Genomic DNA, 57,671 nt, shown 5'->3' with positions numbered 1-57,671 from the left:
CGAAGAGAACATCCAGAATGCTCTTCTATCAGCAAGTCCAAAGCCGATTACAAAATTCTTGGATTGCTATGGAAGGGATTATGTTAAATTGGCTTTCAGTTTAGGATTGAAGGGAACGGATATTGGAACGCTAGTACCTTCACCATATGTTATGATAAGAGGAGCCCAGTTCACAGGACCAAGACATTCCACATATGATGATTTAAACACTCTAGCAGAAATGGTCTCAGAAGGGAAGGTTTGGCTGAATATTGATCAGGTTTATGATTTTTCTCTAAAGTCAGTTAGAGAGGCATATCGTAGCCTGAAGTCGGGACACACTCGAGGTAAGAAAGTTGTAAAAGTAAGAGGGTAGTAGGGAGGTGCTAGTAATGGAAAGTTTAGAACAAAAGTATGCCCAGACATTAGAAAATAGCAATTTGAGTTTAAAACAATGTCAAGTACTGTTATCAAGTTTAAAGTTATTTTCAGAAATTGGCTTTGAAAATACAACAGCAAGCCTTATTGCTAAGGAGGCTGGAGTTTCAGAAGGGACAGTTTTTAGTTACTTTAAAACCAAAGAAGGCATCTTAGAAGCTATTCTATCAACTTTTCTCGAACAGGTTATTCCAGATGTGATTGCTGATTTTTCTGAGAAGAAATTTACAGCAAACCAAGAGAGTTTCCCAGTGTTTTTGAGAAGCATTGTTCGAGATAGACTAGTTTTCATTCAGGAGAATCAAATGCAAGTTAAAATTCTCTTAAGTCGTTCTTTTATTGATAAAACTATTTTTGACCAGTTAGGGAATGTTATTATTCACTCTATCATTAAGCCAATTAGTCCAGCTCTGAATCAGTTTAAAGAAAATGGCGTTATCCGAGATTGGTCAAATGAAAGAATTGTTCGTTATATTCTAGCCTTGAGTCTTTCTTATGTTATTCCAATGATGTTAAATGATAATGAGGATCTAGACATAGATGAAACAGTAAATGAAATAGTTGAATGCCTGTCTTTTGCCTTAGTAGAGGTAAAATAGATCTTGATTTTAAGCTTACTATTAGAAATAGTGGGCTTTTTTAAAACTAATACAAAAATCCCCAATCAGAGTGATTGGGGATTGAAAAATAAATTGAAACAATACCTTTACTATCATAGCCTTGGCTACATTTTTAAAAGTTGTTTTAGCTGTGCTGAGGATCTTGATACTGATGTCCTCGAGACGACCAGAGTATACTGACATCTATTCATCTGATAAGAGAGACTTTATCATCCAGATATTCATAGCAGGATGGCCAGCGGCGTTAGAAAGTGGTTCTTGCAATGCTGTAAAACCATAGTGCTGATAGATGGCCACGGCCGTAGCCAGTTCAGTAGAGGTTTCTAGATAAAGCTGTTCATAACCTGCTAGGCGGGCTTCCTGGAATATCCGCTTTATCAACCTGCTGGAATAACCTTTGCCACGGCTATTTTTAGTGACATACAGTTTTTGTAATTCAGCAATCTTATCAGACACAGGTGCAAAGCCACCACAGCCAACCAGCTGTCCTTCATCTTCCAGAATAAAGTAAGCTGCTCTCTCTTGCTGTTGATAGTAGTCGGCCAAATAATCTAGATGAGAATCAAAGTAGACAGTTCCAGGTTTGTCAAGCCCGAATTCTTCAAGACTAGCTCGAATGAGCAGCGCTACAGCTGAATTGTCTCTCACTTCCATTGGCCGTAAGTTCATCATTTGTCCTCCGATAGGATGTATCGACTAATTAAACAATACCTTGGGCAATCATAGCGTTTGCTACGTTTTCGAAGGCAGCGATATTTGCTCCTGCAAGGTAGTCGGTACCAAGTCCGTATGTTTCAGCAGTTGTTTTAGCTGTGTTGAAGATGTTGGTCATGATGTCTTTGAGGTGTCCATCAACTTCTTCACGAGTCCATGAAAGGCGAAGGCTGTTTTGGCTCATTTCAAGCGCTGATACAGCTACACCACCAGCGTTGGCAGCTTTGGCAGGTCCGTAAAGGATTCCGTTTTCTTTGTAGACTTTAATCGCATCAAGGTCACTAGGCATGTTAGCACCTTCAGATACGCAGATAACTCCTTGAGCAACCAAACGTTTAGCTGCTTCGCCGTTGATTTCGTTTTGGGTCGCACATGGAAGAGCGATGTCGTAGTTTCCAGCGTAAGTCCATACAGAACCTTCATGGTAAGTAGCAGTTGCTTTCTCAGCTGCGTACTCAGTCAAACGAGCACGGCGTTTTTCTTTAACATCAACCAAAAGATCGAAGTCGATACCATTTTCATCGATGACATAACCGTTTGAGTCAGATACAGAGATAACAGTCGCACCAAGTTCAGTCGCTTTTTGAAGAGCATATTGAGCTACGTTACCAGAACCTGAAATTACCACTTTCTTACCAGCAAAACTGTTACCATTAGCTTTGAGCATTTCTTCAGTGTAGTAAACCAATCCATAACCAGTTGCTTCTGGACGAATCAAGCTACCACCAAATCCAAGAGGTTTACCAGTCAAGACACCCGCATCAAATTGGTTAAGACGTTTGTATTGTCCGTAAAGGTAACCAATTTCACGTCCACCAACACCGATATCACCAGCTGGGACGTCAAGTGATGGTCCGATGTATTTTTGCAATTCAGTCATGAAGCTTTGGCAGAAGCGCATCACTTCAGCATCAGTCTTCCCTTTAGGATCGAAGTCTGATCCACCTTTACCTCCACCGATTGGAAGTCCAGTCAAGACATTTTTAAAGATTTGTTCAAAGCCGAGGAATTTCAAGATCCCTTGGTTTACAGTTGGGTGGAAACGAAGTCCGCCTTTATATGGTCCAACAGCTGAGTTGAATTGAACACGGTAACCACGGTTCACTTGGACTTTTCCATCACGGTCAACCCAAGGAACACGGAAAGAAATCACGCGCTCAGGCTCAGTGATACGTGCCAAGATGTTTTCTTCGATATACTCAGGATGTTTTTCAAATACAGGTTCCAAAGTGCTGAAGAATTCTTCAACCGCCTGGAGAAATTCAGCCTCATGCCCGTTACGAGCTTTCACAGTTGCAAACACGCTTTGGATATAGTCTTTAGCAGATGTCATATCGTTCTCCTTTTTGTTGTTATATTTTATTACATGAGCCATTATAGCAGAATTTTTTTTGAGTGTAAAGAAAAAAACAGAAATTTTCTAAAAATTCTTTCAATTTACAAAACCGAACGTTTTTTATAGAAATTAGTTTCTCAAAGAGAAAATCTTAAAGTATGGTATAATATTAGAAATAAAAGGAATCTGGAGGATCAGAATCATGGTATCAACGAAAACACAAATAGCTGGCTTTGAGTTTGACAATTGCTTGATGAATGCAGCTGGTGTGGCTTGTATGACGATAGAGGAGCTTGAAGGGGTCAAAAATTCAGCAGCCGGTACTTTTGTCACGAAGACAGCGACCTTGGACTTTCGTCAGGGCAATCCTGAGCCACGCTACCAGGATGTTCCACTTGGTTCTATCAACTCTATGGGCTTGCCAAATAACGGCTTAGACTACTATCTGGACTATCTTTTGGACTTGCAGGAAAAAGAGCCAAACCGTACTTTCTTCCTATCTCTAGTTGGCATGTCTCCAGAAGAAACACATACCATCTTGAAAAAAGTTCAAGAGAGTGAATTCAAAGGACTGACAGAGCTTAATCTATCTTGTCCAAATGTTCCAGGAAAACCTCAGATTGCTTATGATTTTGAGACAACAGACCGTATCTTGGCAGAAGTATTTGCCTACTTTACCAAACCTCTTGGAATTAAATTACCACCATATTTTGACATTGTTCACTTTGACCAAGCAGCAGCTATTTTCAACAAATATCCGCTTAAGTTTGTTAACTGTGTTAACTCTATCGGAAACGGCCTTTATATAGAAGATGAGTCTGTCGTTATTCGTCCTAAAAACGGTTTTGGTGGCATTGGTGGAGAGTACATCAAACCAACTGCTCTAGCGAATGTACATGCCTTCTACCAACGTCTCAATCCGCAAATCCAAATTATCGGAACGGGTGGTGTTCTAACGGGTCGTGATGCCTTTGAACACATCCTCTGCGGTGCGAGTATGGTGCAAGTAGGGACTACCCTTCACAAAGAAGGCGTCGGTGCTTTTGAACGCATTACCAATGAACTGAAAGCTATTATGGCGGAAAAAGGGTACGAGAGCCTAGAAGATTTCCGTGGGAAATTGCGCTATATTGATTAAGTTTAATAAAAAATCAGAAGAAAGGAGAGAAGATGCTAGCCATAGAAGAGAGTCAAAAGGTATCTCTATCAAATTTATCTAGCTTGAATCTATTTACTGGGACAGACCAGGGTCAGTTTGAAGTTATGAAGAGTCAAGTGTTGAAACAGATTGGTTATGATCCAGCTGATCTTAACTTTGCTTACTTTGATATGAAAGAAGTAACATATAAAGACTTAGAGTTGGAGTTGGTCAGTCTCCCTTTCTTTGCGGATGAGAAAATCGTGATATTAGACCATTTTGTCGATATCACAACTGCCAAGAAACGCTTTTTAACAGATGATGAGCTCAAGTCGTTTGAGGCATACCTTGATAACCCTTCGCCAACAACCAAGTTGTTGATTTTTGCAGAAGGAAAGTTAGATAATAAAAGACGGCTGGTCAAATTGCTCAAACGAGATGCGACTGTCTTTGATGCTATTGAACCCAAGGAACAAGAACTCCGCCAGTATTTCCAAAAATGGAGTCAGACACAAGGTCTGCAGTTTGTGGGGCAATCCTTTGAAAATCTACTTCTCAAATCTGGTTTTCAATTTAGTGAAATCCAGAAAAATCTCTTTTTTTTGCAGTCTTATAAGCCCGACGGCGTGATTGAGGAGAAGGATATTGTCGAGGCTATTCCAAAGACTCTGCAGGACAATATTTTTGATTTGACTCAGCTTATTTTAGCTAAGAAGATTGACCTGGCCCGTGACCTGGTTAGAGACTTGACCTTGCAAGGGGAGGATGAGATCAAGCTCATAGCTGTCATGTTAGGACAGTTTCGTACCTTTACCCAAGTGAAGATTTTATCAGAGACTGGTCAGACGGAATCGCAGATTGCAAGCAGTCTGGGAACTTATTTGGGGCGCAATCCTAATCCTTATCAAATCAAGTTTGCATTGAGAGATTCGAGAGGGATTTCCATTTCCTTTCTCAAGCGAGCGATTTCTTATTTGATTGAAACAGACTACCAGATTAAGACAGGTGTCTATGAAAAGGGGTACTTGTTTGAAAAGGCACTTTTGCAGATCGCGGCAGAGGCAAATTGAGCAAAAAACTTGAAAAAAGAGGATGATTGCGTTATCATTTTCATATAGAAAGAAAAAGAGGTATTACAGATGGCTATTATCTTACCAGACCTTCCATACGCATACGACGCCTTGGAACCATACATCGATGCTGAAACAATGCACTTGCACCATGACAAACACCACCAAACTTATGTCAACAATGCAAATGCAGCTCTTGAAAAACACCCTGAAATTGGTGAAGACCTTGAAGCTTTGCTTGCTGATGTAGATTCTATCCCAGCTGATATCCGTCAAGCACTTATCAACAACGGTGGTGGGCACTTGAACCACGCTCTTTTCTGGGAATTGATGACTCCTGAAAAAACTGCTCCTTCAGCAGAACTTGCAGCAGCAATCGATGCAACATTTGGTTCATTTGAAGAGTTCCAAGCAGCCTTTACAGCAGCAGCTACAACTCGCTTCGGTTCTGGATGGGCTTGGTTGGTTGTCAACAAAGAAGGAAAACTTGAAGTAACTTCAACAGCAAACCAAGACACACCAATCTCAGAAGGTAAAAAACCAATCTTGGGCTTGGACGTTTGGGAACATGCTTACTACGTGAAATACCGCAATGTACGTCCTGACTACATCAAAGCTTTCTTCTCAGTTATCAACTGGAACAAAGTAGACGAGCTCTACGCAGCAGCAAAATAATGAATAGGAAGGGAAGAGTTATTCTTCTCTTTTTGCTTTATAAGGCAGGAGTCTGACAAAATCGTCAGACTTTTTTCATTTTTATGAGAAACGTGCTAACTGCTAGAAATTATGGTAAAATAGAGTGTTAAGTAATCGTGGAAAAGGAAGACTATGCGTAAAGAAATTGCACCTGAATTATACAACTATAACAAGTTTCCTGGCCCAGAATTTCATATGAATGGGGATAAGGTTGAGACTGAAGGAATCGCTTTTACCTTGGTTGAAAATATCAAGGATGCTTTCGATGTGACAGTCTTTAATCAACGCTTCTCAGAAGTGTTGACCAAATTTGATTATGTCGTGGGGGACTGGAGCAATGAGCAGCTCCGTCTACGTGGCTTTTACAAAGACGACCGAACAGAGGAAAAAAATGAAAAGATTAGTCGGTTACAGGACTATCTTTTGGAGTACTGTAGTTATGGTTGTGCCTATTTTGTCCTAGAAAACCAAGCACCGAAACGGGCTTCATTTGACAAAAAATTGCGTAAAAAGGATGAGGAAAACCTTCCTAGAAGAGGCAAGAAACCTTCGCAAAATAAGAGAAAACCAAATGCCGATAAGCGAAATAGACGTCGTCATAAGGACCAAAAGTCTCAGAAAGAGGACAAGGGACAGCGCCATTTTGTCATTCGTCAGAAATAGATAGAGAATAAGGAGAAGAGATGAAACCGTCTATTTATAGTTTAACACGTCAAAACATGCAAGAATGGGTATTAGAACAAGGGGAAAAGAAATTCCGAGCAGATCAAATCTGGGAATGGCTTTACCGTAAACGTGTCCAGTCATTTGAAGAAATGACCAACCTTTCCAAGGATTTGATTGCTAAGCTCAATGACCAGTTTGTGGTCAATCCTTTGAAACAAAGGATTGTACAAGAGTCAGCTGACGGTACTGTTAAGTATCTTTTCGAGTTGCCAGATGGCATGTTGATTGAGACAGTACTCATGCGTCAACACTACGGTTTGTCAGTCTGTGTGACCACTCAGGTCGGTTGTAATATTGGTTGTACCTTCTGTGCGTCAGGCTTGATCAAGAAGCAACGTGATCTTAATAACGGGGAAATCGTAGCGCAGATCATGCTAGTTCAGAAATACTTTGATGAACGTGGCCAGGATGAACGTGTCAGCCATATCGTTGTTATGGGAATTGGTGAACCATTTGATAATTACAACAATGTTTTGAATTTTGTCCGTACTATCAATGATGACAAGGGGATGGCTATCGGTGCTCGTCACATCACTGTTTCAACTTCAGGTTTGGCCCATAAAATTCGTGACTTTGCTAATGAAGGCGTACAGGTCAATCTGGCTGTGTCTCTTCACGCACCAAACAATGAATTGCGTTCAAGCATCATGAAGATTAACCGTGCCTTTCCGATTGAAAAGCTCTTTGCAGCTATTGAGTACTATATCGAAACAACCAATCGCCGTGTGACCTTTGAATACATCATGCTCAATGAAGTCAACGATGGCGTTGAACAAGCCTTGGAGTTGGCTGAATTGCTCAAGAACATCAAGAAATTGTCTTATGTAAACTTAATTCCTTACAATCCAGTTAGTGAACACGACCAATATAGCCGTAGTCCTAAAGAGCGCGTGATGGCCTTCTATGATACCCTAAAGAAAAAAGGGATTAACTGTGTTGTCCGTCAAGAGCATGGTACAGATATTGATGCAGCTTGTGGACAATTGCGCTCCAATACAATGAAACGTGATCGCCAGAAGGCAGTCGCAGCGGTAAATCCATAAAATGACTAAAAAAAGAGAATTAATCTTAAAATTGGGAGTGGCTGTTTACAGCCTATGCATTGTCTGTTTTTGCTTCACTCCCCAGCCTCAACTTCCTACAGGAGTGGAAACTCCAGGTATTCAAACTTTTGGACGCCTGGTTTTTCTTTTAACTCCCTTAAATTCCTTTTGGAAACTGGGTGAAGTGACTAGTGTGGGACAAGTCCTTTGGCTCTTTTTGCAGAACATTTTAAATGTCTTCTTGCTCTTCCCTCTGGTCTTTCAACTCATCTATCTCCGTCCGAACTTGCGACAAACGAAAAAAATCCTCCTTCTCAGCTTTCTACTGAGTCTAGGAATTGAGTGTACGCAGCTGATCTTAGACTTTTTCTTTGATTTTAATCGCGTCTTTGAGATTGATGATTTGTGGACCAATACCCTGGGAGGCTATCTGGCTTGGCTCCTCTATAAAGGACTGCATAAAAACAAGATAAGGAATTAGAATGAGTATTTTAGAAGTTAAAAATCTGAGTCACGGTTTTGGTGACCGTGCAATTTTTGAAGATGTGTCCTTCCGTCTCCTCAAGGGAGAGCATATCGGCTTAGTTGGTGCCAATGGTGAAGGAAAATCAACCTTTATGAGCATTGTGACTGGTAAGATGTTACCTGACGAAGGAAAGGTGGAGTGGTCTAAGTATGTGACTGCTGGCTATTTGGACCAGCATGCTGTGCTAAAGGAAGGTCAAACTGTGCGTGATGTTCTCCGTACAGCCTTTGATGAGCTATTTAAAGCAGAAGTTCGTATCAATGACCTCTATATGGAAATGGCCGAAGACGGAGCGGATATCGACGCGCTGATGGAAGAAGTCGGGGAGCTCCAAGATCGTTTGGAGAGTCGTGATTTTTATACCTTGGATGCCAAGATAGATGAAGTAGCGCGTGCTCTCGGTGTCATGGACTATGGCATGGATACGGATGTAACAGCCTTATCAGGTGGCCAAAGAACCAAGGTGCTTTTGGCTAAACTCCTCCTTGAAAAACCAGATATTTTGTTGCTTGACGAGCCAACCAACTACTTGGATGCTGAGCATATTGACTGGCTCAAGCGTTATCTTCAAAACTATGAGAATGCCTTTGTCCTTATTTCGCATGATATTCCTTTCCTCAACGACGTAATCAATATCGTCTATCATGTTGAAAATCAACAGCTGACGCGTTACTCTGGTGACTATTACCAGTTCCAAGAAGTCTATGCTATGAAGAAATCTCAGTTAGAAGCGGCCTATGAACGTCAACAGAAAGAGATTGCAGACCTCAAGGATTTCGTGGCTCGAAACAAAGCGCGTGTTGCAACGCGTAATATGGCCATGTCCCGTCAAAAGAAATTGGATAAGATGGATATTATTGAACTTCAAAGTGAGAAACCAAAACCATCCTTTGATTTCAAACCAGCTCGTACACCTGGGCGCTTTATCTTCCAAGCCAAGGACTTGCAGATTGGTTATGACCGTCCACTTACTAAACCCTTAAACCTCACCTTTGAACGCAATCAAAAGGTTGCTATTATTGGAGCCAATGGTATTGGGAAAACAACTCTCTTGAAGTCTCTCTTGGGCATTATTCCGCCAATTGCTGGAGAAGTCGAACGTGGCGACTATCTAGAACTTGGCTACTTTGAGCAGGAAGTAGAAGGGGGCAATCGTCAGACACCTCTAGAGGCTGTCTGGAATGCCTTTCCAGCACTCAATCAGGCAGAAGTTCGTGCAGCCCTTGCTCGTTGTGGTTTGACAACTAAGCATATCGAAAGCCAAATTCAGGTTTTGTCAGGTGGAGAACAAGCCAAGGTTCGCTTCTGTCTCTTGATGAATCGTGAAAATAACGTCTTAGTGCTGGACGAGCCAACCAACCATTTGGACGTGGATGCCAAGGATGAACTCAAACGTGCTCTGAAAGAGTATAAGGGTTCAATCCTCATGGTTTGCCACGAACCAGACTTTTATGAAGGCTGGATGGACCAAATCTGGGACTTTAACAAGCTAACCTAAAATGAATTATTCAAAGAAGTGAAATGATTTTAAAAATGAGACAGTAGAACCAAGTGGTTTTACTGTTTTTTTAATGGCTCATTGTCAACTGTAGTGGGTTAAAGTCAGCTAGGCTCGAGAAAGGACAATTTTCGTCCTTTCTTTTTTGATATTTAGAGCAATGAAAATACGGTTTTTGAAATTTTCAAAATTCCGAAAATCAAAGGTCTTGCGTTTGATAAGTTTAATGAGATTATTAGTCGCTTCCAATTTGGCGTTGGAATAGGGTAATTGGAGGGAGTTGATTTATTCTTAAGAAAGGTTTTAAAAGAGTATGAAGCTGCTTTAGATTGTCCTCAATGATTCCGAAAAATTTTCAGCTTCCTTATTCTGAAAGTGGAAAAGCAAGAGTTGATAGAGATTATAGTGGTGTCTCAAGTCTTCTGAATAGTTCAAAAGCTTGTCTAGAATCTCTTTATTTATCAGAATCTCTTTATTTATCAAGTGCATGCGAAAAGTAGGTCAATAACATCGCTTATCGCTGAGTTTACGGCTATCTTGTTGAATGATCTTCCAGTAAGATCTTATCATCATAAATTAATTTCATAGTGAAACACTCCATAAGTTAGATTTTTCTGCCTAACTCATGGAGTACGATTCAGTCTACTTTAAGAAATTTTTATTGGTTGGTACTAGAAAATATTTTCCTGTTGAGAAAAATAGTAATAATACGGGAATTTTTCAAAGATTCATGTTATAATGATTAGGTTATATAGTCCCGATAAGGTGGTAGGGTACGTTGCTAATCGTCTTCCTATCAGTACTTTGTAACTCTATAACAATATTTTTTAAGGGGGGACATTTTTATGTCAGAACGTAAATTATTCACGTCTGAATCTGTATCTGAGGGGCATCCAGATAAGATTGCAGACCAAATTTCAGATGCGATTTTGGATGCTATTTTAGCCAAGGATCCAGAAGCGCACGTTGCTGCTGAGACAGCTGTATATACTGGTTCTGTCCATGTTTTTGGTGAAATTTCTACAAATGCTTATGTGGATATCAACCGCGTGGTTCGTGATACCATTGCAGAGATTGGCTATACGAATGCAGAATATGGTTTTTCTGCGGAAACAGTTGGAGTTCATCCATCGCTTGTTGAGCAGTCACCGGATATCGCCCAAGGTGTTAACGAAGCCTTGGAAGTCCGTGGAAATGCAGATCAAGATCCACTTGACTTGATCGGAGCTGGAGACCAGGGGCTCATGTTTGGATTTGCAGTGGATGAAACAGAAGAACTCATGCCATTGCCAATTTCACTCAGCCACAAACTGGTTCGTCGCTTGGCAGAGCTTCGTAAGTCGGGTGAAATCAGCTATCTCCGTCCAGATGCCAAATCACAAGTTACTGTTGAGTATGATGAAAATGACCGTCCAGTACGCGTGGATACAGTCGTTATTTCAACTCAGCATGACCCAGAAGTTAGTAATGAACAAATCCACGAAGATGTGATTAGCAAGGTCATCAAAGAGGTTATCCCAGCTTCTTATTTGGATGAGCAGACAAAATTCTTCATCAATCCGACTGGTCGTTTCGTAATCGGTGGACCTCAAGGAGACTCAGGTTTGACTGGCCGTAAGATTATCGTGGACACTTATGGTGGTTACTCTCGTCATGGTGGTGGTGCCTTCTCTGGTAAGGATGCGACTAAGGTGGACCGTTCTGCGTCATATGCAGCTCGCTACATTGCCAAGAATATCGTTGCAGCAGGCCTTGCTAAGAAGGCAGAAGTACAATTGGCCTATGCTATCGGGGTGGCGCAACCTGTTTCTGTTCGTATCGATACTTTTGGTACAGGAACAGTAGCTGAAAGCAAGCTTGAAAAAGCAGCGCGTCAAATTTTTGATCTTCGCCCTGCAGGAATTATCCAAATGTTAGACCTCAAACGTCCAATTTACCGTCAAACAGCGGCTTATGGACACATGGGACGTACAGATATTGACCTTCCATGGGAACGATTAGACAAGGTAGACGCTTTGAAAGAAGCTGTGAAATAAAAGATTTCTAATATACTGACCCCCAAAAGTTAGACAATTAATTTATCCAAAGGATTTAGTTCTGTATTGCACAGGGCTAAGTCCTTTTAGTTTTACCTTAATCCGTTTGTTGCTGTAATAATCAATATAGTTTACAATAGCTTGTTCCAATTGCTTAATTGACTGAAATGTCTCCTCATAACCGTAAAACATCTCAGACTTAAGAATTCCAAAGAAGGACTCCATCATACCGTTGTCTGGACTATTCCCCTTACGTGACATGGAAGGCTGAATACCTTTACTCTCTAAAAAGCGATGATAATACTGGTGTTGGTATTGCCATCCTTGATTGCTATGGAGAATAGTCTTCTCGTAGTGTTTCTCTGTAAATGCCTGTTCTAACATACTCTTCACTTGTTCTAAGTTGGGCGAAGTAGAAAGATTATATGCGATAATTTCGCTATTAAAGCCATCTAAAACTGGTGATAAGTAGAGTTTTTGACTGCTTTCTGGAATGGTAAATTCTGTCACATCTGTATAGCACTTTTCCATTGGCCTCGATGCTTCAAACTGGCGTTGAATAAGGTTATCTGCTTTCTTGCCAATCTCTCCTTGATAAGAAGAATACTTCCGTTTCCGAAGAATTCGAGCCACTAAACCAAGGACTTTCATCAGACGTTGGACCTTTTTATGGTTTACTATATGACCACGATTCCTCAATTCAAGAGTTATTCAGCGATAGCCATAATTTCCTTTGTGCTCAGTAAAAATAGCTTGAATTTCAGTTTTAAGATCTTTATCTTTGTCAAGCCCATCTAGTTCCTTCAACTGATAGTAGTAAGTTGAGCGAGGTAAACGAGCTGTTTCAAGAAGTAAATCTAGTCGAAATCCTCCTGAAACCATTTCTCTAACTGCCTCTGCCTTTCTCGCTCTAGGGCCTCGTCCCTTTCCTCTAACTCTTTTAACTTTTTTAGGTAGGCCACCTCAGTAAGTAAGCGTTCATTCTCCTCCTGAAGTCGCTCTAGTTCTGTCATTTCTTCCCAAGTTTTCTTTCGTTTACGTCCCATCCTATCTGGCCTTCCTCTTGTTTTCTCAACAATGGTATACCCGTTTTTCTTGTATTGTGCCAGCCAATTTGAAAGTATCACCCTACTTGGGAGAGCATAATCCAGAGCAACGCTTAGTTGCAAACGACCTTCAAGTAAAACTTTATCAATGATTTCTTGTTTTAATTCAGGAGAATAGTAATGATTTTTCCCTTTCTTGACGATTTCTATCCCGTAACGGTCAATCAAACTAAACGTGTATGTCAATGTAGAAATACGTACTCCAAATATATTTGAAAGTTGCTTTAAGCTGATTCCTGGTTTCCTTAGTCATAGATTTGGACTTTATCCTTATAAGTGCGGTCCATCTTTAACGTTTTTTTCTTGATTGATTCTTCCTCATAACTTAAATTATGGTATAATATAAGGGAATTTCTAGAGAAAAGAGAAGATTATGTCAAATTATGCCATTATTCTAGCAGCGGGTAAAGGTACTCGCATGAAATCAGATCTTCCAAAGGTACTTCATAAAGTAGCTGGAATTTCGATGTTGGAACATGTTTTTCGTAGTGTTGGTGCTATTCAACCTGAAAAAACAGTTACTGTAGTTGGTCACAAGGCAGAGCTAGTTGAGCAAGTATTAGCCGGTCAGACGGACTTTGTTACCCAATCAGAACAACTAGGAACTGGGCATGCTGTCATGATGGCAGAGCCTATTCTCCAAAATCGTACAGGCCACACATTGGTTATCGCTGGAGATACTCCTCTGATTACAGGTGAAAGCTTGAAAAACCTCTTGGATTTCCATATTAATCACAAAAATGTGGCGACGATCTTGACAGCTGAAGCAGCTGATCCTTTTGGATATGGTCGTATCGTCCGCAATGATAATGCTGAAGTTCTTCGCATTGTGGAGCAGAAAGATGCCACAGACTTTGAAAAGCAAATTAAGGAAATCAATACAGGAACTTATGTATTTGACAATGAGCGTCTTTTTGAAGCCCTTAAAAACATCAACACCAACAATGCCCAAGGTGAGTACTATATTACTGACGTGATTGGTATTTTCCGTAATGCGGGTGAGAAGGTTGGGGCCTATACTCTCAAGGATTTTGATGAAAGCCTCGGGGTAAATGACCGTGTAGCTCTTGCGACTGCAGAAGCAGTTATGCGTCGCCGTATCAACCAAAAGCATATGGTTAATGGTGTTAGCTTTGTCAATCCTGAAGCAACTTACATCGATATTGATGTTGAGATTGCTCCTGAAGTCCAAATCGAAGCCAACGTTACCTTGAAAGGTCAAACGAAGATTGGTGCGGAGACTATTTTAACAAATGGAACTTATATCGTAGATAGTACCGTTGGATCTGGAGCCGTGATTACCAACTCTATGATTGAAGAAAGTAGTGTTGCGGACGGTGTAACAGTTGGTCCTTATGCCCATATCCGTCCAGGTTCAAGTCTGGCTGCTCAAGTTCACATTGGAAATTTTGTTGAAGTAAAAGGCTCTTCAATCGGTGAAAATACCAAGGCGGGTCATTTGACTTATATTGGAAACTGTGAAGTGGGTAGCAACGTTAATTTCGGTGCAGGAACCATTACAGTCAACTACGATGGCAAAAATAAATACAAAACTGTCATTGGCAATAATGTCTTTGTTGGCTCAAACTCAACTATTATTGCTCCTGTAGAACTTGGGGATAATTCTTTGGTTGGAGCGGGTTCAACCATTACCAAGAATGTTCCTGCTGATGCCATTGCTATCGGTCGTGGACGTCAGGTCAACAAAGATGAATATGCGACTCGCCTCCCTCATCATCCCAAGAACCAGTAGGAGTTTGTCATGGAATTTGAAGAAAAAACGATAAGTCGGAAGGAAATCTATCAAGGTCCTATTTTCAAACTAGTACAAGACCAGGTGGAACTACCAGAAGGAAAGGGGACTGCCCAACGTGACTTGATTTTTCACAATGGAGCTGTTTGTGTATTAGCTGTGACAGCCGAGGACAAAATCGTTCTCGTTAAGCAATACAGAAAGGCTATCGAGGCGGTTTCTTATGAGATTCCCGCTGGTAAACTAGAACTTGGTGAAAATGCTGATCCAATGGCAGCGGCGCTTCGTGAATTGGAAGAAGAAGTTGCCTACACTGGTAAGTTAGAACTGTTGTACGATTTCTATTCTGCGATTGGATTTTGTAATGAAAAACTAAAACTCTACCTCGCTAGTGATTTGGTCAAGGTGGAAAATCCTCGCCCACAAGATGATGATGAAACTTTGGAAGTCCTAGAAGTAAGCCTAGAGGAAGCCAAAAACCTGATCCAGTCAGGTCATATCTGTGATGCCAAAACTATTATGGCGATCCAGTACTGGGAACTACAAAAGAAATAGAGGAGCAACCCATGGGAAAACCTTTATTAACAGACGAAATGATTGAACGTGCCAATCGTGGTGAGAAAATCTCAGGACCACCTCTTCAAGATGATGAGGAAACAAAGATCCTACCAACATCTTCACAACATTTTGGTTATTCACGCTCTAGAGACCACGGTTTTAGTCAAGATACACTTACAATCGAAGTAGAACCAACAATTCATAAGAGTCGCCGCATTGAGAACACTAAGAGAAATGTTTTTAATTCGAAACTCAATCGCATCTTGTTTGCAGTCATCCTACTTTTGATTTTGTTAGTGTTGGCAATGAAACTCTTGTAATTGAAAGGACTTGAAATGAAAATTGGAATCATTGCTGCCATGCCAGAAGAACTCGTATATTTAACTCAGAATTTGGATAAACCTCAAGAAGTCCAAATTCTCGGAAATACTTACTACACTGGCTCTGTTGGCAATACAGAAGTCGTTCTAGTTCAGAGTGGGATTGGAAAGGTCATGTCGGCTATGAGTGTAGCTATTCTAGCTGACCACTTCCAAGTAGAAGCTATCATCAATACAGGATCAGCAGGTGCTCTTGCCGAAGGGATTGCTGTTGGTGATGTCGTGATTGCAGATAGACTAGCATACCATGATGTGGATGTGACTGCCTTTGGCTATGCTTATGGCCAAATGGCTGGTCAACCTCTTTACTTTGAATCAGATAAGAAATTTATCGCTAGGATTAAAGAAAACTTATCTCAGTTAGAACAGACCTGGCACCTAGGCTTGATTGCTACAGGGGACAGTTTTATAGCCGGAGATGATAAGATTGCTAGTATCAAATCCCACTTCCCTGATGTTTTAGCAGTTGAAATGGAAGGGGCTGCTATTGCACAAGCGGCTCAGTCTCTTAATTTACCGTTCCTAGTCATTCGTGCTATGAGTGACAATGCCAATCATGAAGCCTCTATCTCTTTTGATGAGTTTATTATCGAAGCTGGACGTCGTTCTGCCCAAGTCTTACTAGCCTTTTTAAAGGCTTTGGATTAAGCGGAAATTTGACAGTTTATCTAGCTTATGATAAGATTTAAATAAAGAAAAGCTAGAAAACGTTTCAGAGGATATTATGAGTATTGAAATGACCGTCAGTGAGATTGCAGAGGTCTTAGGACTATCTCGTCAAGCAATCAACAATCGTGTCAAAGAACTTCCAGAAGAGGACACGAAAAAAAATGACAAAGGTGTAACTGTAGTTACTCGAAGTGGCTTGATCAAGCTAGAAGAAATCTACAAAAAAACGATTTTTGAAGATGAACCAGTCAGTGATGATGTCAAACAACGTGAACTGATGGAAATCTTGGTCGATGAGAAAAATGCTGAAATTCTTCGTTTGTACGAGCAGCTCAAGGCAAAAGACCGCCAGTTATCAGAAAAAGATGAACAGATGCGTATCAAAGACCGACAGATTGCTGAAAAGGACAAACAGTTGGACCAACAGCAACAGTTAACTCTTCAAGCCATGAAGGATCAAGAAACCTTGAAACTCGAGTTGGACCAAGCAAAAGAAGAAGTCCAAGCAACCAAAAAAGGCTTTTTTGCTCGCCTTTTTGGAGGAAAATAAAGAAGCTGTTTGGGTTACTCATTAACCTAATGGCTTCTTTTATTATTTATAGTTTAGTTTGGGTAGTAATTGAGGTAAATAATGGAAAAATTAAGAGATTATATCTCCTTTGATTTGGAATTCAATCAACACGAGGGGGTTACCCATTTAATTCAAGTATCAGCAGTCCGTTTTCAAGATGGACAAGAATGTGCTACTTTTGATTCTTATGTTCATACTACAGCCCCATTGAAGAGTTTTATCAATGGTTTGACTGGGATCACAGCTGAAACCTTGAAAGATGCGCCAAAAGTAGAACAAGTTTTAAAGGACTTTCAAGCATTTGTTGGCGACTTACCTATCGTTGGTTACAATGCAGCTAAGAGTGATTTGCCTATTCTCTTGGAGCATGGTATTGATTATCGTGACCAGTATAAGGTTGATCTATATGAGGAGGCTTTTGAACGCCGTAGTTCTGACCTACACGGCATAGCCAATCTTAAATTGCAAACTGTTGCAAATTTTTTAGGCTTTCACGGGAAGTCTCATAACAGTTTAGAGGATGCCCGCATGACGGCGCGTGTTTACGAGGCTTTTTTGGAATCAGATGAAGGAAAGCTATTAATAGAAGACCAGAGTAGTTTTTCGATGAATAATCCTTTCGGTGGCTTAGATTTATCCCAATTTTTAGACTAGGAGTGCTTATGAAACCTGAAAAACCTAAAAAGCTAGGTTTTAGGAAGATTTACCTCAACCTAGATAAAGTTCTTTTCCTCTTTTTCTTAATTTTCATGATGGTGGAATATCTGTGGCTACCTCTCAATTCTTGGCTTGCTGGTCTTTTACTCAGCCAAACAGGCTATTTGTTTATTACTTACAATAATATTTTTGCCATTATCACGAGTTCTCCTTTAATCAGTCTGGCCTTTCTCTTTTTGATAGCAATCAATCTTTTGGTAGCTTATTTTCAAATTTGCCTCCTCTTTATTGGAGCACGCCACCTTCTTTATCATGAAAAGAGAACCTTGATTGAGTACAGTCGCAAAGTTTTCCAGCAAAGTTTTCGGTTCATGAAACGCTTGAGCTTCTGTAAGATGGCCTTTGTTTTCTTCTATGTGGCCATGCTATTTCCTTTCATCAGGAAAATTCTAAAAATTTATTACTTGAATAAAATCGTCATTCCAGACTTTATCGTGACTTACCTAGAAGACAAGCACTGGCTAGTTGGCTTGATGATTTTTGTGTCTGCTTGGATTTTGCTCTATGTGTCTGTCCGACTCATGTTTGCCCTTCCGAAAATCCTCTTTGAAAGAAAAACTGTGAGAGAAGGGGTAAAATATAGTCTGCAAAAGACAAAAAAACAAGTTCTCTTTTACGCTTGGAACTTGCTTCTCATTGTTATAAAAACTTATCTCTTCTTCTTTGTGTTATTGCTTCCTTTGCTATTTACTCAGCTTGTAATGGATAATTTCACTCAGAAAGAATCTTTGATTCTTGGTCTCATCAACTTCGTCTTGATGAAAAATGTTCACTATATGGCCTTGACTTATTTCCTTGTTAAGTTTGTCTCCTTTTTGACAGGAGAGGAGCTGGAGATTATGCCAAGAAGAAAAAAAGATCACCTGATGAGGTGGGGGGTTATGGGTTGTGCTAGTATCTTTTTTGCGCTAGAAGGCTATATCTATCTGGAATCTCCTGATACCAACACGCCTTTAGTGATTTCTCATAGGGGAGTAAGCAATAAAAATGGTGTACAAAACACTGTACAGTCTTTGGAAAAAACAGCTCAACTGAAGCCAGACTTAATTGAAATGGATGTGCAGGAGACCAAGGATGGTCAGTTTGTGATGATGCATGATGCCAATCTTAAGAACTTGGCCGGTATTAACGCTAATCCTCAAGACTTGACCCTAGAGGAGTTGACGGGGTTAGATATTTCTGAAAATGGCTATCGAACCAAGATATCTAGTTTTGATGACTATCTCAATCGCGCGAATGAACTTCATCAAAGATTGTTGATTGAAATCAAAACCAGTAAAAAAGACAGTCCACAAATGATGGAACGTTTTCTAGAGAAGTATGGATCGATTATCAAGCAGTATGGTCATCAGATGCAATCACTAGACTATCATGTGATTGACCAAGTTTTGAAATATGATTCGACTATTCCAGTTTATTTCATCCTACCATATAACAGTATTTTCCCAAAAACCAAGGCAACAGGATATACTATGGAGTATTCAACATTGGATGAATACTTTGTCACTAAACTTTGGTATACGGAACAAAAGCTTTATGTTTGGACTGTTAATGGTTCTGAGTCTTTTGATAAAGCAGTTCGGCTTGGGGCAGATGGAATGATTACGGATAATCTTGAAATGGTTCAGTTACAAGTAACGACAGCGCAAGACGATCCTGAGTATACGGAGTTGCTGTTAAAAAAAGCAACGGAATTCTTTGATTTCTAGCCTAGACTTTACATTTATAGTCGTTAAGACCTAGTATAAAAATAGTAAGTAGGAAAGTGTTTGAATTTCAGTTTACAATATGTGAACTGAAATTTTTGGAATTAAACAATAAAAAGGAGAGGAACTAGAAAGAACCTCTCCTTTTATTATAGAATGTAATTTTGATACAGTTGACCAACAGTTATAAGTGTTAAAACTCAATAGAACTAGAAAGATAGTCCGCCTGAGAAAGCACTTAGTTTTTGTTTAGCAGCCTCATTAATTTGGTCAATAGCATGATTGATAGCTTGACTAGTTAAATCAGATAGAGTCTCTAAGTCCTCTGGGTCTACAATTTCAGGCTTAAATTCAATCTTAACAACCTTTTTATCACCAGTTAGAGTTGCAACGACTAAATCTTGGCTAGATTTTCCAGTGAATTCAGTTGCAGCTAATTCAGCTTGAGCAATATCCATGTCTTTTTTTAGTTTTTGGGCTTGCTTCATCATGTTTTGCATGTTCATCATAATAGTTTTTAGATTCCTTTCTGCGTCAGGGAATTTCATCCTCTGATATAGTTTTTCTTGAGCAAAGTAACCACCTTCTAAAATGTATCGTATAGAGTGGTATCTTCTGTGCATTTTCAATAAAGGAGAGACTCTTAAATCTTGGAAGCAAATTGATTTCCTTTTTTGTGAGATAGGCTTATATCGTTCATGTAAGTGAAGTGATATAAGTTAAAGGCCAGTGATTCTACTATTCTCATAAATTCTCTGATATACAGTGACTATCCCATTTTTTAATCTTACTTTGATTTCAAATGATTTTAAAAGTAAGCAGTCTATGAGGCGTATCAATTTGCTAAGTGTTATTCACACTTCCAGAAGTAATTAGATTCTCCTCTTCTGATATACAATGAATTATAGCATGTTTTTGAATTGTTGTCAATTGATATTGATATAAGAAAATGAAGAATAGATTCCCCTAAATGTGATAGAATTTATGTGTGGTTTATTGATGTTTTGCGTGAATCATGGGATTCGTTTTTTCTTTATCAGACTGAAATAGTGATTTACTATAATAGGAATTTTCACAAAATTCTGTTATAATGGCTATATCAGAAAATTTCGAGGAGACAAACATGACAGTTAAAATTGCTTTACTTGGATTTGGTACCGTTGCAAGTGGTGTGCCATTCCTCCTAAAGGAAAATGGAGAAAAAATCGTTCAGTCAGCTCATTCAGGGATTGAAGTAGCCAAGGTATTGGTCAAGGATGAAGATGAAAAGAATCGCTTGCTTGCAGCAGGAAATGACTTTAACTTTGTAACCAATGTAGACGATATTTTATCAGATCAGGACATTACGATTGTAGTGGAATTGATGGGTCGTATTGAACCAGCTAAAACTTTTATCACTCGCGCCTTGGAAGCTGGGAAACACGTTGTTACTGCTAACAAGGACCTTTTGGCTGTCCATGGTGCAGAATTGTTAGAAATCGCTAAAGAGCATAATGTAGCACTTTACTACGAAGCAGCAGTTGCTGGTGGGATTCCAATTCTTCGCACTTTGGCAAATTCATTGGCTTCTGATAAAATCACACGCGTTCTTGGTGTCGTAAACGGAACTTCTAACTTTATGATGACCAAAATGGTCGAAGAAGGCTGGTCTTATGATGATGCTCTGGCTGAAGCTCAAAGATTAGGTTTTGCAGAAAGCGACCCTACAAATGACGTGGATGGGATTGACGCAGCCTACAAGATGGTGATTTTGAGCCAGTTTGCTTTTGGGATGAAGGTTGCTTTTGACGATGTAGCCCACAAGGGAATCCGCAACATCACACCAGAAGATGTCGCTGTTGCCCAAAACCTTGGCTATGTAGTGAAATTGGTTGGTTCTATCGAGGAAACTCCTTCAGGTATTGCTGCAGAAGTGACTCCAACCTTCCTTCCTAAAGCACATCCACTTGCTAGTGTGAATGGCGTGATGAATGCTGTCTTTGTAGAATCTATTGGCATCGGTGAATCTATGTACTACGGACCAGGTGCGGGTCAAAAACCAACTGCAACAAGTGTTGTGGCGGATATTGTCCGTATCGTTCGTCGCTTGAATGATGGTACCATCGGTAAAGACTTCAATGAATACAGCCGTGACCTAGTCTTGGCCAATCCAGAAGATGTTAAAGCAAACTACTATTTCTCAATCTTGGCACCAGACTCAAAAGGCCAGGTCTTGAAACTTGCTGAAATCTTTAATGCTCAAGATATTTCCTTCAAGCAAATCCTCCAAGATGGCAAAGAGGGTGACAAGGCGCGTGTAGTGATTATTACACATAAGATCAATAAAACACAACTTGAGAAGGTTTCAGCTGAGTTGGCCAAAGCTTCAGAATTTGACCTCTTGAATACCTTCAAGGTGTTAGGAGAATAGGATGAAGATTATTGTACCTGCGACCAGTGCCAATATCGGGCCAGGTTTTGATTCGGTTGGTGTAGCTGTAACCAAGTATCTTCAAATTGAGGTCTGTGAAGAACGGGATGAGTGGTTGATTGAACACCAGATTGGCAAATGGATTCCCCATGACGAGCGTAATCTCCTGCTCAAGATTGCCTTGCAAATTGCGCCTGACTTGAAACCAAGACGCTTGAAAATGACCAGTGATGTTCCCTTGGCGCGTGGTTTGGGTTCTTCTAGCTCTGTTATCGTTGCTGGGATTGAACTGGCTAACCAACTGGGCAAGCTCAACTTATCTAACCACGATAAATTGCAGCTGGCGACCAAGATAGAAGGACATCCTGACAATGTGGCTCCAGCAATTTACGGTAATCTCGTTATTGCAAGTTCTGTTGAAGGAAATGTTTCAGCGATTGTGGCTGACTTCCCAGAGTGTGATTTTCTAGCTTATATTCCCAACTATGAATTACGTACTCGAGACAGTCGTGGTGTCCTTCCTAAGAAATTATCCTACAAGGAAGCTGTTGCGGCTAGTTCTATCGCCAATGTGGCTGTCGCAGCTTTGTTGGCGGGAGATATGGTGACAGCTGGACAAGCAATTGAGGGAGACCTCTTCCACGAGCGCTACCGTCAGGATCTGGTGAGAGAATTTGCGACGATTAAGCAAGTAGCTAAAGAGAATGGTGCCTATGCAACCTATCTCTCTGGTGCCGGACCGACAGTGATGATCTTGGCTTCTCATGACAAGATGCCGGCGATTAAGGCAGAATTGCAAAAGCAGTCTTTCAAAGGTAAACTTCATGATTTGAAAGTTGATACCCAAGGTGTTCGTGTTGAAGTAAAATAAAGAATAGAAGATAGGATGGGGAAACTCTTGATTAGAGGGCTTCCTGTCCTTTTTTTGAAAAGAAGTTTATACTCAATGAAAATCAAAGAGCAAACTAGGAAGCTAGCCGCAGGCTGCTCAAAACAGTGTTTTGAGGTTGTGGATAGAACTGACGAAGTCAGTAACCATACCTACGGTAAGGTGACGCTGACGTGGTTTGAAGAGATTTTCGAAGAGTATTAGTTAAAAACTTGACAAAGGAGAAATAAAGATGGCAGAAATTTATCTAGCAGGTGGTTGTTTTTGGGGGCTAGAGGAGTATTTTTCACGAATTTCAGGAGTGCTAGCAACCAGTGTCGGCTACGCTAATGGTCAAGTTGAAACGACCAATTATCAGCTGCTCAAGGAAACAGATCATGCGGAGACTGTTCAAGTGGTTTATGATGAGAAAGCAGTGTCACTCAGAGAGATTTTGCTCTATTATTTCCGTGTCATTGATCCCTTGTCTATCAACCAGCAGGGGAATGACCGTGGTCGCCAATATCGGACAGGAATCTATTACCAAGATGAAGCAGACTTGCCAGCCATCTACACAGTGGTGCAGGAGCAGGAGCGTATGCTGGGTCGAAAGATTGCAGTAGAAGTGGAAAAACTTCGCCATTACATTCTGGCTGAAGATTACCACCAAGACTATCTCAAGAAAAATCCTTCTGGTTACTGTCATATCGATGTGACGGATGCTGATAAGCCATTGATTGATGCATCAAACTATGAAAAGCCGAGTCAAGAGGTGTTAAAGGAAAGATTAACTGAAGAGTCTTACCGTGTTACGCAAGAAGCTGCTACAGAGGCGCCGTTTAGTAATGCTTATGACCAAACTTTTGAAGAGGGGATTTATGTAGACATCACGACAGGGGAGCCACTATTTTTTGCTAAGGATAAGTTTGCCTCAGGTTGTGGTTGGCCAAGTTTTAGCCGTCCGATTTCTAAGGAATTGATTCATTACTACAAGGACCTGAGTCATGGAATGGAGCGAATCGAGGTTCGTTCTCGGTCAGGAAATGCTCACTTGGGTCATGTTTTCACAGACGGACCTCGGGAGTTAGGTGGCCTGCGTTACTGTATTAATTCTGCATCCTTGCGCTTTGTAGCCAAGGATGAGATGGGAAAAGCAGGATATGGTTATCTATTACCTTACTTAAACAAATAAAACTGAGAGGGTGGGGCTTCCCACTTTCTTCATTTCTAGAATATGAATAGAAGGGACTTATGAAACACTTACTATCTTACTTTAAACCCTATATCAAAGAATCCATTTTAGCACCCCTGTTTAAGCTGCTAGAAGCTGTGTTTGAGCTCTTGGTTCCCATGGTGATTGCTGAGATTGTTGACCAATCCTTGCCCCAGAGAAATCAAGGACACCTCTGGATGCAGATTGGCCTGCTCCTTGTCTTTGCAGTGATTGGCGTTTTAGTGGCCTTGATTGCTCAATTCTATTCAGCCAAGGCAGCGGTTGGGTTTGCCAAAGAACTGACAGACGACCTTTATCGTCATATTCTTTCTTTACCTAAGGACAGCAGAGACCGTTTGACAACTTCTAGCTTGGTGACTCGCTTGACTTCGGATACCTACCAGATTCAGACTGGTATCAATCAATTCCTGCGCCTCTTTTTGAGAGCGCCTATTATCGTTTTTGGAGCCATTTTTATGGCCTATCGCATCTCGGCTGAGCTGACTTTCTGGTTCTTAGTTATGGTTGTCATTTTGACGATTGTCATTGTCGGTCTTTCTCGACTGGTCAATCCTCTCTACAGTAGTCTGAGAAAGAAAACGGATCAGCTGGTTCAGGAAACGCGCCAGCAATTGCAAGGCATGCGAGTTATTCGTGCTTTTGGTCAGGAAAAACGAGAGTTACAGATTTTTCAAACCCTTAACCAAGTTTATGCCAGATTGCAAGAAAAGACGGGTTTCTGGTCTAGTTTGTTAACACCTCTGACTTATCTGATTGTCAATGGAACCCTTCTCGTCATCATCTGGCAGGGCTATATTTCTATACAAGGAGGTTTACTCAGCCAAGGTGCTCTTATTGCCCTTATCAACTATCTCTTGCAGATCTTGGTGGAATTGGTCAAGCTAGCCATGCTGATAAATTCCCTCAACCAGTCCTATATTTCAGCCAAGCGAATCGAGGAAGTCTTTGCTGAAGAGCCAGAAGATATTCATTCAGAATTAGAACAAAAACAAGTTACTACTAATAAGGTTTTACAAGTTAAGGAATTAACCTTTACCTATCCTGATGCGGCCCAGCCTTCTCTGAGAGATATTTCCTTTGATATGAAGCAAGGACAAATCCTTGGTATCATCGGAGGAACTGGTTCTGGTAAATCAAGCTTGGTGCAAGTCTTACTTGGACTTTATCCAGTAGATAAGGGAAGTATTGACCTTTATCGAGATGGATGTAGTCCTCTTAATCTTGAGCAGTGGCGGTCTTGGATTGCCTATGTACCCCAAAAGGTCGAACTCTTTAAGGGAACTATTCGTTCCAACTTGACTCTAGGTTTCAATCAAGAAGTATCTGACCAAGAACTCTGGCAGGCCTTGGAGATTGCGCAAGCTAAGGATTTTGTCAGTGAAAAGGAAGGACTTTTGGATGCAACTGTTGAGGCAGGAGGGCGAAATTTCTCAGGCGGACAAAAACAAAGGCTGTCTATCGCACGAGCAGTCTTGCGCCAAGCTCCATTTCTCATCCTAGATGATGCGACCTCGGCCCTCGACACCATTACCGAGTCCAAGCTCTTGAAAGCCATTCGAGAAAATCTGCCAAATACGAGCTTAATCTTGATTTCTCAAAGAACATCTACACTTCAGATGGCAGACCAGATTCTCCTCTTGGAAAAAGGGGAGCTCCTAGCTGTTGGCAAGCACGAGGACTTGATGAAATCCAGCCAAGTCTATCGCGAAATCAATGTATCCCAACATGGAAAGGAGGACTAGCATGAAACGACAAACTGCAAACCAGACGCTCAAACGTTTGGCCATAGATTTAGCAAGCCATCCCTTCCTCCTTTTCCTTGCCTTTCTAGGAACTATTGCCCAAGTTGCCTTATCAATCTACTTACCCATCTTGATTGGGCAGGTCATTGACCAGGTCCTAGTGGCTGGTTCTTCACCAGTTTTTTGGCAGATTTTCATCCAGATGCTTTTGGTAGTCATAGGAAATACACTGGTACAATGGGCCAATCCTCTTCTTTATAATCGTCTAATTTTCTCTTATACTAAAGACTTGCGAGAGCGAATCATCCATAAGCTCCATCGTTTACCGATTGCTTTTGTGGATCGGCAGGGCAGTGGAGAGATGGTCAGTCGTGTGACCACAGATATAGAGCAGCTGGCAGCTGGCTTGACCATGATTTTCAACCAATTTTTCATTGGCGTCTTGATGATTTTGGTTAGTATCCTAGCCATGCTTCAAATTCACCTCCTCATGACCCTCTTGGTCTTGCTATTGACACCACTGTCCATGGTGATCTCGCGCTTTATTGCCAAGCGATCTTATCATCTCTTCCAGAAGCAAACAGAGACGAGGGGGATTCAGACTCAGTTGATTGAAGAATCGCTGAGCCAACACACCATTATCCAGTCCTTCAATGCTCAGGAAGAGTTTATCCAAAGACTGAGTGAGGCGAATGACAATTACGCAGGCTATTCTCAGTCAGCTATCTTTTTTTCTTCAACGGTTAATCCTTCGACTCGCTTTGTTAATGCACTCATTTATGCACTTTTAGCTGGAGTGGGAGCCTATCGTATCATGATGGGGTCCACCTTGACCATCGGACGTTTAGTGACTTTTTTGAATTACGTCCAACAGTACACCAAGCCCTTTAATGATATTTCTTCTGTTTTAGCCGAGTTACAAAGTGCTCTCGCTTGCGCAGAGCGCGTCTATGCTGTCTTAGAAAGTCCAGAGGTGGCTGAAACAGGTAAGGAAGTCTTGACCAGTGACCAAGTCAAGGGAGCTATTTCCTTTAAACATGTTTCTTTTGGATACAATCCTGAAAGAATCTTGATTAAGGACTTGTCTATTGAAATCCCAGCTGGTAGCAAGGTAGCCATCGTTGGTCCTACAGGTGCCGGAAAATCAACTCTCATTAATCTCCTCATGCGTTTTTATCCCATTAACTCGGGAGATATCTTGCTAGACGGTCGTTCCATTTACGACTATACCCGAGCATCATTGAGACAGCAGTTTGGGATGGTGCTCCAAGAAACTTGGCTCAAGCAAGGAACCATTCATGACAATATTGCCTTTGGAAATCCTGAAGCCAGTCGGGAGCAGGTGATTGCTGCTGCCAAAGCAGCCAACGCAGACTTTTTTATCCAACAGTTGCCACAGGGCTATGATACCAAGTTGGAAAATGCAGGAGAATCTCTATCTGTCGGTCAAGCCCAGCTCTTGACCATCGCCCGAGTTTTTCTGGCTATACCAAAGATTCTTATCTTAGACGAGGCGACTTCCTCCATTGATACACGGACGGAAGTGCTAGTTCAGGATGCCTTTGCTAAACTCATGAAGGGGCGCACAAGCTTTATCATTGCTCACCGTTTGTCAACTATTCAGGATGCGGATTTGATTCTAGTTTTGGTGGATGGTGATATTGTGGAGCATGGCAATCATCAGGACCTCATGGCTAGAAAGGGCAAGTATTACCAAATGCAAAAAGCAGCAGCTTTTAGCTCTGAATAATCCTTTCTATTTTAAAATCTTATGGACAAAAAAAGTTGCCTTTGGGTGACTTTTTTGTTACAATAGCTAGAAAAAATCAGGGCCTTAGAAGGAGAAAACAATGAAAGTCTATCAGCATGTAAATATCGTGACTTGTGACCAAGATTTCCATGTTTATTTGGATGGTGTCTTAGCCGTTAAGGACTCTCAAATTGTCTATGTCGGTCAAGAGAAGCCAGAGATTTTGGAGCAAGCTGAGCAGATTATAGACTATCAAGGAGCCTGGATTATGCCTGGTTTGGTCAATTGCCACACCCATTCTGCTATGACAGGTTTGCGAGGGATTCGGGATGATAGTAATCTCCATGAATGGCTCAATGACTATATCTGGCCAGCAGAAGCAGGATTTACTTCTGACATGACTACCAAGGCAGTCAAAGAGGCTCTGACAGAGATGCTCCAGTCAGGAACAACCACCTTCAACGATATGTATAATCCCAATGGTGTGGATATTGAGAGAATTTATCAGGCAGTCAAGGCTTCTAAGATGCGTTGTTATTTCTCACCGACCCTCTTTTCTTCTGAAGCAGAATCAACTGCTGAGACCATAAGGAGAACTCGAGCCATCATCGAGGAAATCTTAGGATATGAAAATCCAAATTTCAAGGTTATGGTAGCCCCTCATTCTCCGTATAGCTGTAGTAGAGACTTGCTGGAAGCAAGCTTAGATATGGCAAAAGAGCTGAATATTCCTATCCATATTCATGTGGCGGAGACCAAGGAGGAATCAGGAATTATCCTGAAACGCTATGGCAAACGCCCCCTCGCTTTTCTAGATGAACTTGGGTGTTTAGATCATTCGTCTGTCTTTGCTCATGGGGTCGAACTAAACGAGCGAGAAATTGAACGTTTGGCAACTTCTCAAGTAGCTATAGCTCACAATCCTATTAGTAACCTCAAACTGGCCTCAGGGATTGCTCCCATCATCCAACTTCAAAAAGCAGGGGTAGCAGTCGGCATTGCGACTGACTCGGTTGCTTCCAATAACAATCTAGATATGTTTGAGGAAGGACGGACAGCAGCTCTTCTTCAGAAAATGAAGAGTGGAGATGCTAGCCAATTTCCTATCGAAACAGCCCTTAAGGCACTGACGATCGAAGGAGCTAAGGTTCTAGGAATGGAAAAGCAGATAGGAAGCCTAGAAGTTGGCAAGCAAGCGGATTTTCTGGTCATTCAACCAAAAGGAAAAATCCATCTTCAACCTCAGAAAAATATGCTCTCTCACCTGGTTTATGCTGTCAAATCCAGTGATGTTGATGATGTTTATATCGCTGGAGAACAGGTGGTTAAGCAAGGCAAAGTTTTGACAGTAGAGATTTAAAAAAATTTCAAAAAAAGTTTGCAAAAATCTTGCATTCTTTTTTTGTCTATGCTATACTTATATACGGTTTGAAAAAACTGCCTAAGACAGTAGGGGAGCTCGACTCATAAAAATCCTACCGAGGACAAAACGTATCATGTAAAAAGAAGCGTATTGTACTTTCGTGTCTAGGTTTGGGCGCGTTTTTCTTTTAGAAAAATTCCCCAAGCAAAATAATTACGGAGGTGAACACACTAATGAGTGAAGCAATTATTGCTAAAAAAGCGGAACTAGTTGACGTAGTAGCTGAAAAAATGAAAGCTGCTGCATCTATCGTCGTTGTAGACGCTCGTGGTTTGACAGTTGAGCAAGATACAGTTCTTCGTCGTGAGCTTCGTGGAAGCGAAGTTGAGTATAAAGTCATTAAAAACTCAATCTTGCGTCGTGCAGCTGAAAAAGCTGGTCTTGAAGATCTTGCATCAGTATTTGTTGGACCATCTGCAGTAGCATTTTCTAATGAAGATGTTATCGCACCAGCGAAAATCTTGAACGACTTTGCTAAAAACGCTGAAGCACTTGAAATCAAAGGTGGTGCAATCGAAGGCGCTGTCGCATCTAAAGAAGAAATCGTTGCTCTTGCAACTCTTCCAAACCGCGAAGGACTTCTTTCTATGCTCCTTTCTGTACTTCAAGCGCCAGTTCGCAACGTTGCACTTGCTGTCAAAGCAGTTGCAGACAACAAAGAAGACGCAGCTTAATCTTAAGCTACGCAGCGTAGCCTAGCTACAAAAAAATTATTATAAAAATAAAAACTTATTTGGAGGAAATAACAATGGCATTGAACATTGAAAACATTATTGCTGAAATTAAAGAAGCTTCAATCCTTGAATTGAACGACCTTGTAAAAGCTATCGAAGAAGAATTTGGTGTAACTGCAGCTGCTCCTGTAGCTGTTGCTGCAGCTGGTGCTGCTGACGCTGGTGCTGCTAAAGATTCATTTGACGTTGAATTGACAGCTGCTGGTGACAAAAAAGTTGGCGTTATCAAAGTTGTACGTGAAATCACTGGTCTTGGCCTTAAAGAAGCTAAAGAACTTGTTGATGGTGCACCAGGTGTCATCAAAGAAGGCGTTCCAACTGCAGAAGCTGAAGAAATCAAAGCTAAATTGGAAGAAGCTGGAGCTTCAGTTACTCTTAAATAAGAGGCATATACCAATTAGAAATCGGAATACTATAGTATCAGCCTTTTAGAATCGTGAACACATTTTAGAAACTGATAAATTAATTTAGTTTCCTACCAAAAACCCTACCAAAAATTAATTTGGCAGGGTTTTTCTTTTTAACAAATTTATCGTGGAGAACAATTGAATATTGTTCTCCTTTTTTTATTTTCAGGAGGGAAAATGACAAAAGAATTACAATCATCACGCTATATTGTCATTTCATTTTTAGTACGTGAAATGGGAATAGATATTGTTGAGGCCATATCTCTTATGGCTGAATTAGAAAAAAGTGGCTTGGTTCAATTGGAATCAAGCGGAGATTTAACACTCAAAGAACTTGGAGGAGCGCTATGAAAAGAATTACCGCAAATCAATACCAAACTTCAGAACGGTATTATAAATTACCTAAAATTCTTTTTGAGGATGAGAAATATATGGATATGAAACTAGAAGTAAAGGTGGCTTATTCTATTTTAAAAGATCGTTTAGAATTATCTCTCAGTCGTGGTTGGATAGATGAAGAGGGAGCGGTTTATTTAGTATTTTCTAATTCTAAACTGATGAGGCTGTTAGGTTGTTCGAAGTCAAAATTACTGTCCATCAAAAAAACTCTTAAAGAATATGACTTAATTGATGAAGTCCAACAGTCTTCAAGTGAGAAAGGAAGACTAGCTAATAAGATTTATTTAGGGGAATTATCTTCTACCCCAGTAGGTAATTCAAACAGGCCTAGTGTTAAAAAAAGACTAGGGCAGGATGAAAATGAAACAGCCCCCGTCTCACATTTAGCCCCTAGTGAGACTGAAGTTAGTGAGACTAAATATAGTGAGACTGATTCTTTATTTATTGAGGATGAGGAGGAGAGGAATACTCAACCTATCTTGAAAAGAAAAGTAGAAAAGGTCACAAAATATGATCGAGATTATATTTGGGGATTGGTACAAGATCAATTTAGACGAGAGGGGTTTTCTGAAACAGCCAGTGAAATTGCTATGACTGATTTTGAGAGAATCTATCAGTATGCTCTTGACAATGTTCGCTTTGTTAGACGAGCGGAAGTACTTGCTGAATTTGTGTTTAATGGCTTGTATTCTGTTTGGAATAACCGTGTTAGAAAAGGAGGTGGTTAAATGTCGCCAATCGAGTGGATATTAGTTATGCTTATTGTCATTTCAAGTGGAGTGACAGTTCTGACAATGATAGTCGATAAGAAAGGGGTGATAAAGAAATGAGATTTATTGATTTATTTTCAGGTATCGGGGGTTTTCGACTAGGAATGGAAAGTGTTGGACATGAGTGTATTGGATTTTGTGAGATTGATAAATTTGCTAGAGAATCTTATAAGTCCATTTTTCAAACGGAAGGAGAAATAGAATTTCATGACATACGAGATGTTTCAGATGACGAATTTAAAAAACTTAGAGGGAAAGTCGATGTCATCTGTGGGGGATTCCCTTGTCAAGCATTTTCAATCGCAGGAAGACGATTGGGATTTGAAGATACTAGAGGAACTTTGTTCTTTGAAATTGCTCGAGCGACCAAACAAATCCAACCACGTTTTCTTTTTCTTGAAAATGTTAAAGGCCTACTCAATCACGATAAGGGACGGACGTTCACCACAATTCTTACCACACTTGATGAGTTGGGGTTTGATGTTGAGTGGCAGGTGCTTAACAGTAAGGATTTTGGCGTTCCCCAAAACAGAGAGAGGGTGTTTATTATCGGACATTCTAGAAAGAGAGGTACCAGACTCTTATTTCCTTTCAGACGAGAAGGTCAAGCAACTAACTCTGAGACTTTAAAAATATTAGGGAATTTGAATCCATCAAAAAGTGGAATGAGTGGTAAAGTCTATTATTCAGAAGGTCTTGCACCAACCTTAGTTCGTGGAAAAGGAGAAGGATTTAAAGTTGCGATTCCTTGTATGACACCAGACAGATTAGAAAAAAGACAAAATGGTAGACGTTTCAAGGATAATCAAGAGCCAATGTTTACTTTAAATACTCAGGATCGCCATGGTATTGTCGTTGTTGGAGATTTACCAACTAGCTTTAAGGAAACTGGTCGCGTCTATGGAAGTGAGGGCTTATCTCCAACACTGACTACGATGCAAGGTGGAGATAAAATTCCCAAAATACTGATTCCAGAACCAATCAAATTTCTAAAAGTCCGAGAGGCAACGAAAAAAGGATATGCTCAAGCAGAGATTGGGGATTCAATCAATTTAGAAAGACCAAGTTCTCAGTATCGTCGTGGTAGAGTTGGAAAAGGTATAGCGAATACGTTAACAACTAGTGGGCAAATGGGAGTAGTAGTGGCTAGCTATGAAGGAGAAGATAAACAAGTTTACCAAGTAGCTGGTGTCTTAATTGATGGGCAATTTTACCGTTTGAGGATACGACGAATCACTCCTAAAGAGTGTTTTAGACTGCAGGGCTTTCCTGATTGGGCTTTTGAAGCTGCTAGAAAAGTCTCTAGTAATAGTCAGCTCTATAAACAAGCTGGTAATAGTGTAACCGTTCCTGTGATTGCCGCAATCGCAAAGAAATTAAAAGAAATAGAGGAAAAAGATGAAAGCGTTAAATAAAGAGTCAATACTATATTGTGATGAATTAGAAACAGAATTACATGATGCAGAAATGATGCAGTTGGATGAACAAATATTTTTGATGCCCAATTATCCATGTGAGTTTGAAGTGACATTTTTAGATTATTACCATAAAAAACACAATTACCCACTATTTTATGAATCCTATCTTCAAAACATTATGGAATTCCTTGAAAGTCAGGATATAAAGAACGGAGCTGATGCCTTTGTAGATGATCATCAAAATCTTGTTTTTGTTTTATATGGACAAGGCTATCGAGCCGAGGGAAAAGAGGGAATACTTACAACCCAAGTAACTGTAAAAGCTTATGATGAAGACAAGCAACCGATTAACTTCGCAAATTTATTAGATTCCTTAATCGTCTCAGAGTATCAAATGGAACCGAATCTTTGGGAGGTCTCCCATGATTGATCTCTATCTAAGTAAAAATAGGCAAAGAAATCAACTTCTTTTAGACTTCTTCCAAAACTATGGCATCGAGGTATCTTGTCATTCAGTTTCTGAAATGACAAAGGATAAATTAATTGAGATGATGAGCTATTCTTCAGATTGTTTTGAGTTTTTATCTCCCAATTTATTACGATTTAAGAACCGTGACAATTTAAGATTAACGGATTTCATTGAAATGATATTAAAAAATCCTGAACTAACCATCAGACTTCCTCTTGCAGTTTCAAATAAGAGAGTTTATCCAAATCTAAATTTGGAGGAAGCTAGAGCTTTATTGCCAAGAGATACGAAACAATTGATTTACATGGCACAAACACATTATTTATCTAGTTAAAGGAGAAGCAATATGGCTGAACGATTTTGGGAGAACTTGTCCATGATTTTGGCTGAAAGAAATATTAGCTGGATTGAGTTAACCAGAAAAATGTTTGCGGGAGAGTTTCACTATCCAAGTGAATTGAATCGTTTGTATCAAAAGATTCGTCACTATAAGATGGAACAACGAATGCCTCAAAGTCCATGGGTAGAAAGGATTGTGCAGGTATTAGATTTAGATTATGAAGATTTATTTCGGAGGTAACTATGAAAAGAATAATTCCAGTTTATATATTCCAACAAGTAAATGTCCTATTGGTATCTCTATACTTACTGAGATTTTTTTGTATCGGTGAGTTAACTATACTACAGATTCTCTATGGTGCGTCACTCATTTCATTTTTATGGATATATGGTCAACGTAAAAAAGCGCATAAGGTCAGTATGAAATCTAGGATGAAATGGCTTGGTATTGGATTAGCTAGCCTATTGATTATAAGTCTATGTTTTAGCTTAATCCATGCTCAAGGAACCACGAATCAAGCAAACTTAATTGGCCTACAACATCAGGTTCCTTGGTTTTCATTTTTATTGTTCTTAATCAATGCGAGTATGGTTGAAGAATTTCTGTATCGAGAAATTTTATGGAACTTGGTTAGAAAATTAGATATCAGAATTGCGTTGACAAGTGTTTTATTTTCCTTAGTACATCATCCAGGAACCATTCTAGCTTGGTGTTTATATGTTTCATTGGGATTGTTTTTAGGGATGGTGCGCTATAAATCTGACTTATGGGGCAGTATGGGGCTACATTTGGTGTGGAACCTACTAGTTTATAGTTTGCTGCTTTTTTAGACCAAATTAGCTTGTTTTAGGGAAATGAAATGCTAACGTTATGTAACAATGTTAGTCTTTTATTTCAAAATCTTTGTTTAGTATGAATTTAGCTCTACAGAAAAATAAGAAATGTGATAAAAATTTCAACTACTCTTATCTATAATAAAGCTACCTGTTCTTTGAAAATTGAATCCACTCCGTCTTGATTAGCGTGCCTGTGTAAGTAGGGACTGAGAGTATTTCCCTGTGAAGGGCAACTGGCACAAGACGTGTGTGAGAATTTTCTAACAGACACGGAGTTTATCGTTACCAGACTTAAACGATGCGACAAACTAGATAAAGGAGTTAATCATGAAGGTAGTAAACTTGTATGATTTGAAACAAATGGGAAATAAAGGTGGTTGTACCATCCAATTGATTCATCACTTTCCTTTTGGTATGGGCTTAGGACATCTCAAAAAAGACTACATTGAATTTAAACGTGTTGGTATCTTTGATGGGAAAGCAGTAGAAGTTACTCTTCGAGAACCTTATTCGAGAGATCTACTGCAGGTTGTCAAGTCGATTAAGCAACGTCAGAAATTGATAGCTTATCGTTATAAAGAAGGAAAGCTGCTATTTGTTAAGAAGGAGGCCTCAGATGTCCTCTGAACAACAGGAACGAATGGCAGTTCAATATGCTGAGCGTAGTCTTTTATTTACTGTAAAAAGTCTTTTAAAGATTCTAGAATGGTCTAGACGCCAAGTTTTAGCACAAGATTCCGCCTATAAGATAGGGGTACAGAAATTAGAAGAATTGCTACAATCTCCTTATTCGATTGATACGATTAATCTGAAAAAAGATTTTTTAGACAAACCAATTGATATAGAGAAATTTAAAGCTTTTTTAGAAAAAGAAGAGATTCCTTTAGCCATCGCTTGGCAAGGGGATTCTCTACATTTCTACACGAAAGACCGTTCGATTCTGGACAATCATTTAGACCATCTGTTAGAAAAAATGGTTAATGATCCGGAGAAATTAGCTGATTTTACCATGGATAAGTCATTAGACGATGCAATTGATGAGGCTAAATCCCAAATTACCTTTAGACAAGAAGGGGCCGTCAAACAGAAAGAGATGGTGAGATGATGTACAGTGGAAAGAAATTCCTACTATTCTCACTGTTAGGCATCTTACTAGGCTATCTTTTTCATCGTTTGACGCTTTTGTATGATTCCTATACTGGAAATAGCTTAGATAAATGGACTCATCTTCTGATGGAGGGTCAAGATGAAGTTCTTCAGTCGCCATGGAATGTTTCTTTTACTGGAAAATCAAGTGCTTTTTTTCTACTAGGCTTTGTGATGATGTTGCTGGTTTATCTCTATCTAGAGACTGGTAAAAAACAATACCGAGAAGGGGTAGAATACGGGAGCGCCCGTTTTGGAACTCTAAAAGAAAAGAAGCTCTTTTACGGTAAGGAATTTTCTCATGATACGATTTTAGCACAAGATGTTCGTTTGACATTATTAGATAAAAGACCACCCCAATATGATAGAAATAAGAATATTGCGGTGATCGGAGGTTCAGGAAGTGGGAAGACCTTTCGCTTTGTAAAACCTAATCTGATTCAGATGAACAGTTCTAATATTGTCGTGGATCCTAAAGATCACTTAGCTGAGAAAACAGGCAAACTCTTTTTAGAACATGGCTACCAAGTAAAGGTGTTAGATTTAGTCAATATGAAGAACTCAGATGGCTTCAATCCTTTTCGCTATATAGAGACAGAAAATGATTTGAATCGCATGCTGACGGTTTATTTTAATAACACCAAAGGCTCTGGCTCTCGTAGTGATCCATTTTGGGATGAAGCTTCTATGACTTTGGTACGAGCTTTAGCCTCTTACTTGGTCGATTTCTATAATCCACCCAAAACAAGAGAACAGCTCATTGAAGAGAGTCGTTTGAGTCAAACAGAATACCAAAACTTGTTGAAACGTCAAAAAAAAGAAGTGGAAGAGCGAAAAAAACGAGGGCGTTATCCAAGTTTTGCTGAAATCTCAAAACTCATTAAACACTTATCCAAGGGTGAAAATCAAGAAAAAAGTGTCTTAGAAATTCTATTTGAAAATTATGCTAAAAAGTATGGAACTGAAAATTTTACCATGCGAAATTGGGCAGATTTTCAAAATTATAAGGATAAGACTCTGGATTCTGTTATAGCTGTAACCACTGCTAAATTTGCCCTCTTCAATATTCAAAGTGTCATGGATTTGACCAAAAGAGATACCCTTGATATGAAGACATGGGGCCAGGAAAAATCAATGGTTTACTTAGTTATCCCAGATAACGATAGTACCTTTCGCTTTCTTTCAGCCCTCTTTTTTTCAACCGTATTTCAAACCCTAACAAGACAAGCAGATATTGATTTTAAGGGTCAATTGCCTCTTCATGTGAGAGTCTATTTAGATGAGTTCGCAAATATCGGAGAAATCCCAGATTTTGCTGAACAAACCTCGACAGTCCGTTCTCGCAACATGAGTCTCGTTCCTATTCTACAAAATATTGCCCAACTTCAAGGGCTCTATAAAGAAAAAGAAGCTTGGAAAACCATTTTGGGGAACTGTGATAGCTTAGTCTACTTAGGTGGGAATGATGAAGATACCTTTAAATTTATGAGTGGCTTACTCGGAAAACAAACCATTGATGTTCGAAATACGAGTCGTTCCTTTGGCCAGACAGGTTCAGGATCCCTTTCTCATCAAAAGATTGCTCGTGATTTAATGACACCTGATGAGGTCGGAAATATGAAACGGCATGAATGCTTGGTTCGAATTGCAAATATGCCTGTCTTTAAAAGCAAAAAGTACAATTCCACTAAGCATCCAAACTGGAAATACCTAGCCAATCAAGAAACCGATGAACGGTGGTGGAACTATCAAATCAATCCTTTAAATCAAAGACAAGAAAATCATCTTGAAGGCCTTAGAATTCGTGATTTAACTTTTGAATCTAGTTTAAAATAAAAATAGAAAAGAGGAAATAGATGATTACGCATTTTAAAGGTTTTGTTTATGGAGTAGACGCAAGTGCTATGTTTGCACAAGCTATGTCTTTGTTACAGAAGGGATTGATTGCGGTTGGTGCCTTTCTCGTTGTTGTGGGGATTGTCAACCTTGCAACCAACATTAAAGATGGTGGACCAGGTGTTCGGAATGCCATTCTGGAAATTGTCGGTGGTGTTATGGTTGGGGCTGCTGGAGCCTTTGTAACCCAGATTTCAATTTAGGAGGATAAACAATGACATGAATCTTAGTTTAGTCTCACCCTTTGTTTACCTTGCATCTGAAAAAATATCAGCTGAAAATTTATTTGAAGGATTTAATGTAGATTTACAATCTACGGTAGATTTGATTAAATCTCTATCTAGCTACAATCCAACAGTTTGGACTTATATGTCTAGTATTACTAAAAGTGTTATGCAGCCTCTTGGAGTTGCGATTTTATCAGTTGTTCTCATCTTAGAATTTTCGAAGATGGCAAAGAAAATTGCTAACTCAGGAGGAGCGATGACCTTTGAAGCATTAGCGCCGATGTTGATTAGTTATATTATGGTCGCAGTTGTAATTACCAACACTACCGTGATTGTAGAAGCCATCATCGGGATTGCGAGTCACGCCATTGAACAAGTGGCCTCGATTGTGGCTCACGGTGGGGCAAAGTATGATACCATCTCTGGACTAAAAGGTTCAGGATTTATTGGCCGTATGATTGTGGGATTTTTCGCCCTCCTCATTTGGCTAGTTCGGATAGTAAGTGCAGCCATGGTTAATCTTTTGGTATCTATTCGATTTATTCAACTCTACCTTATGATCCCATTTGCCCCTCTTACGATTCCAACATTTTTAAGTGATGAGTGGAAGTCTATTGGTATTGGTTATTTAAAAAATATTATGGTCTATGCGGTACAAGGGGTTCTTATTTTTCTGATTGTTTCTCTTGTTCCTTTGTTTGAATCTGCTGGGAAAATAGCTGTTTCAAATGGTGCAGGAGTCTTGCAATCACTTGCGATTATGTTTGGTAGTTTGGTACAAGCTATCTTACTGATTATTGCCCTCGTTGGTTCTCAACGTACGGCTCGCTCAATCTTAGGTATGTAATTAGATAAAGGCTAGGAAGTGAATGCTTCTTAGCCTTTTTAGAAAGGAAAGTCATGAATACACGTGTCTTTAAAGACATCTCAAAATACCAACACAGGGCTTGGTTAGGTTTCACCACAAGACAAATCATCTTTGTTTTACCAGCCTTTATTGTCACAATTATTGTTTTGGGCTTGAATCTCTTTTTCTGGCAATTTGGAGATTGGTTTGTTTACGGTTTTGTGTTTGCCTTTACCATCCCCCTCATGCTTTTTGGAGTCTATAAACCCAATGATTTATATTTTGAACATTATTTGAAATACCGTCTTCATTTTGAACTAACGGTTCCCCTACGCACAATTACAGGAAAGAAAGGACCTGAACATGAAAAGAAAATCAAATACATTAAAGAAACAAAAAACCTCAATGACTAATCAGAAAGAAGTAGTTAAAGGAAAAAAAGAGGAAGTGTTACCCTCTACGGCTAATACTCTTTCCTATCAAGCTCTGTATCAAAATGGTCTGATGCAGGTAAAAGAAGATTATTTCTCACAAAGCTATTTACTTGGTGATGTCAATTACCAGACCGTTGGTTTAGAAGATAAGGGCGCAATCATTGAGAAGTATTCTGATTTGATTAACTCCCTAGATGACCAAACCAACTTCCAATTGACTATCTTTAATAAAAGATTGAATTTAGAAAAATTCAGACAAAGTGTTTTGTATGAGGAAAAAGAAGATGGGTATGATACCTATCGTAAAGAATTGAATCGAATGATGAATCAGAATTTAGACAGTGGTGAAAATAACTTTTCAGCTGTGAAACTGATTAGCTTTGGTAGAAAGGATTCTAATCCCAAACAAGCCTATCGTTCCTTGTCCCAAATAGGAGAATATTTCAAGAGTGGTTTCTCAGAAATTGATGCACGATTTGAATCCTTGGCTGGAGAAGAGCGTGTCAACTTGTTGGCCGATATGCTTAGAGGAGAACACCATCTTCCTTTTTCTTACCGTGATTTAACGAAATCTGGTCAGACAACTCGTCACTTCATAGCACCTAATCTCTTGGATTTTAAAAACAAGAATTACCTACAAATCAATGACCGCTTATTGCAGATTGTCTATGTGAGAGACTACGGTATGGAATTAGGAGATCAGTTTATTCGAGACCTCATGCAAGGAGATTTGGAATTGATTGTGAGCCTCCATGCTCAAAGTTCGACCAAGGCAGATGCCATGAAGAAACTACGAACAAAGAAGACCTTGATGGAATCCCAAAAGATTGGGGAACAACAAAAACTAGCTCGTACAGGTATCTATTTGGAAAAAGTAGGTCATGTATTAGAAAGCAATATCGATGAAGCTGAGGAACTCTTAAAAACCATGACAGAGACAGGAGATAAACTGTTTCAAACAGTCTTCTTGATTGGGGTCTTTGGTCAGGATGAAGAAGAACTTAAACAAGCCCTAGACACGCTCCAACAAGTGGCCGGCTCAAATGACCTAATGATTGATAAACTACCATATATGCAAGAAGCAGCCTTTAATAGTTTGCTGCCATTTGGTTGTGATTTTTTAGAGGGCGTATCACGGAGTTTATTAACGTCCAATGTAGCAGTGAATTCTCCATGGACTTCAGTAGACATACAAGACCGAAGTGGGAAATATTACGGTATCAATCAAATCTCAAGCAATATTATTACCATTGATCGAAGCCTATTAAATACACCGTCTGGTCTGATTTTAGGAACATCTGGAGCTGGGAAAGGGATGGCAACCAAGCATGAAATTATCACGACCAAAATCAAGGAATCTGGTGAAAATACTGAAATTATCATTGTGGATCCAGAAGAAGAGTACAGTGTCATTGGACGAGCTTTTGGGGGAGAAATGATTGATATTGCGCCTGATTCCCAAACTTATCTCAATGTCCTTGACTTGTCTGAGGAAAATATGGATGAAGACCCTGTAAAGGTAAAATCAGAATTTCTTTTATCCTTTATCGGCAAGTTATTGGATAGAAAAATGGATGGAAGAGAAAAATCGATTATCGACCGAGTCACCAGACTGACCTATCAGTCATTTAAAGAGCCTTCTTTGGAAGAATGGGTTTTTGTCTTGAGTCAACAGCCAGAAGAAGAAGCGCAGAATTTGGCACTTGATATGGAACTATATGTCGAAGGTTCTCTTGATATTTTTTCTCATAAGACCAATATTCAGACAGGATCTAATTTCTTGATTTATAACGTTAAGAAGTTAGGAGATGAGCTGAAACAAATCGCTCTTATGGTAGTGTTTGATCAGATATGGAATCGTGTTGTTCGGAATCAAAAATTAGGGAAGAAGACCTGGATTTATTTTGATGAAATGCAGCTTCTCTTATTAGATAAATATGCCAGTGATTTCTTCTTTAAATTGTGGAGTCGTGTCAGAAAATATGGAGCTAGTCCTACTGGGATAACCCAAAATGTCGAAACCTTATTGTTAGATCCAAATGGTAGACGGATTATTGCAAATAGTGAATTTATGATTCTCCTCAAGCAAGCAAAAAATGATAGAGAAGAACTGGTTCAACTCTTAGGCTTGTCAAAAGAACTCGAAAAATACCTAGTCAATCCAGAAAAAGGGGCAGGACTAATAAAAGCTGGTTCAGTTGTCGTTCCCTTTAAAAATAAGATTCCTCAAGGTACACAATTGTTTGATATCATGAGTACAGATCCTGATAAAATGGCTTCTAATTAAGGGGAAGGTAAATGAAGGATAAAAGAGAAATCATACGTGCCCGAAAGGCATTTAGAAGAAGTCTAAAAGATGAGAAGAAATTCTTGAAAAAAGGAAAGAAGGAGGTAAGGAAACAGAAAAAAGATTCCTCTGTACTGGATGAAAAAGCATGGAAAAAAGAGATAAAGCAAAAGCTAGAGAAGATGAGAGAAGCTTCAAAGGAGAGAGTAAAACAAGCAAATGAAGATTACAATCACATCCTTCAAAATAGTCCTCCATCTCTTTTGAATCGCAAAGAATTAAGAGACAGACGATTGCCTCATGCAAGGAAACGATTGAAAATAGCCAAGAAGCAATTTAAGGAAGCAAAGGTAGAAGCAAAAGAAGAAAAAAAAGAGAGTCGTAAAGAAAGAAAAACCAATCAAAAATTTCTCTACGGTCAGGAATCGAAACAAAAATCTAATTTTTTCTTTCAAGGGAAGAGTTTAGAAGAATTAAAAGCTAAGAAAGAAGTCAAGGCTGCTAAAGAAAATTTAAAATCAACTAAACAAGCCTATAAGTCCAAAAAAGTCAGTAGGAAAGCCAAAACTTTTCTTTATGTCCTTGGACGTGAAGGTGGAGAGTTAGCTTCAGAAAATGAAGATTTAGAAGGTTATCGCACACTTCAAGAGACCATTAGAAAAGGGAAACGCTACAGTCGGCTTTCTTATAATCTTGGAAAAGCTAGTGTCAAAACAGGACAAGCAACAGGTCGTTTTACCAAGAAAAGACTGACCAACACAAAAGAGCGATACCATCATTTTAAGGATGGAAAAGGATGGAAACTAGCGAAAGATAATCCAAGTTCCTTTAAAAATCGGTATCGAAAATTAAAGAAACAAGGTCTTACAAGTGTCCGAAATATCTATCAAAAACTAAAAGCAGCCTTTTCCTTCTTTACATTTGCGGCTGGGAATCCTGCAACCTGGATAGTTGGAGGAATAGTCTTTCTTCTTTTACTTATGATGAGCTTCTTTTTAGGTTTTTCATCTGCTAGTTTGATTCAACAAGATGAATTTGAATTAACAAAAGCTTATACCCACCTAACTTGGGAAGACGCAGAACATACTCGTACAAATGACAAAGGCATTACCTATTACACAAAAGTTGATGATGTGATGGGGTATATGAACTTTAAATTCCATGACTATGAGTTACACAAACCAGTTCACTTATTTAGTTCAGAAACTTACAAGGATTATCTATCTACTTTGTGGCATGATTTAAACGATGGGGAAGATTTGAAATCCATGCAAGACCTTTATGAAACTCCTAAGTATAAACTCTCGAAAGATGATCAAGAGGAAATGAAGGAACTAAAAGAAGAAGGTGTGTATGCTTCCATGCAGGAATTGGACAATCCATTTGAGGGGAAAAGCAACGAAGATAGTCTAACCATGACTTATCGTTATGGATACTATGATTTAGACGGAAAACCTACTCTTCAGGAGTACATTCTACTAGAAGCCAAGGCTCACCAAACGATTGTCGCACCAATGGATGGGTTAGTATCTTTAGATGGTGACAATGTAATTCTCACTAATGGAAAAGGAGAGAATGAGAGTCGTTTAACCTTGTATTCTATTCATAATGGCCGTGCGATTGAGGGGACAAGAGTCCTAACAGGTGATATTATTGGTGAAACACCAGACGATACAGGTTTGAAAGTTTCCTATCAAAAGTATAAGAACAAGAAAGAAAAATTGGTGTATGTCAATCCGCAATTTTATTTTCCAAAAGTCATTCAACTTCAGACCACTATCTTACCTGCCATTGGTCAGTTTGGTGGAGATGAGTTTGAACGAGCAAAACATATTTATGAGTTTTTGAAATCTCAAGGGGCTAGTCCCCAAGCCATTGCGGCTATTTTAGGAAATTGGTCAGTAGAGTCTTCTATTAATCCAAAACGTGCTGAAGGAGATTATTTATCTCCTCCAGTTGGCGCTACCGATTCCTCATGGGATGATGAAAGCTGGTTAGCGATAGGAGGACCAGCCATTTATAGTGGTGCTTATCCTAATATTCTTCATAGAGGTTTGGGATTAGGGCAATGGACAGATACTGCAGATGGTTCAATACGTCATACAGCCTTGTTAAATTATGCACGCACCCAAAATAAGAAATGGTATGATTTAGACCTACAACTTGACTTTATGCTTCATGGAGATAGTCCTTACTATCAAAGTTGGTTAAAGGATTTCTTTGGAAATTCGGGCAGTGCAGCCAATCTCGCCCAACTCTTTCTGACCTATTGGGAGGGAAATTCTGGTGACAAACTACTGGAAAGACAAACCAGAGCAACGGAATGGTATTACCAAATTGAAAAAGGCTTCAGCCAAACAAATGGAGGACAGGCAAAAAGTGACCCGCAATCCCTTGAAGGGGTTCGTGGGGACTTGTATGAGCATTCTGTTCCTGGTGGTGGAGATGGTATGGCCTATGCCTATGGACAATGTACATGGGGTGTTGCGGCTCGTATGAACCAGTTAGGCTTAAAATTAAAAGGTAGAAATGGAGAAAAGATTTCAATCATTAATACCATGGGAAATGGTCAGGACTGGGTTGCGACAGCTTCAAGTCTTGGTGGAGAAACGGGTTCCACACCAAAAGCAGGTGCTATTGTTTCTTTTGTAGGAGGTACACATGGGACACCAGCAGACTATGGTCATGTGGCTTTTGTCGAGAAAGTTTATGATGATGGTTCTTTCCTTGTGTCTGAAACTAACTATGGTGGCAACCCTAACTATACCTTTAGAAAAATCTCGCAAGCAGATAGTGCCATCAGTTTTGCCTATACAACGAAATAAAGAAGTTGATACTTGAAATTTTAATAATTTTCAGGTAGAATAAATAGTGTAGATGAGTGGTCGGCTCATGGTCAATCTGATAGTAATCTTGGACGTAATGGCCAAGCGGTGGCGGACACCAGAACGAAATCCGATAGCAATCTTGGACGTAATGGCCAAGCGGTGGCAGACACCAGAATAAACCGACTGACTAGGTGGCTTACAGACTCTGTAAACCACCTTTTTTGTGAGGAAAATATGGCAAATTCTAGAGATTATCGTAATCCAAATTACACCGAAAAAATAAAACTTCAGCGTTTTTTTACTCAGTTACAAATTGCGGCTTCTTTTTTTAAAGAACACTTTGTTGGCAAAATCATGTATTATGAAACGGAAATAGAAAGTGTTGAACTTCATTTTTCACCTACTAATTTCATGCACCTATGTGGTGTTGATTACCGAAAAGGTGCAGGCAGTTTCTTTGACGATTGTTTAAATAGTCATGTCATAATTGATGAGTTGAAAATAAAAAATGATGGAACCACGATGCAAAAGTTACAAGTTTTAGGATCTATTGAGGAGTTATTGGGAAAGCATGTTCATCTAACTGGTTCAGGACGTTATTTGTATTTGGAGTTTGATTATGCTCTACGTACAAGAAAACAGATACTAGCATTAACATTGAAAGAGACATCAAGGAAAATTGTTCCTCAATCTTTATTAGATTTGAAGAGAAAGACAGTATTTCCAGAAGGTCAAAAAGTAATTTCAATTTACTCAAAACATTTACAAACGTCGGAACTTTTTTATTATTTAAAAGATTAGTTTACATATCTTTTGTGGTATAAAACATATTTTTATCATTATAAGGAGAACGAAGTTTTGGCTCGTTCTTTTTTTGTTGATGATATGCTCCAAACAACCTACACTAGATTGGATATGAAATAGTTTGTGATTACATAATTTATCTTCAGGGAAGTTATGGACATTATCTCAATTTCTGTTATGATAGACATCTCTAACAATTTCCGTTATAACAGACATTGACTTACAAAGTATTTCTTTTCTGAACATATTAGCGTTATAATATAAATGCAGTGTTACACTGTAGAATATTAAGAAAATAGGATACTATAGGTTTAAACTAAATGTGTAAGATAAATAGTTGGATTAGTAAAAGTTTCAAGTCTGATAAGAACAACATTACATTTCATACAACTGAATGTATATATTTTATAAGAGAGAGGGATGCTTGATTGGGGAAAATCATTCAAAATACAGTTATAAGGATTTTAATAAGAATGAAAGTGTGATATTTCTTTTTCAATAATCTTCTAAATTTATTAAAATCAAGCTTTCCACTTATGTATTCTGCTAATAAACTTCAATACATTTCAATAGATTTTCAAAATTTGGTGGGGATTTTTATTATACTTTGTACGAGCTTTTCAATACCCTACCCCAACCTTTAAAATCCCCTAAGTTATTTACTCAAGGGATTTTTTATCTGCTTTTTTCATACTCAAACAGTCAGTCTAACTGTTTGATTTTCTTTGTGACTAAGTCCCTAAAAATAGTAGAATTAGCTACTTTACTGATTTTACAAGATAATAACAAGACCTAAACGTATAATTTATTTAGGTTTACCAATTATGACTTTAACATTTTCCAATAAGGTCTAACTCAACCGTCCCCAAAGTTAAATCCTTATGTATTTAATCAGAAAGATTATTTTTCGCATATTTTTTTATGTCTTTGGGATAAAATCCCTTATATTTTTTGAAGCATGTACTAAATTTACTGTGAGAGGAATATCCTACAGCCTCTGCTATATCTTGAATTTTAAGGGTAGAGTTCAGTAGGAGTAATTCCGCCATATTCATTCTCCGTCTTTGAGTATATTCTGTAATTGTACATTGATATTTTTGCTTAAATAACTTTTTTAGTTTTGTGCCGCTCATAGTGGATATTTTTTCTAAAGTATCCTGTGAGATAGATGTTGCATAATGATCGTCTATATAATTGGCGACATTTTTCAAAGCCTCATCATCGGCAATAGATAGTGGATTGCTGTACTTATTTAAAAAAGAGTCTATTGTAATACTTAACCATTCCTTTGCCTTTGACTCAAAAAAGATTTCAGCAGCAGGAGATGCCATCTTGCAATTAAGGATATCTTTTGCGATTCTTTCTAAAGGCTTGTTTATTATAATGCTGGTATTAAAAAATAAATCTTCATAGTTACAGACTTTATTCTTATAAGAGGACAGGCATTGCTCTATCATGGACTGATTGAAATTTATACCGATTCCTAAATAAGGAGAGTTTTTGTGAAGTATAAACCTATAGTCTTTAGAATTTTTTGTATTTATAGTAAAAAGTGAATTTGAAGAAAGATTTTGATAAGGATTAAAACATTCACCGTTTGCTGTAACTAAATAAGATAAATAAAGGGAATAGAAATTATTCAAACCAGAAAAACTTGTATGGATAATTTCTTTTTTTATGAAAACATCATAAATATCAATAGTGAAATTATCGCCCTCGTAAAACCAATATATGCCTTCTGCATTATCCGTGCTAAAACGGAATTCATGTCCTACAGTGGAGTATTTTGTATTATCGATAGATTCATCTGTAGAAAAAAAGTTTTTAACAAAGTTATAAAAATCACTCATATTATACCTCCGTGCTTTTTATTTTATCCCGAATAGACATTATCCCGAATAGACTTATTTAGCCATATCTAATTGATTGAAATCCTCATTTATTATAAAATAAATAATAGATAAAAACAAGAAAAACTATGCGTATTGCAAAAGAGTTTGAAAACTAGCCTCTAAAATCAGTCTAAAAAGGCTATTTATAGGGTTTGCTAATTTTAAGAAAAAGGAGGAGTTGTTCAGTGAAGAATAAGAAGAAATCAATACTGAAAAGACTAAAGGATTACGGTGGTAAAAAAAGTTTTTTACTCTATATTGCTATGGTTATGTCTGCTGTATCAGGTGTCATGGTTTTGATGCCTATGGTATATATTCATAGAATTGTAAATAACTTAATTTTAAATGGGATGGTGAATTTTGATTATGTAAAGGAAAATTCAATTTATGCAGCAGTCTTTGCCGGTCTGGGGCTATTCATATACCTAATAGGTTTAATTTTATCCCATATTTTTGCATTTGAAGTGGAAGATAACATTATTAAGACTTCCGTAACAAAACTAATAAACAAACCGCTTGGGTATTTCGATGACAAAGAAAGCGGAAGGATAAGAAATGTAATTGTGTCCGGAGCGTCTGAAACCCATTCTTTTTTAGCGCATCAACTTCCTGATATGACGATGACCATTATATCGCCAATCGTCCTGCTTGTATTTTTCTTCGTGTTTAACTGGAAGTTAGGACTTGCCAGTATGATACCGATGATTATCGGTATGACATTGATGTCATCTATGATGACAGCCGAAACAAAAAAAATGAAAGATGAGTATTATGCAGGACTTTCCAATTTATCTTCTCAGACAGTGGAATATGTTCGAGGAATTCCTGTTGTTAAAACATTTGCACAAAGTGTTGAGAGCTTTGATAAGTTATATTCGTTAATCATAAAAGTAAAAGACAATGTACTTAAGCTTACTATGAGTTATACGAATAAAATGTCGTGGTTTGAAACCGTTTCTACATCGACGGCATTTTTCTTGGTACCTGTGGCATTACTCTTAATAAAATTTAATGGAAACTTATCTAATGTAGTTGCAGATTCTGTTATTTACTTCCTAATAGGACCGGCATTTGCTACTTTTATTATGAGAACTGCGACGATTACACAATCCAGTTATTTTGCGGAACTTGCTTTAGATAAAATTGAGAATATACTTGAGTTTGATGATTTTGTTTATGGAAATAAAACAAGTTCTGATGTTGGGATAGAGTTTAAAAATGTAAGCTTTTCTTATGAAGATGAAAATGTATTAGACGATATTTCATTTAAGGTGAATAAAGGAGAACGAGTTGCTTTAGTCGGATCGTCAGGCAGTGGTAAAACTACTATAGCAAGGCTTGCTGCACGATTTTACGATATTAAAACAGGTGAAATTTATATTGGAGGAATTAATATAAAAGATTTTGAAAAAGAGGCTTTAATGAGAAAAATTGCTTTTGTTTTTCAAAACTCTAAACTATTTAAAATGAGTTTAAGAGATAATCTTTTAATCGGAAAGCCTGATGCAACTAATGAAGAAATTGACAATGCCTTAATCAATTCAGGGTCTAAAGATATTATTGAAAATTTAGATAAAGGACTTGATACTGTTTACGGAACTAAAGGCACATATTTTTCAGGAGGAGAAGCTCAAAGGATTTCTATAGCGAGAGCTTTTTTGAAAGATGCAGATATTATCATTTTAGATGAAGCTACAGCCTTTGCAGATCCTGAAAATGAACATTTGATTCAAGAGTCTTTTAAGAAGCTATCAAAAAGCAAGACAACATTGATGATTGCTCATAGATTATCTACAGTAATAGATGCGGACAAGATTCTCGTTATTGATAAGGGGAAAATTGTAGAAGAAGGCAAGCATGCAGATTTAATAGATATAAATGGGCATTATAAAAAGCTTTGGGATGAATATCAGAAATCCGTAAATTGGAAGATAGGAGGTTAAAATATGGTTTCTTATTTTATGAAAAAATATGCGATGTCAGAAAAAGGCGCTCTTAACTTAAAAAAAGCCATATTTTCACACACGCTTGTTAATTTAACTAAATTGTTCGCACCAATGATCGGTTTTATGTTTCTGTTTCAGTATATAGGCATTTTAAAAAGTATTGAGAGCTACAATTTTACTTCTGTTCATTATATTGCACTAATTGTAGTAATGATGATTGTGATGTTCTTAATAGCGAGGTGGGATTATGTAAGACTTTACACCAATGTGTACAACGAGAGTGCAAATTCAAGAATTGAGTTAGCGGAAAGGTTAAAGAAATTACCTCTTTCTTATTTTGGTAAAAGAGATTTGGCAGACCTTGCGGAAACCATGATGAATGACATGAACTTATATGAAACAATTTTTTCTCATGCTGTACCTCATATATATTCAACGGCTATATCCACAAGTATTATTGCTTTAATGCTTATCTTCTATAATTGGAAACTTGCACTTGCAGCCCTTTGGGTAATTCCCATTTCTATTTTGATTATATTTTTATCAAAGAAAAGTCATAAAAAAATAGTACAAGGCTGGATAGATGATAATCGTAAGGTTTTTGATAATCTACAGGAAAATATAGAGCAGATAGAGCAAATAAAATCTTACAACTTAGAAGATAGGATGTTAAATGATTTTTTTGAAAAATTAAATGCATCCACAAAACAGAAGACGAAAGGTGAAGTTGTTGCCGGAACACTTACAGGAATAGCTACTGCAATTTTAAAGCTTGGAATTATAAGTGTTGCCGTTATCGGCGTCAACATGCTTATGGCAGGGGAGGTAAGTGCGCTGGTTTATATCGCATTTTTAATGCTTACAGCAAGTATTTATCTTCCTATAGAAGGAATAATCACCTTTATGTCAATGATAGTTATGCTTGATGCGGTTGTAGGGAGAATAAAGGAAATAAAGACCATGCCTGTTCAAAAAGGCAAAAAAGATATTGACATTAAAAATTACGATATTGAGTTCAAGGATGTTTATTTCGGATATGATGATTATTCTGTAATAAATTGTGTGAGCTTTACTGCAAAGCAGGGTGAAATCACTGCGCTAATCGGTTCAAGCGGAAGCGGAAAAACAACTCTCACCAAGCTTGCTGCAAGATTTTGGGATATAGATAAAGGAAAGATTTTGATAGGGGGAGAGGACATCGGTAAAATTGATCCGGAAACACTCCTTAAAAATTTCTCTATCGTTTTCCAAGATGTTACTCTTTTTAATTCAAGCATAAAAGATAATATAAAAATCGGTAAAAAAGATGCCACAGATGAAGAGATTATAAGAGCGGCTAAAATAGCAAGATGTTATGAATTTATAGACAAAATGCCGGATGGAATAGATACAGTAATAGGTGAAAACGGACAAAGACTTTCAGGCGGAGAAAGACAAAGAATCTCAATAGCAAGGGCAATACTAAAAGACGCACCAATCATATTGCTTGATGAGGCTACAGCATCTCTGGATGTTGAAAATGAAAGTCTAATTCAAGAGGCTTTATCCGAACTTATAAAAGAAAAAACGGCAATTGTTATTGCTCATAGATTAAGAACAATAAGAAATGCAAACAAAATCGTTTTATTAAATGCCGGAAAAATAGAAGCGATAGGGACAGATGAAGAACTTTGTAAAAGCTCGGAATTTTATAAAGCAATGCTTAGAAAATCTAATATTCAGTAAAAACTTATTTAGAAGGAAATATAAAAATGGAAAAATTAAGAATTAAAGATTTAGTTACGATAGGTGTATTTACAGTAATATATTTTGTACTTATGTTTGCTTCGGGAATGATTGGTATTGTACCGATTTTATACTTGGCATACCCTACACTGGCAGGCATTATAACAGGAATAGTTATAATGCTCTTTATGGCAAAAGTTCAAAAATCATGGGGATTATTTATACTTGGGTTGATTTGTAGTCTTTTAGCAATTGCAATGGGAAATACATATGTAATATTGATACATGCTGTAATCAGTATGGCAATTGCGGAACTTTTAAGAAAAAAAGGAGAATATAAATCATTTAAATTTAATATGCTCTCATTTGCCGTATTCAACACTTGGATTTGTGGTTTCCTTATGCAAGTTTTGTTGGCTAAAGACAAGGTTATTAAACTGGCGGAAACAGGCGGTATGGGTCACGATTATATAATGAAGCTCATAGCACTTTTGAATTATCGAAGTATGGTATTAGTATATATCGGTGCTGTTGTCGGCGGGATACTCGGCGCATATATCGGTAAAGTCTTTTTGAAAAAGCATTTCGAAAAAGCTGGTATTGTATAATGCTCGTTTCTTTAGACAATCCATATAATCCCAATCCAATTAGTAAAATTTTAGTAAGTTTTTCACTTGGATTTGCTGTATTTTATAAAGTAAATACCTATTTTGAATGGGGAATTGTGCTTCTTATTTCATTTCTTTTTTTAATGAATGGATTTAAGAAAGAAGCCTTAAAAAACATATCATTTTTTGGGGTTCTTTCTTTGATACCTAATCTTGATGTAATTAGAAATATGAATGCGATTTTAATGATGTTTTTTATGCTATTTGCTGTATGTAAGATGTTTTATCTTCCATTTAGTGCGGGAAGTTTTTTTTTAAAAACATCGGATGTAGGAAGTGTAATATCCTCAATGGATAAAATGAATTTACCTCGTACTGTTTCTATACCAATTGCTGTAATGTTTAGGTTTTTTCCTTCATTTAGGGAAGAAAGTCACAATATAAAACTTGCTATGAAAATAAGGGGTATTACATTTAAAAATCCAATTTCATACATCGAGTATGTAATTGTGCCTTTACTTGTTATGTCTTCTAATATTTCTGATGATATTGCAAAGGCAGCAGAAACAAAATGTATTGAAAATCCTGTTAAAAAAACTAGGTACATATCCGTCAAAACGAAAACAGTTGATTTTGTTTATGTGCTTTCAATACTGATTATGGTTATAGGAGGAGCTTTATGGTAGAAATTGAAAATTTATCTCTATCTTATGGAAATTCTCCTAAAGTGTTAAAAAACATTTCTTTAGATGTAAAAAAAGGCGAATGTGTATTATTTACTGGGAAAAGTGGTAGCGGAAAATCTTCAATTATAAATTCTATCAATGGGTTAGCTGTACGATATGATGGAGCTTCTATGGGTGGAACCATCAGGATTGATAATAAAGATATTAAAAACCTCGAATTATACGAAATATCGCTCTTAGTATCAAATGTATTTCAAAATCCAAAGACACACTTTTTCAATATAAATACTACTCTTGAATTACTTCTCTATTTGGAGAATATAGGACTTTCAAAAAAACAAATGGATGAAAGACTAAATGATATGTTGGATTTGTTTCCGATAGAACATCTTTTAAATAGAGATATTTTTAAGCTTTCGGGTGGAGAAAAGCAGATCTTATGTATTGCTGCAAGTTATATATCTGGAACGGAAATCATTGTTTTAGATGAGCCTTCATCAAATCTTGATGAAGAAAACATTTTAATCATAAAAGAAATGCTTATAAAACTTAAAGATAAGGGGAAAACTCTTATAATCTCAGAACATAGAATATTTTATCTAATGGATATTGTAGATAGAGTTTTTTTGATTAAAGATGGGGAAATACAAAAGGAATATACTCAAATAGATTTTATGAAAATACCGTCTGAAAAGCTAAAGAAGTTAGGTTTAAGAAATAAGAATAGAGTAAAACTTACAGTACCCGAAAATGAAAATAAGGGAAATTTAGAAGTAAAAAACATTGAATTTAAGTTTAATGGCATAGATAAAAAATTGCATTTAAAAGACCTCTCTTTTGAAATGGGAAAAATTTACGGCATAGTAGGAACAAACGGACTTGGTAAATCCACTTTGCTCAGATGCCTTATAGGCTTAGAAAGAAAATCGAAGGATGAAATCTATTTGGACGGCAAAAGACTTTCAAAATCAGATAGGCTAAAAATATCATCCCTTGTAATGCAGGATGTTAATCATCAGCTTTTTACCGATTCTATTGCAAGTGAAGTAGGTCTTGGAATAAAAAATATTGAAAGTAGTTATGTTGAAAATATTCTGAAAAAACTTGATTTATATGAATCAAAAGATCGTCATCCAATGAGCTTGTCAGGTGGACAAAAGCAAAGGGTAGCAATTGCATCTGTACTATGTAAAAAATCTAAACTTATATTTTTTGATGAGCCTACTAGTGGAATGGATTATTGCAATATGATGAACATATCCCATCTGATCAACGAATGTAAAAGCGATAAGAAAATAATATTCATTGTTTCACATGACCAAGAATTTTTAAATTCGATAGCTGACAATGTTATATATTTGTAAATATCCATAGTGATACTCATATTTGAAAAATCAAAATAAAGGAGATTTAAAGATGTAAGGAGATAAAAATATGAAATATCATGACATGATAATAGAAAATATAAGTGTATGTGAATTTCTTTTATCGTGTGAAAGTAAGATATTTTGTTTAGGAAAATTTTTATGCGTTATTAAATAATATAATAGAAAAAGAATACATTTCTAAAAGAGGACTTTTTACGCCAAAGTGTAGAAGTCCTCCTTTTTTATTATCACTAACGGAAAAGGAGAGAATGGGAGTCGCTTAACCTTATATTCCATTCATAATGGCCGTGCGATTGAGGGGACAAGAGTTCTAACGGGTGATGTTATCGGTGAAACACCAGATAATACAGGTTTGAAAGTTTCTTATCAAAAGTATAAGAACAAGAAAGAAAAATTGGTGTATGTCAATCCTCAATTTTATTTCCCAAAAGTCATTCAACTTCAGACTACTATTTTACCAGCAATTAGTCAGTTTGGTGGGGATGAGTTTGAATGAGCAAAACATATTTATGAGTTTTTGAAATCTCAAGGGCCAAGCGGTGGTAGACACCAGAATAAACCGACTGACTAGGTGGCTTACAGGTTCTGTAAGTCGTCTTTTTTACTTTAATAGTAATGTTTTACATTTTAAGGAGAACGCAGTTTTGGCTCGTTCTCTTTTTTTGTTGTGATACTTCTTTCAAGGAATATTTGATAGGATTGGAGTGAAAAAAGATTAACTAGGAAAGAAGGAAGTATATGGAAGCCATTTATCAACGTGATTCGGATCAAGATGGATTAACTGATGCTCAAGAATTGGCGCTAGGAACCAATCCTCTTAGCGCAGATTCTGATGGTGATGGTCGTTCAGATTTATTGGAAATAGAAGAAGGAACCAATCCCTTAGAAAAGGATTTACAAGACATAGACCAAACAAGTCTAACGGAACCGTCATCAGTATTTATGGAAATGAAACAAAAGATTTCAGATATGATGGAGAGTCACTACAAGGAATTTATACAGGCTCTGATTAGTATTGAAACAGGGATTGAAAACCAACAAGACCTAGAAGACTTATATACTTACTACATGAGAACAGATGCCGTTTCTCTTTTGTCTAGTGATTTAGAAACCAGTCCTCAAGAGGTTGAAATGGAGATAGAGTTGTAGGGGAATCATGTGATTCTCCTATTTTCGTATAGATGAAAGGAGCGAGTATGGAAGTAATGCAATTATTGGCTATGTTTCGTGGAACAATTCCCAAAGATAGAGAGAAAATGGACTTATTCCTTCGTTATCAAGCGCAACATTTTGATGAGAAATGGCAGGACTTGGTAGAGAGTTTTTTGACTGAAGAGGGCAAGATAGAAGAGATACCTCAAGTCTATTCTTTTCATCAAGATATTGTTTCTTTTCTAGAGGCCAGTTCTGAAAATAATGACCAAGATTTAGAAAGTTACACAAGAAATTTTGGACAAGCAGGTCTAAGTAAATTATCTCAATTAAGTAATTTTGAGAAAAACTTGGTGCTAGAAGTCGCAACCTATAACCTTTCCACTCGATTTTATATCCAATCTGAAAAAGAGAAGCTAACACCATTAAGTGAGCTTGTATTTCATCAGAATCAGGATGTCAATTTAGTCAATGTCTATCGGGTTGCGAATAATCTATCTGACCGTGTTAGTAGAGATATAGAGGAATTTCTTCTAATGGTTGACTCAAAAGAGCTTAAAAAAGAAGTTCTTGAGATTCATTTTGAAGAAAAAGAGGGAGATGTTCTAGCTTATTTGGGTTCAGAATTGATGGCTACTTTAGATACCGTGACGGATCTTGTCCATCATGAAGAAAACTACACACAACTCCCACTGACACAAAAGCTGAAGATTATTACTCATTTTGATGAAGTAAAGGCTATAAGAGAAAAGTCTAAGCAAGTAGAGGAAGCGGTCTTACCTTTAGATAATATTGACCAAGTAGAAGAAAATGTGGAAGTTCATTCCCTATCTAAAGTAGATAAAATTGTAGAAGAAGCTTTGAGGGAATATCCGATTGGTTCACAAGTAAGTTATAAAGGACAAGTATTTCAGTTGGTTTCGATTGAAAATGCACAGTTAAATGACTTAGTTCGCCTAGAGCTATTCAATGATTTCAAGCAGTTATTTGAAGAGAATCCTATCTTATACTTGAACAGTTTGGAAGAGATTGAACAAGTATTGTCTCATGTAGAAATTGAAAAAGAAGATTCAGATATTGAGATTGAATCACCAAGTGAAAGCCAGGAAATAGATCTGTTTTCCTATCTGGAAGAGGATAATGAAAAGGAAAAGGATAAGGAAACAGAAACGCTTATTTCAGGTATAGAAGAGACGGATGTCCCCGTTCAAGATTTTGTTTTTCCAGATGATTTAGAGGACTTTTATCCTAAGACAAATCGAGAAAAAATTGAAACGAATATCGCCGCAATTGATCTTGTTAAAAGATTAGAAAAAGAGAGACGACAAGCAAATCCAGAAGAACAAGAACTACTAGCCAAGTATGTCGGATGGGGTGGCCTTGCCAATGAATTTTTTGATGAACTCAATCCAAAGTATGAAACAGAACGTTTAACTCTTAAGAGCTTAGTAAGCAAATCAGAATACTCGACCATGAAACAAAGTTCTCTCACAGCCTATTATACAGACCCAATGATTATTCGCCAGATTTGGCAAAAATTACTGGCTGATGGTTTTGAAGGAGGAAGGATATTAGATCCTTCTATGGGGACCGGGAACTTCTTTGCGGCGATGCCTAGAAGTATACGAGATAAATCAGAACTCTATGGGGTTGAATTAGACAGTGTGACAGGCGCAATCGCAAAACAACTCCACCCCAATACCCATATTGAAGTGCGAGGATTTGAAGAAGTGCCCTATCAAAATAATAGTTTTGATTTAGTCTTAACGAATGTTCCTTTTGGAAATTTTCGCATTGCCGATAAAAACTATGATAAACCTTATATGATTCATGATTACTTTGTCAAACACTCACTTGATTTAGTAAGAGACGGAGGACAAGTGTCGATTATCTCATCTATTGGGACAATGGATAAGCGGACAGATAATGTTTTACAAGAGATTAAATCCAACACTCATTTTTTAGGGGGAGTTCGGTTGCCGGATACGGCTTTTAAAAAGATTGCAGGTACTCGAGTGACCACAGACCTCCTCTTCTTTCAAAAGGATCAAGCAAAGAATCTTAATGAAGAGGAGCTTGTCTTTAGTGGCTCTATTCCCTTTGAGGAGGATAAGCGTGTCTGGATCAATCCTTATTTTGATGGGAAATACAATACACAAGTTTTGGGTGAATATGAGGTACGTAATTTTAATGGAGGAATCCTCAATGTTAAGAGGGTATCAGAAACATTAGCTATTGACATAATGAAAGCATTCGAGAATGTGGAAGCACCTAAACAAATTGACAATTCTTTGAAAGCACCTGTTTTTATCCAAGAAGAAGTGGATAATTCTATCCCAAGTCGTATACGTGAGGACTTAGCGCTCTATTCTTTTGGATATGAGGGTAATCAAATTTATTACCGAGATACGCATGGTATTCGAAAAAGTTCAAAGGTAGACGAAATTAGTTATTATGTAGATGAGAAGGGAGATTTTAAAGCTTGGGACAGTTCTTTGTCTGAACATAAAATAGATCGATTCGTACAACTTCATTTGACAGATGAGGAAGCACTAGATGTTTACAAGTCAGAAGAAGCGAGTAAAAGAGGGAAATATAAGGGACTGTTCAAAAAAACTGTCTTTTATGAAAGCCCCTTATCGGACAAGGATATTAGTCGTATTAAGGGCATGGTTGATTTGAGAGAAACCTATCAATCCTTAATTGAAATTCAACGCCATCAAGATTATAGTAGAACAGATTTTCAGGTATTACTTAGTAAACTCAATCGTAACTATGACCGTTTTGTAAGTCAATTTGGATACTTGAATGCCTCAGTCAATCGGAACTTATTTGATAGTGACGATAAGTATTCTTTACTAGCAAGTTTAGAAGATGAATACATTGATTCTAAAGATCAGAAAGTAAAATATAAAAAATCTTTAGCCTTTGAGAAAGCATTGGTTAGGCCAGAGAGAGTGATTGCAAGAGTTTCAACTGCTCTAGATGCCTTAAACTCTAGTTTATCGGATGGTAGAGGGGTTGATTTAGACTATATGGTATCAATTTATCCCGAACATAGCCAAGCTGCTATTTTAGATGAGTTAGGTGACCAGATTTTAATAGATCCCGAAAGATATTTAAGAGGAGAAAGAAAATATCTTTCTAAGAACCAGTTTTTGTCAGGAGATATTCTCAACAAGATAGAAGTAGTTCAACTATTAGTGGAGGAAAACAACCAAGAATATGATTGGAACCACGCTTTAGATTTGTTAGAATCTGTTCGCCCTCCGCGGATTCATCTGGCAGATATTGAGTTCAAAATAGGGTCACGTTGGATCCCTCAATCCGTTTATGGTAAATTTGCCTTTGAATGTTTTACCAATCGTGAATTTGAATTGTCTTCGCCTGATGTAGAACAAGTCATTGAAGTGAATCCTGTTGATGGGCAGGTTCATTTAAGGACATCATTTGCTTATCGCTATCCAAGTGCCAAAGATAGTAGTCTTGGAGTCAGTGGGTCACGTTATGATACAGGAAGAAAGATTTTTGAGAATTTACTTAATTCGAACCAACCTACTATTACCATGACTATTACGGAAGGAGAAAAGAAAAAGACCATCACAGATTTGGAAAAAACTTCTGTTCTAAGAGCGAAAGAGCAGCATTTACAAGAGCTCTTTCAAGAATTTGTCTCACGGTATCCAGAAGTCCAACAAGTCATTGAGGAAAGCTATAATCGTCTT

The 57,671-nt window shown here is 38.1% G+C and carries 53 protein-coding genes, 3 pseudogenes and 1 other annotated feature (2 of these 57 cut by a window edge); of the genes and pseudogenes, 49 read left to right on the top strand and 7 right to left on the bottom strand.

Annotated elements, in window-relative coordinates:
* Together K1I97_RS02075 and K1I97_RS02070 are read left to right on the top strand one after the other, a co-directional pair.
* Positions 1-355, top strand: the final stretch of a protein-coding gene (locus K1I97_RS02075; RefSeq protein WP_223332288.1) for an NADP-dependent oxidoreductase. The gene continues 650 nt to the left of window position 1, outside the view; the window shows 355 of its 1,005 coding nt (coding positions 651-1,005); its start codon lies off the left edge, out of view; its stop codon occupies positions 353-355.
* A gap of 16 nt (positions 356-371) precedes the next feature.
* Positions 372-1,016, top strand: a complete 645-nt coding sequence (locus tag K1I97_RS02070) for a TetR/AcrR family transcriptional regulator (protein WP_223332289.1) — start codon at positions 372-374, stop codon at positions 1,014-1,016.
* A 204-nt stretch (positions 1,017-1,220) separates the two neighbouring features.
* On the opposite strand, the gene K1I97_RS02065 is transcribed toward K1I97_RS02070, so the two are convergent.
* Both K1I97_RS02065 and gdhA read right to left on the bottom strand, forming a co-directional pair.
* Complete coding sequence (locus K1I97_RS02065) at positions 1,221-1,706, bottom strand: GNAT family N-acetyltransferase (RefSeq protein WP_223332290.1); 486 nt, start codon at positions 1,704-1,706, stop codon at positions 1,221-1,223.
* 31 nt (positions 1,707-1,737) lie between these two features.
* The gene (gene gdhA / locus K1I97_RS02060) at positions 1,738-3,084 is read right to left on the bottom strand and encodes an NADP-specific glutamate dehydrogenase (protein WP_223332291.1); all 1,347 of its coding nucleotides are present in this window, start codon (positions 3,082-3,084) and stop codon (positions 1,738-1,740) included.
* 205 nt (positions 3,085-3,289) lie between these two features.
* On the opposite strand from gdhA, the gene K1I97_RS02055 reads away from it, so the two are divergent.
* The 7 genes from K1I97_RS02055 to K1I97_RS02025 all read left to right on the top strand — a co-directional run bounded on the left by K1I97_RS02055 (position 3,290) and on the right by K1I97_RS02025 (position 9,784).
* Positions 3,290-4,225 carry a dihydroorotate oxidase gene (locus tag K1I97_RS02055; protein ID WP_125389200.1) on the top strand — a complete coding sequence of 312 codons (936 nt, stop codon included), beginning with the start codon at positions 3,290-3,292 and terminating at the stop codon, positions 4,223-4,225.
* Between the two features lie 32 nt (positions 4,226-4,257).
* Entirely contained in the window at positions 4,258-5,295 is a 1,038-nt protein-coding gene (gene holA, locus K1I97_RS02050; protein WP_223332292.1) for a DNA polymerase III subunit delta, read from the top strand.
* A 69-nt stretch (positions 5,296-5,364) separates the two neighbouring features.
* Positions 5,365-5,970 carry a superoxide dismutase SodA gene (gene sodA / locus K1I97_RS02045; RefSeq protein WP_000974728.1) on the top strand — a complete coding sequence of 202 codons (606 nt, stop codon included), beginning with the start codon at positions 5,365-5,367 and terminating at the stop codon, positions 5,968-5,970.
* Positions 5,971-6,123: 153 nt separating this feature from the next.
* On the top strand, positions 6,124-6,654 hold the full coding sequence (locus K1I97_RS02040) for a YutD family protein (RefSeq protein ID WP_223332293.1): 531 nt from the start codon (positions 6,124-6,126) through the stop codon (positions 6,652-6,654).
* 20 nt (positions 6,655-6,674) lie between these two features.
* A complete protein-coding gene (gene rlmN / locus K1I97_RS02035) occupies positions 6,675-7,760 on the top strand; it encodes a 23S rRNA (adenine(2503)-C(2))-methyltransferase RlmN (protein ID WP_223332294.1) in 1,086 nt (361 codons plus the stop codon).
* 1 nt (position 7,761) lies between these two features.
* Positions 7,762-8,241: a VanZ family protein gene (locus tag K1I97_RS02030; protein ID WP_223332295.1), complete on the top strand. Its 480-nt coding sequence runs from the start codon at positions 7,762-7,764 to the stop codon at positions 8,239-8,241.
* A 1-nt stretch (position 8,242) separates the two neighbouring features.
* Entirely contained in the window at positions 8,243-9,784 is a 1,542-nt protein-coding gene (locus K1I97_RS02025) for an ABC-F family ATP-binding cassette domain-containing protein (RefSeq protein ID WP_223332296.1), read from the top strand.
* A gap of 108 nt (positions 9,785-9,892) precedes the next feature.
* Here K1I97_RS02025 and K1I97_RS02020 read toward each other — a convergent pair.
* Positions 9,893-10,360: pseudogene (locus tag K1I97_RS02020) on the bottom strand (transposase); the annotation flags it as partial.
* A 269-nt stretch (positions 10,361-10,629) separates the two neighbouring features.
* Here K1I97_RS02020 and metK point away from each other — a divergent pair.
* Positions 10,630-11,820, top strand: coding sequence for a methionine adenosyltransferase (metK, locus tag K1I97_RS02015; protein WP_223332297.1), 1,191 nt, complete (start codon positions 10,630-10,632; stop codon positions 11,818-11,820).
* 42 nt (positions 11,821-11,862) lie between these two features.
* On the opposite strand, the pseudogene K1I97_RS02010 reads toward metK, so the two are convergent.
* A pseudogene (locus K1I97_RS02010) lies at positions 11,863-13,213 on the bottom strand (IS3 family transposase).
* Between the two features lie 86 nt (positions 13,214-13,299).
* Here K1I97_RS02010 and glmU point away from each other — a divergent pair.
* The 7 genes from glmU to K1I97_RS01975 all read left to right on the top strand — a co-directional run bounded on the left by glmU (position 13,300) and on the right by K1I97_RS01975 (position 19,283).
* Complete coding sequence (glmU, locus tag K1I97_RS02005) at positions 13,300-14,679, top strand: bifunctional UDP-N-acetylglucosamine diphosphorylase/glucosamine-1-phosphate N-acetyltransferase GlmU (RefSeq protein ID WP_223332298.1); 1,380 nt, start codon at positions 13,300-13,302, stop codon at positions 14,677-14,679.
* Positions 14,680-14,688: 9 nt separating this feature from the next.
* Complete coding sequence (locus K1I97_RS02000) at positions 14,689-15,234, top strand: NUDIX hydrolase (RefSeq protein WP_000393797.1); 546 nt, start codon at positions 14,689-14,691, stop codon at positions 15,232-15,234.
* A gap of 11 nt (positions 15,235-15,245) precedes the next feature.
* Complete coding sequence (gene macP, locus K1I97_RS01995; RefSeq protein WP_000517873.1) at positions 15,246-15,557, top strand: cell wall synthase accessory phosphoprotein MacP; 312 nt, start codon at positions 15,246-15,248, stop codon at positions 15,555-15,557.
* 15 nt (positions 15,558-15,572) lie between these two features.
* On the top strand, positions 15,573-16,265 hold the full coding sequence (locus K1I97_RS01990; protein ID WP_223332299.1) for a 5'-methylthioadenosine/adenosylhomocysteine nucleosidase: 693 nt from the start codon (positions 15,573-15,575) through the stop codon (positions 16,263-16,265).
* Between the two features lie 76 nt (positions 16,266-16,341).
* A complete protein-coding gene (gene rocS, locus K1I97_RS01985; RefSeq protein WP_000021252.1) occupies positions 16,342-16,836 on the top strand; it encodes a chromosome segregation protein RocS in 495 nt (164 codons plus the stop codon).
* 81 nt (positions 16,837-16,917) lie between these two features.
* Positions 16,918-17,511 carry a 3'-5' exonuclease gene (locus K1I97_RS01980; protein ID WP_213951975.1) on the top strand — a complete coding sequence of 198 codons (594 nt, stop codon included), beginning with the start codon at positions 16,918-16,920 and terminating at the stop codon, positions 17,509-17,511.
* An 8-nt stretch (positions 17,512-17,519) separates the two neighbouring features.
* Entirely contained in the window at positions 17,520-19,283 is a 1,764-nt protein-coding gene (locus K1I97_RS01975) for a glycerophosphoryl diester phosphodiesterase membrane domain-containing protein (protein ID WP_223332300.1), read from the top strand.
* Between the two features lie 206 nt (positions 19,284-19,489).
* Here the strand turns inward: K1I97_RS01975 and K1I97_RS01970 are convergent, their stop codons facing one another.
* Positions 19,490-19,789, bottom strand: coding sequence for a YbaB/EbfC family nucleoid-associated protein (locus tag K1I97_RS01970; protein ID WP_223332301.1), 300 nt, complete (start codon positions 19,787-19,789; stop codon positions 19,490-19,492).
* A 614-nt stretch (positions 19,790-20,403) separates the two neighbouring features.
* Between K1I97_RS01970 and K1I97_RS01965 the strand changes: the two genes are divergently transcribed.
* From K1I97_RS01965 to K1I97_RS01855, 23 genes are all read left to right on the top strand, one after another.
* The gene (locus K1I97_RS01965) at positions 20,404-21,690 is read left to right on the top strand and encodes a homoserine dehydrogenase (protein ID WP_223332302.1); all 1,287 of its coding nucleotides are present in this window, start codon (positions 20,404-20,406) and stop codon (positions 21,688-21,690) included.
* Position 21,691: 1 nt separating this feature from the next.
* Positions 21,692-22,561 carry a homoserine kinase gene (gene thrB / locus K1I97_RS01960; protein ID WP_223332303.1) on the top strand — a complete coding sequence of 290 codons (870 nt, stop codon included), beginning with the start codon at positions 21,692-21,694 and terminating at the stop codon, positions 22,559-22,561.
* A gap of 250 nt (positions 22,562-22,811) precedes the next feature.
* A complete protein-coding gene (msrB, locus tag K1I97_RS01955; protein ID WP_223332304.1) occupies positions 22,812-23,750 on the top strand; it encodes a peptide-methionine (R)-S-oxide reductase MsrB in 939 nt (312 codons plus the stop codon).
* Positions 23,751-23,809: 59 nt separating this feature from the next.
* Complete coding sequence (locus K1I97_RS01950) at positions 23,810-25,534, top strand: ABC transporter ATP-binding protein (protein ID WP_223332305.1); 1,725 nt, start codon at positions 23,810-23,812, stop codon at positions 25,532-25,534.
* A gap of 1 nt (position 25,535) precedes the next feature.
* Entirely contained in the window at positions 25,536-27,284 is a 1,749-nt protein-coding gene (locus K1I97_RS01945; RefSeq protein WP_223332306.1) for an ABC transporter ATP-binding protein, read from the top strand.
* A gap of 100 nt (positions 27,285-27,384) precedes the next feature.
* Entirely contained in the window at positions 27,385-28,644 is a 1,260-nt protein-coding gene (locus K1I97_RS01940) for a TRZ/ATZ family protein (RefSeq protein ID WP_223332307.1), read from the top strand.
* Positions 28,645-28,706: 62 nt separating this feature from the next.
* Positions 28,707-28,842, top strand: a sequence feature (ribosomal protein L10 leader region).
* Between the two features lie 38 nt (positions 28,843-28,880).
* Positions 28,881-29,381, top strand: a complete 501-nt coding sequence (gene rplJ / locus K1I97_RS01935; protein WP_001287274.1) for a 50S ribosomal protein L10 — start codon at positions 28,881-28,883, stop codon at positions 29,379-29,381.
* 74 nt (positions 29,382-29,455) lie between these two features.
* Positions 29,456-29,824 (top strand): 50S ribosomal protein L7/L12, encoded by a 369-nt coding sequence (rplL, locus tag K1I97_RS01930; protein WP_001196964.1) that lies wholly within the window; start codon positions 29,456-29,458, stop codon positions 29,822-29,824.
* 201 nt (positions 29,825-30,025) lie between these two features.
* Positions 30,026-30,199, top strand: coding sequence for a hypothetical protein (locus tag K1I97_RS01925; protein ID WP_000159602.1), 174 nt, complete (start codon positions 30,026-30,028; stop codon positions 30,197-30,199).
* Positions 30,196-30,975 carry a replication initiator protein A gene (locus tag K1I97_RS01920; RefSeq protein WP_223332273.1) on the top strand — a complete coding sequence of 260 codons (780 nt, stop codon included), beginning with the start codon at positions 30,196-30,198 and terminating at the stop codon, positions 30,973-30,975. Before K1I97_RS01925 ends, K1I97_RS01920 begins: the two co-directional genes overlap by 4 nt.
* A gap of 98 nt (positions 30,976-31,073) precedes the next feature.
* Positions 31,074-32,432: a DNA (cytosine-5-)-methyltransferase gene (gene dcm, locus K1I97_RS01915; protein WP_223332274.1), complete on the top strand. Its 1,359-nt coding sequence runs from the start codon at positions 31,074-31,076 to the stop codon at positions 32,430-32,432.
* Entirely contained in the window at positions 32,416-32,865 is a 450-nt protein-coding gene (locus K1I97_RS01910) for a hypothetical protein (RefSeq protein WP_223332275.1), read from the top strand. The genes dcm and K1I97_RS01910 overlap by 17 nt, the downstream gene beginning before the upstream one ends.
* Complete coding sequence (locus K1I97_RS01905) at positions 32,858-33,238, top strand: hypothetical protein (RefSeq protein WP_223332276.1); 381 nt, start codon at positions 32,858-32,860, stop codon at positions 33,236-33,238. The genes K1I97_RS01910 and K1I97_RS01905 overlap by 8 nt, the downstream gene beginning before the upstream one ends.
* A gap of 12 nt (positions 33,239-33,250) precedes the next feature.
* On the top strand, positions 33,251-33,484 hold the full coding sequence (locus K1I97_RS01900) for a hypothetical protein (RefSeq protein WP_050238682.1): 234 nt from the start codon (positions 33,251-33,253) through the stop codon (positions 33,482-33,484).
* Between the two features lie 2 nt (positions 33,485-33,486).
* Positions 33,487-34,074, top strand: a complete 588-nt coding sequence (locus tag K1I97_RS01895) for a CPBP family intramembrane glutamic endopeptidase (protein WP_223332277.1) — start codon at positions 33,487-33,489, stop codon at positions 34,072-34,074.
* Positions 34,075-34,407: 333 nt separating this feature from the next.
* Positions 34,408-34,707 carry a hypothetical protein gene (locus K1I97_RS01890; RefSeq protein WP_000869753.1) on the top strand — a complete coding sequence of 100 codons (300 nt, stop codon included), beginning with the start codon at positions 34,408-34,410 and terminating at the stop codon, positions 34,705-34,707.
* Positions 34,697-35,185: a hypothetical protein gene (locus K1I97_RS01885; protein WP_048773330.1), complete on the top strand. Its 489-nt coding sequence runs from the start codon at positions 34,697-34,699 to the stop codon at positions 35,183-35,185. The genes K1I97_RS01890 and K1I97_RS01885 overlap by 11 nt, the downstream gene beginning before the upstream one ends.
* The gene (locus K1I97_RS01880) at positions 35,185-37,062 is read left to right on the top strand and encodes a VirD4-like conjugal transfer protein, CD1115 family (RefSeq protein ID WP_125353402.1); all 1,878 of its coding nucleotides are present in this window, start codon (positions 35,185-35,187) and stop codon (positions 37,060-37,062) included. The genes K1I97_RS01885 and K1I97_RS01880 overlap by 1 nt, the downstream gene beginning before the upstream one ends.
* A gap of 20 nt (positions 37,063-37,082) precedes the next feature.
* Positions 37,083-37,325 carry a hypothetical protein gene (locus K1I97_RS01875; protein WP_000627865.1) on the top strand — a complete coding sequence of 81 codons (243 nt, stop codon included), beginning with the start codon at positions 37,083-37,085 and terminating at the stop codon, positions 37,323-37,325.
* Positions 37,326-37,341: 16 nt separating this feature from the next.
* Complete coding sequence (locus tag K1I97_RS01870) at positions 37,342-38,196, top strand: conjugal transfer protein TrbL (RefSeq protein ID WP_001054257.1); 855 nt, start codon at positions 37,342-37,344, stop codon at positions 38,194-38,196.
* A 53-nt stretch (positions 38,197-38,249) separates the two neighbouring features.
* Positions 38,250-38,609 carry a PrgI family protein gene (locus K1I97_RS01865; RefSeq protein ID WP_048773335.1) on the top strand — a complete coding sequence of 120 codons (360 nt, stop codon included), beginning with the start codon at positions 38,250-38,252 and terminating at the stop codon, positions 38,607-38,609.
* Positions 38,560-40,917, top strand: a complete 2,358-nt coding sequence (locus K1I97_RS01860; protein ID WP_185760223.1) for a VirB4-like conjugal transfer ATPase, CD1110 family — start codon at positions 38,560-38,562, stop codon at positions 40,915-40,917. Before K1I97_RS01865 ends, K1I97_RS01860 begins: the two co-directional genes overlap by 50 nt.
* Positions 40,918-40,928: 11 nt before the next feature.
* The gene (locus K1I97_RS01855) at positions 40,929-43,742 is read left to right on the top strand and encodes a phage tail tip lysozyme (RefSeq protein WP_223332278.1); all 2,814 of its coding nucleotides are present in this window, start codon (positions 40,929-40,931) and stop codon (positions 43,740-43,742) included.
* Between the two features lie 30 nt (positions 43,743-43,772).
* Here the strand turns inward: K1I97_RS01855 and K1I97_RS01850 are convergent, their stop codons facing one another.
* Positions 43,773-43,961, bottom strand: a complete 189-nt coding sequence (locus tag K1I97_RS01850) for a hypothetical protein (RefSeq protein ID WP_223332279.1) — start codon at positions 43,959-43,961, stop codon at positions 43,773-43,775.
* Positions 43,962-43,979: 18 nt separating this feature from the next.
* On the opposite strand from K1I97_RS01850, the gene K1I97_RS01845 reads away from it, so the two are divergent.
* On the top strand, positions 43,980-44,546 hold the full coding sequence (locus K1I97_RS01845; RefSeq protein WP_070481759.1) for a PBECR4 domain-containing protein: 567 nt from the start codon (positions 43,980-43,982) through the stop codon (positions 44,544-44,546).
* A gap of 890 nt (positions 44,547-45,436) precedes the next feature.
* Here K1I97_RS01845 and K1I97_RS01840 read toward each other — a convergent pair.
* Complete coding sequence (locus K1I97_RS01840; RefSeq protein WP_078238475.1) at positions 45,437-46,399, bottom strand: helix-turn-helix domain-containing protein; 963 nt, start codon at positions 46,397-46,399, stop codon at positions 45,437-45,439.
* Positions 46,400-46,626: 227 nt separating this feature from the next.
* Here K1I97_RS01840 and K1I97_RS01835 point away from each other — a divergent pair, with 227 nt between their 5' ends.
* From K1I97_RS01835 to K1I97_RS01800, 8 genes and pseudogenes are all read left to right on the top strand, one after another.
* Positions 46,627-48,384: an ABC transporter ATP-binding protein gene (locus K1I97_RS01835; RefSeq protein ID WP_223332280.1), complete on the top strand. Its 1,758-nt coding sequence runs from the start codon at positions 46,627-46,629 to the stop codon at positions 48,382-48,384.
* A 3-nt stretch (positions 48,385-48,387) separates the two neighbouring features.
* Positions 48,388-50,112: an ABC transporter ATP-binding protein gene (locus K1I97_RS01830; RefSeq protein ID WP_223332281.1), complete on the top strand. Its 1,725-nt coding sequence runs from the start codon at positions 48,388-48,390 to the stop codon at positions 50,110-50,112.
* Positions 50,113-50,132: 20 nt separating this feature from the next.
* Positions 50,133-50,720, top strand: a complete 588-nt coding sequence (locus K1I97_RS01825) for an MptD family putative ECF transporter S component (RefSeq protein WP_049510000.1) — start codon at positions 50,133-50,135, stop codon at positions 50,718-50,720.
* Positions 50,717-51,406, top strand: coding sequence for an energy-coupling factor transporter transmembrane component T (locus tag K1I97_RS01820; RefSeq protein WP_162837406.1), 690 nt, complete (start codon positions 50,717-50,719; stop codon positions 51,404-51,406). Before K1I97_RS01825 ends, K1I97_RS01820 begins: the two co-directional genes overlap by 4 nt.
* Positions 51,400-52,770 carry an ABC transporter ATP-binding protein gene (locus K1I97_RS01815; RefSeq protein WP_223332282.1) on the top strand — a complete coding sequence of 457 codons (1,371 nt, stop codon included), beginning with the start codon at positions 51,400-51,402 and terminating at the stop codon, positions 52,768-52,770. The genes K1I97_RS01820 and K1I97_RS01815 overlap by 7 nt, the downstream gene beginning before the upstream one ends.
* Before the next feature lie 247 nt (positions 52,771-53,017).
* Positions 53,018-53,287 (top strand): annotated as a pseudogene (locus tag K1I97_RS01810) (phage tail tip lysozyme); the annotation flags it as partial.
* 245 nt (positions 53,288-53,532) lie between these two features.
* Entirely contained in the window at positions 53,533-53,943 is a 411-nt protein-coding gene (locus tag K1I97_RS01805; protein WP_049510505.1) for a thrombospondin type 3 repeat-containing protein, read from the top strand.
* Positions 53,944-53,990: 47 nt separating this feature from the next.
* Positions 53,991-57,671 carry the 5' portion of a DEAD/DEAH box helicase family protein gene (locus tag K1I97_RS01800; RefSeq protein ID WP_223332283.1) on the top strand. It continues 2,544 nt past the right edge of the window, so 3,681 of the gene's 6,225 nt are visible here — the first part of the coding sequence; the start codon lies at positions 53,991-53,993; its stop codon lies off the right edge, out of view.

Source organism: Streptococcus oralis (assembly GCF_019929345.1).
Classification (GTDB): Bacteria; Bacillota; Bacilli; order Lactobacillales; family Streptococcaceae; genus Streptococcus.
The sequence above is the reverse complement of the archived record's forward strand: the minus strand, read 5'-3'. Positions and strand labels throughout refer to the sequence as shown.

Coding starts and splice junctions, on each gene's coding strand:
- K1I97_RS02070 (WP_223332289.1), top strand. CDS start 372: ATGGAAAGTTTAGAACAAAAGTATGCCCAGACATTAGAAAATAGCAAT.
- K1I97_RS02065 (WP_223332290.1), bottom strand. CDS start 1,706: ATGAACTTACGGCCAATGGAAGTGAGAGACAATTCAGCTGTAGCGCTG.
- gdhA (WP_223332291.1), bottom strand. CDS start 3,084: ATGACATCTGCTAAAGACTATATCCAAAGCGTGTTTGCAACTGTGAAA.
- K1I97_RS02055 (WP_125389200.1), top strand. CDS start 3,290: ATGGTATCAACGAAAACACAAATAGCTGGCTTTGAGTTTGACAATTGC.
- holA (WP_223332292.1), top strand. CDS start 4,258: ATGCTAGCCATAGAAGAGAGTCAAAAGGTATCTCTATCAAATTTATCT.
- sodA (WP_000974728.1), top strand. CDS start 5,365: ATGGCTATTATCTTACCAGACCTTCCATACGCATACGACGCCTTGGAA.
- K1I97_RS02040 (WP_223332293.1), top strand. CDS start 6,124: ATGCGTAAAGAAATTGCACCTGAATTATACAACTATAACAAGTTTCCT.
- rlmN (WP_223332294.1), top strand. CDS start 6,675: ATGAAACCGTCTATTTATAGTTTAACACGTCAAAACATGCAAGAATGG.
- K1I97_RS02030 (WP_223332295.1), top strand. CDS start 7,762: ATGACTAAAAAAAGAGAATTAATCTTAAAATTGGGAGTGGCTGTTTAC.
- K1I97_RS02025 (WP_223332296.1), top strand. CDS start 8,243: ATGAGTATTTTAGAAGTTAAAAATCTGAGTCACGGTTTTGGTGACCGT.
- metK (WP_223332297.1), top strand. CDS start 10,630: ATGTCAGAACGTAAATTATTCACGTCTGAATCTGTATCTGAGGGGCAT.
- glmU (WP_223332298.1), top strand. CDS start 13,300: ATGTCAAATTATGCCATTATTCTAGCAGCGGGTAAAGGTACTCGCATG.
- K1I97_RS02000 (WP_000393797.1), top strand. CDS start 14,689: ATGGAATTTGAAGAAAAAACGATAAGTCGGAAGGAAATCTATCAAGGT.
- macP (WP_000517873.1), top strand. CDS start 15,246: ATGGGAAAACCTTTATTAACAGACGAAATGATTGAACGTGCCAATCGT.
- K1I97_RS01990 (WP_223332299.1), top strand. CDS start 15,573: ATGAAAATTGGAATCATTGCTGCCATGCCAGAAGAACTCGTATATTTA.
- rocS (WP_000021252.1), top strand. CDS start 16,342: ATGAGTATTGAAATGACCGTCAGTGAGATTGCAGAGGTCTTAGGACTA.
- K1I97_RS01980 (WP_213951975.1), top strand. CDS start 16,918: ATGGAAAAATTAAGAGATTATATCTCCTTTGATTTGGAATTCAATCAA.
- K1I97_RS01975 (WP_223332300.1), top strand. CDS start 17,520: ATGAAACCTGAAAAACCTAAAAAGCTAGGTTTTAGGAAGATTTACCTC.
- K1I97_RS01970 (WP_223332301.1), bottom strand. CDS start 19,789: ATGATGAACATGCAAAACATGATGAAGCAAGCCCAAAAACTAAAAAAA.
- K1I97_RS01965 (WP_223332302.1), top strand. CDS start 20,404: ATGACAGTTAAAATTGCTTTACTTGGATTTGGTACCGTTGCAAGTGGT.
- thrB (WP_223332303.1), top strand. CDS start 21,692: ATGAAGATTATTGTACCTGCGACCAGTGCCAATATCGGGCCAGGTTTT.
- msrB (WP_223332304.1), top strand. CDS start 22,812: ATGGCAGAAATTTATCTAGCAGGTGGTTGTTTTTGGGGGCTAGAGGAG.
- K1I97_RS01950 (WP_223332305.1), top strand. CDS start 23,810: ATGAAACACTTACTATCTTACTTTAAACCCTATATCAAAGAATCCATT.
- K1I97_RS01945 (WP_223332306.1), top strand. CDS start 25,536: ATGAAACGACAAACTGCAAACCAGACGCTCAAACGTTTGGCCATAGAT.
- K1I97_RS01940 (WP_223332307.1), top strand. CDS start 27,385: ATGAAAGTCTATCAGCATGTAAATATCGTGACTTGTGACCAAGATTTC.
- rplJ (WP_001287274.1), top strand. CDS start 28,881: ATGAGTGAAGCAATTATTGCTAAAAAAGCGGAACTAGTTGACGTAGTA.
- rplL (WP_001196964.1), top strand. CDS start 29,456: ATGGCATTGAACATTGAAAACATTATTGCTGAAATTAAAGAAGCTTCA.
- K1I97_RS01925 (WP_000159602.1), top strand. CDS start 30,026: ATGACAAAAGAATTACAATCATCACGCTATATTGTCATTTCATTTTTA.
- K1I97_RS01920 (WP_223332273.1), top strand. CDS start 30,196: ATGAAAAGAATTACCGCAAATCAATACCAAACTTCAGAACGGTATTAT.
- dcm (WP_223332274.1), top strand. CDS start 31,074: ATGAGATTTATTGATTTATTTTCAGGTATCGGGGGTTTTCGACTAGGA.
- K1I97_RS01910 (WP_223332275.1), top strand. CDS start 32,416: ATGAAAGCGTTAAATAAAGAGTCAATACTATATTGTGATGAATTAGAA.
- K1I97_RS01905 (WP_223332276.1), top strand. CDS start 32,858: ATGATTGATCTCTATCTAAGTAAAAATAGGCAAAGAAATCAACTTCTT.
- K1I97_RS01900 (WP_050238682.1), top strand. CDS start 33,251: ATGGCTGAACGATTTTGGGAGAACTTGTCCATGATTTTGGCTGAAAGA.
- K1I97_RS01895 (WP_223332277.1), top strand. CDS start 33,487: ATGAAAAGAATAATTCCAGTTTATATATTCCAACAAGTAAATGTCCTA.
- K1I97_RS01890 (WP_000869753.1), top strand. CDS start 34,408: ATGAAGGTAGTAAACTTGTATGATTTGAAACAAATGGGAAATAAAGGT.
- K1I97_RS01885 (WP_048773330.1), top strand. CDS start 34,697: ATGTCCTCTGAACAACAGGAACGAATGGCAGTTCAATATGCTGAGCGT.
- K1I97_RS01880 (WP_125353402.1), top strand. CDS start 35,185: ATGTACAGTGGAAAGAAATTCCTACTATTCTCACTGTTAGGCATCTTA.
- K1I97_RS01875 (WP_000627865.1), top strand. CDS start 37,083: ATGATTACGCATTTTAAAGGTTTTGTTTATGGAGTAGACGCAAGTGCT.
- K1I97_RS01870 (WP_001054257.1), top strand. CDS start 37,342: ATGAATCTTAGTTTAGTCTCACCCTTTGTTTACCTTGCATCTGAAAAA.
- K1I97_RS01865 (WP_048773335.1), top strand. CDS start 38,250: ATGAATACACGTGTCTTTAAAGACATCTCAAAATACCAACACAGGGCT.
- K1I97_RS01860 (WP_185760223.1), top strand. CDS start 38,560: ATGAAAAGAAAATCAAATACATTAAAGAAACAAAAAACCTCAATGACT.
- K1I97_RS01855 (WP_223332278.1), top strand. CDS start 40,929: ATGAAGGATAAAAGAGAAATCATACGTGCCCGAAAGGCATTTAGAAGA.
- K1I97_RS01845 (WP_070481759.1), top strand. CDS start 43,980: ATGGCAAATTCTAGAGATTATCGTAATCCAAATTACACCGAAAAAATA.
- K1I97_RS01840 (WP_078238475.1), bottom strand. CDS start 46,399: ATGAGTGATTTTTATAACTTTGTTAAAAACTTTTTTTCTACAGATGAA.
- K1I97_RS01830 (WP_223332281.1), top strand. CDS start 48,388: ATGGTTTCTTATTTTATGAAAAAATATGCGATGTCAGAAAAAGGCGCT.
- K1I97_RS01815 (WP_223332282.1), top strand. CDS start 51,400: ATGGTAGAAATTGAAAATTTATCTCTATCTTATGGAAATTCTCCTAAA.
- K1I97_RS01805 (WP_049510505.1), top strand. CDS start 53,533: ATGGAAGCCATTTATCAACGTGATTCGGATCAAGATGGATTAACTGAT.